The sequence below is a fragment of the Sphingomonas sp. genome (genome assembly GCF_017745215.1).
GTDB lineage: Bacteria > Pseudomonadota > Alphaproteobacteria > Sphingomonadales > Sphingomonadaceae > Sphingomonas.
Map to the genome: position 1 here is coordinate 1 of NZ_JAGHZV010000020.1, position 55215 is coordinate 55215.

Here is a 55215-nt window from a genome sequence, read left to right on the forward strand (position 1 = left end):
CGGGAAGACCGTCTCGATCAGCTCGGCCTCGGTGGTCTCGAGCGTCTTGCCGACGGTGTAGCCATGGATCATCTCGGTGACCTCGGCGCCGATCATGTGCGCGCCGAGCAGTTCGCCGGTCTTGGCGTCGAACACGGTCTTCACGAAGCCTTCGGCCTCGCCCAGCGCGATCGCCTTGCCGTTGCCGATGAAGGGGAAGTTGCCGACCTTCACCTCATAGCCGGCTTCCTTGGCCTTGGCCTCGGTCAGGCCGACGCTAGCGATCTGCGGGTGGCAATAGGTGCAGCCCGGGATGTTGCGGACGTCCATCGCGTGCGGATGCTTGCCGGCGATCGCCTCGACGGCGATCACGCCCTCATGGCTCGCCTTGTGCGCGAGGAACGGCGGCGCGGTGACGTCGCCGATCGCATAGAGGCCGGGCACATTGGTCTTGCACGCCGCATCGGTGATGATGTGGCCGCGCTCGGTCTTCACGCCCAGCGTCTCCAGCCCGATATTCTCGGTGTTCGGCACGATGCCGATCGCGACGATGACGTGGCTGAACTCCTCGACCGTCGTCTTGCCGTCCTTGTCCTTGATCGAGGCCTTCACGCCCGTGGCCGTCACGTCGATCTTGTCGACGCCGGTCGAGGTGCGGATGTCCATCCCCTGCTTCTTGAACTGCTTCTCGAGATGCGCGGAGACGTCCTTGTCCTCCACCGGCACGATCCGGTCGAGCATCTCGACGATGGTCACCTTGGCGCCCATGTCGTTGTAGAAGCTGGCGAACTCGACGCCGATCGCGCCCGAGCCGATGACCAGCAGCTTGGTCGGCATCTCCGGCGGGGTCATCGCCGTCCGGTAGGTCCAGATGCGCTTGCCGTCGGCCTTGGCGAAGGGCAGGTCGCGGGCGCGGGCACCGGTGGCGACGATGATGTTCTTCGCCTCGAGCTCGGTCTTCTTGCCGTCCTCGGCGGTGACGGTCAGCTTGTTCGCGGCGGTGAGCGTGCCCGTGCCCATGTGCACCGCGATCTTGTTCTTCTTCATCAGGTGCGTGACGCCCTGGTTGAGCTGCTTCGCCACGCCGCGCGAGCGCTTGACCACCGCTTCCAGGTCGGCGGTGATCTTCTCCGCCGCCAGGCCATAGTCCTTGGCGTGCTGCATGTGGTGGAACACCTCGGCCGAGCGGAGCAGCGCCTTGGTGGGGATGCAGCCCCAGTTGAGGCAGATGCCGCCAAGCAGCTCGCGCTCGACGATCGTGGTCTTGAGCCCGAGCTGGCTCGCGCGGATCGCCGCGACATAGCCGCCGGGGCCCGAGCCGAGAACGATGACGTCGTAGGATTCAGCCATGGAAAGGTCCGTCCTGAACTCCCTCCCCCCTTGCGGGGGAGGGTTGGGGAGAGGGGCGGCCGCCGCCGGGCCTCGATGGCCCGGCGGCGGCTTGGAGCGACACGAGGATGGCGCTCAGCGCACCATCCGAATTGGTGAGAATCTCGTGGTTCCACAAGCGGAGCAGGCGGAAGCCCTGCGATTCAAGCCAGCGGTCGCGCTTCGCGTCGTGCGCGCTATCGAGATGCTGCGAGCCGTCAGCCTCGACGATCAGTCGCGCAGAGAGGCAAACGAAGTCGGCGACGTAAGGGCCGATCGGCTGCTGGCGTTTGAACTTCCAGCCGAGCAGGCGCTTGTTGCGGAGCAAGCGCCAGAGCGCGGCTTCGGCATCGGTCTGGTTGCGGCGCAGATTGCGCGCTCTGGCGAGCGCGCCCCCTCTCCCTCCCACCGCTTCGCGGCGGGGCCCTCCCTCCCCCGCAAGGGGGGAGGGAAAATTGTCGCCCAGATCGGCCTCAGACACTCGCCACCACGCCGCCGGTGGCAAGGCACCAGCCCGAGAAGCTCCACACCGAGCCCCAGGCCGCGCCGAGCAGGAAGGCGGTGCCGAGGCGCACCGCGCTCTCGGCGCGCGCGAGGCGGCGGCGGAGGAACCAGGCCATGCCGGCCAGCAGCACGAAGCCGCCGACGAGCAGCGCGCGCAGCGAGCGCGCCGGGCCGAGCAGCCAGTCGACCCAGTCGCCCTCGAACGGCCAGAACAGCGCGACGGTGACGATCAGCACGCCGCCGACCGCGGCCAGCGCCATGCCGACATCGGCCGCGGTGACGCGCAGCCGGCCGCCGAACGGCGCGACCAGCCACGGGCCGACCATCACGAGCGTCGTCACCAGCCCCTGGAGCAGCGCCGCGCCGAAGGAAGGATAGCCGGTCATGCGCCGGCGCCCGCGAGCGGCGGGATCGGGCGCGGCATCCGCTCGGCGTCGATCGCGACGAAGGTGAAGCGCGCTTCGGTGACCTTGCGCATCGTCTCCTCGTGGCGGTGGCGGCGCCAGGCCTCGACTTCGATCGTCATCGAGGTGCGGCCGGTGCGCACGAGGCTGGCATAGACCGAGACTTCGTCGCCGACCGAGACCGGCAAGTGGAACTGCATCGCCTCGACAGCGATCGTGACGGCGCGCCCGCGCGAATGGCGCGAAGCGATCGAGCCGGCGGCGAGGTCCATCATGCTCATCAGCCAGCCGCCGAAGATGTCGCCATAGGGATTGGCGTCGGCGGGCATCGCGACGACGCGGATCGCGGGCGCGCCCGGGGGCGGACACGGCTCGCCGGTCTCACTCATCATCCTGCTTCTTTCCGGCTTCGGCGCCAGCCTCGGCAAGCGTCCTGCGATCCTCGGCATAGGCGCGGCGGATCGGGCCGATGCCCATCGCGACGATCAGGATCATCGCGACATCGGTCACCAGCCAGATGTCGTGCCGCGCGAGCGGATAGGACCAGGCGGCGAACGACGCGATCAGCATCGCGGCGAGGACGCCGACGACGATGTGGAGCACCTCGATGAAGACGCGCATCGCGGAGCCCCGCTCAGGCAATCATGCCCAGCGGAGCCTCGACCAGCTCCTTGAAGATCTTCATCATCTCGGCGCCGTCCGCGCCATCGATCGCGCGGTGGTCGAAGCTGCCGGTGACGCTCATCACCGTGGCGACGGCGAGCGCGTCGTCGACGATATAGGGGCGCTTCTCGCCCGCGCCGATCGCCATGATCATGCCCTGCGGCGGATTGATCACCGCCTCGAACTGCTTGATCCCGTACATGCCCATGTTCGACAGGCTGGCGGTGCCGCCCTGATATTCCTGCGGCTGGAGCTTGCCCTCGCGGGCGCGACCGGCAAGGTCCTTCATCTCGGTCGAGATCGCCGAGACGCTCTTGCCCGCGGCGTCGCGGATGATCGGGGTGATGAGGCCGGTGGGAGTCGAGACCGCGACGGAGACGTCGGCGCGGCTGTACTTGATCAGCTTGTCGCCGGTGTAGGTGACGTTGCACTTGGGCGCGGCGATCAGCGTGACGCCCAGCGCCTTGATCAGCAGGTCGTTGACCGAGAGCTTGACGCCGCGGCTCTCGAGGCTGGCGTTGAGCTCGGTGCGCAGCTTGAGCAGCGCATCGAGGCGGATGTCGACCGTGAGGTAAATGTGCGGGACGGTCTGCTTCGATTCGGTGAGGCGGCGCGCGATCGTCTTGCGGATGTTGGAGAGCTTCTCCTCCTCGTGCGGGATCGTGTCGTCGTACCAGACCGGCTTGTGCTCGGCGGGCGCGGCGGCCGGTGCCGGGGCGGCGGAGGGCGCAGGCGCCGCGGCGGCAGTGGCGGGCTGGACGGCCGGAGCGGCGCCGGGCTTGGCGCCCTCGACATCGGCCTTGACGATCCGGCCGTTCGGGCCCGAGCCGGCGACGCCCGACAGGTCGACGCCCTTCTGCTCGGCGATGCGGCGCGCGAGCGGGCTCGCCTTGACGCGGTCGCCCGAGGCAGCGGCGGGGGCTGGAGCGGGGCTCGGCGCGGGAGCCGAGGCGAGGGGAGCCGGTGCGGGCGCAGGAGCTGGGGCCGGAGCCGGGGCGGCGGCGGGCACCGGGGCGGCAATCTCGCCGCCGTCGCCGTCGAGGACCGCGATGACGGTGCCGACCTTCACATTGTCGGTGCCTTCGGGGACGAGGATCTTGCCGATCACGCCTTCGTCGACGGCTTCGAACTCCATCGTCGCCTTGTCGGTCTCGATCTCGGCCATCAGGTCGCCGGACTTGACCGTGTCGCCTTCCTTGACCAGCCATTTGGCGAGCGTGCCTTCCTCCATCGTCGGGGAAAGCGCAGGCATCTTGATCTCGATCGGCATGAGTGTCCGTCCCGGGGAGTTTGGCTTGGCTCTCCCTTTGCCGCCGCGCCACCCGCGGTCAAGCCCATGGGCTTGCGCATGGCGCAATCGAGGTCCACCTAGACGCACGGGGAGGAACCCAGCCATGCGCACCTATCTGGTGGTGATCGACGAGAGCCCAGAGGCCGAGATCGCCCTTCGCTTCGCCGCGCGCCGCGCCGTGAAGACCGGCGGCAGCGTCGAGATCCTGGCGCTCGTGCCCAAGCCCGACTTCGTCCAATGGGGCGGGGTGATGGCGACGATCGAGGAAGAGGCGCGGCTGCGCGCCGAGTCGCTGGTCACGCGCGCGGCGGGGACGATCCTCTCCGAATCGGGGATCACGCCAGCGATCACGATCCGCGAGGGGGATGGTCCGCGCGAGATCCGCGAGATGATCGCCGACAATCCCGAGATCGCCGCGCTGGTGCTCGGCGCCGCCGCGACCGGCGCGCCAGGCCCGCTGGTGACGCATTTCGCCGGGCACGACGCGGGGACGCTGAGCGTGCCGATCATGATCATCCCCGGCGCGCTCGACCCCGATGCGATCGACCGGCTGAGTTAGACGGCCGAGTTAGGCGATCCTCAACCCTCCGGCGCTAAGGCGGAGGCCATGGTCACGAAACGCATCCTCATGATCGCGGCGGCAAGCCTGTGGCTGGCGGGCTGCAGCGCGGCTGCGTCGCAGGAAGCCAAGCCGCCCAAGGCCGGCGCGACGATGGGCGCGGGACTGAGCGGCAAGGACGTCGGCGCGCCGGGCAATTGACCCGCCGCCCGGGCCGGGCCACTCAACGGCTATGCGCATCCTCGCCCTCGCCCCGCTCGCCCTGATCGCGACCCCCGCCCTGGCGCAGGCGCCCGAGAAGCCCGACCCCGCGCGCCTCAAGGCGACGGTCGAGAAGCTCGTCAGCTTCGGCACGCGCCACACGCTCTCCGACCCCGACCACCCCACCCGCGGCATCGGCGCCGCTCGGCGCTGGGCGATGGCCGAGCTCTCGCGGATCGGCGACGCGTGCAACTGCATCGAAGTCGCCAACATCGGCCGCGGCTTCACCGGCCCGCGTGCGCCGAACGGGGTGCAGATCGTCGACGTGCTCGGCTTCCAGCAGGGCCGCGATCCCCGGCGCGTGATCATCGTCATGGGCCATATCGACAGCCGCGTGAGCGACGTGATGAACGCGACCTCCGACGCGCCGGGCGCCAACGACGACGGATCGGGCGTCGCGCTGGTGATCGAGGCGGCGCGCATCCTCTCGCACGAGAAGTTCGACGCGACGATCATCTATGCGATCACGTCCGGCGAGGAACAGGGGCTGTTCGGCGCGCAGCTGCTCGCCGACACCGCCAAGGAGCGCGGCTGGACGGTGACCGCGGTGCTCAACAACGACATCGTCGGCAACACGCTCGGCCAGGGCGGCACGAAGGTTGCCGACCGGGTACGCGTCTTCTCCGAGGGCATCCGCGCGTCGGAGGACCTCAAGGGCCAGCAGGCGCGGCGCGGCGACGGCGGCGAGGACGACGGCCCAAGCCGCGCGCTCGCCAAGGCGGTCGACGGCATCGCCGCGACGATCCCCGGCGGGCTAGACGTATTCCTCGACCGGCGGCCCGATCGCTTCTCGCGCAGCGGCGACCACATCCCCTTCCTCGCGCTCGGCTATCCGGCGGTGCGCTTCACCGTGGGGATCGAGAATTGGGACGCGCAGCACCAGGACCTGCGCACCGAGAAGGGCATGGCCTATGGCGACACGGTCGACCGGATGGACTTCGCCTATCTCGCCAAGGTCACCGCGATCAACGTCGCGACGATCCGGCGGCTGGCCAGTGCCCCCGCGGCGCCCGAAGCCGCGACGATGGCGGGCGCGCTGGGGCTCGACACGACGGTGAAGTGGCAGCCGGTGGCGGGCGCGGCGGGGTACCGCATCCGCTGGCGGCGCACCGACAGGCAGGACTGGACGGGCGCGCGCGACGTGCCCGGCGGCACGATGGCGGAGGCGCTGCTCGAGGACGTGCCGGTGGACGACAATTTCGTCGGCGTTTCGGCGCTGGCGGCGGACGGGTCGGAGAGTTTGGTGACCTTCGCGGGGCGGGGGAATTAGGTCCTCCCCTTCCTCGACCTCTCAGTCGTCATCCCGGCGAAAGCCGGGACCCAGGGCCACGAGCGACGTCCTCCACAACCCTGGGTCCCGGCTTTCGCCGGGATGACGGATCAGGGGATGAGATCGGCACAAAAAACGGGGTGGAAGCACTGTTGCGATTGACCAGATCGCAGCATCACCTCCACCCCTGATCCTCCGTCAACGAGGATGTCCCTTGAACCTTCAGCGGCAGCCACAGGCCGGCTTGCGTGGGCGGAGCTTCGAGCGGAGCACGCGCTTGGTGCGGCCGACATAGGCGGTCGAGGTTTCCTCGATCACTTCCGTCGTGGTCGTGGTGGTGATCACCGGACCCGGGATGATGATCGTGGTCGTGCCCCCGCCGTAATAGCCGCCGCCATAATAGGCGCTGCCCTGATAGCCCCCTTGATATCCGCCCTGATACCCGTTCCCGTCATAGACCACGCGCGCGCCCGGGCAGCGCTGCGGACAGGGTGGCGGCGGCAACTGCGCCGCCGGCGGCGCCCCCACCGCCGGCGGTGCATACCCCCCCTCGGGGTATCCGTAATAGTCGTCGGGATCGACCGGCTGGATCGAGCGGTCGTCATAGCCGTATCCGCCGTTGCCATAGCCGCCCGCGCTCGCGCTGGCCGAGGCCGCGCTGCTCGCATAGGCGGTGCCATAGCCCGCGCCCGCCTCGGCATCGGCCCAGGCGATGCCGCCCACCGAATCCCACACCCGGCCCGACCCGTCGACGAGCACGGCGTCGTCGTAATAGCGGACCCAGCCATAGCCATAGTCCGGGCGGCTCAGCCCGTAATCGGCATAGTCGGGAATGCGGAAGTCCCCGCCGAGCCAATAGGACGGCAGCACCGCGCCCCTCCGCTGGCGGTGATACCCCCGCCAGCCCCCCGGAGCGCGGGCGCCTCCCCACCAGCGGCCGTCGATCGATCCGCCCCAGCGTCCCCCCGGATGCTGCGGCCCGGCATAGCCCCCCGGGCCGGGCACATGCGGCGGATTGGGCGACACCCAGGCGCGCGGCGGCTGGGCGCGCGGCGGATTGGGCGAGGCCATCGGGGGGGTGTTGTGGAAGGCCGGGCCGGCGGGGTCATAGACCACCGAGGGCGGCGGGATGTTCGGCGCGTTGGGCGTGCCCGGCGAGCTGTTGTAGAAGACCGGCCCGCCCGTACGGGCCTGTTGCGCATCGGCGGGCGCGGCTGCGACGCCCGAGGCGATCAGCGCTGCCAGTGCCAAACGACGCATGCAAGACTCCCAAAGCACGCGCCTCGGCGCGGTAAATACTTTGGTAACCCTTGCGGCGTTTCGGCACCACGGAAGAGGATCGTTAACGGAGTCCCGATGCGGGGCAGCGCCTCGCCCGCGTTAACCTCTCAGGCGATGCGCGGGCCCAGGATCGCCATCAGCGCCTCGCAGCCGGCGGCGTCACCATGGTCGAAGCGCGCCGGGCTGGGGCTGTCGAGGTCGAGCACGCCGAGCAGCTCGCCCTGGTGGACGATCGGCACGACCAGCTCCGAGCGGCTGTCGGCATCGCAGGCGATATGGCCGGGGAAGGCATGGACGTCCTCGACCAATTGGGTCTCGCGCGTCGACGCCGCGGTGCCGCATACGCCCTTGCCGAAGGGGATGCGGATGCACGCCGCCTTGCCCTGGAACGGCCCGAGCACCAGCTCGCCGCCGATATTGCGGTAGAAGCCCGCCCAGTTGAGGTCGGGCAGCACCTGCATCAGCAGCGCCGAGACGTTCGCCATGTTGGCGATCGGATCGGGCTCGCCGGCGGTCAGCGAATCGAGCGCAGCGGCGAGCTCGCGATAGAGCTCGGCCTTGGAATCGGTGGCGATGTCGAAACTGTACATGGCGCGTATCTAGGCACGATCGACCGCGAGCGGGAGAGGGTCTTTCGGCGCGGTGCGCGGCCGCCTGTGCCGCCTGGCTTGCAATGTAGGATTTCGCCTGCTTGGCTGGCGCGGCTGGAACAATCCGGCCGCCCCTTGAACCCGCCGGCAACCGGACACCCGATTTTCGGCGACGGGTTGTGACTCTTGTGACTCTTCGCTCCTGAACCCGCTCGCGACTCGTGGCCCTGGGTCCCGGCTTTCGCCGGGATGACGATTAAAGAGACAAGGCCCCTCCCTCCCGCGCTGCTTTCAAAGCGTGCAATTGAAACGCCCTCGATCCGGCCGGGCCGCTCAGGCCGCCACCTTCGTCACGAAATCGCCCGCGCTGCTCTCGAGGTTCGCCAGCTGGCCGGTCACTGCTTCGAACCCGCGGCCGAGCGCGTCGATCTCGAGCGCGACGGTCTCGGTGTCGGCGCGGATCGCGGCGACGGTGTCGGACATCGAATCGGCGGCGAGCGCAGTCTCGTCGACCGCCGCGGTGATCGCGGTCACCGTCTGCGCCTGGATCTCCATCGCGACGCGGATGCGGTTGGCCGAGGCCTTGACCTCGGCGACGGTCGCTTCGATCCCGGCATTGGTCTCGACCGTCGAGCGCGTCGCAGACTGGATCGCGGCGATCTTGCCCGCGATGTCGTCGGTCGCGCGCGCGGTCTGGCTGGCGAGGCTTTTCACTTCCTGCGCAACCACCGCGAAGCCGCGGCCCGCGTCGCCGGCGCGCGCAGCCTCGATCGTCGCGTTGAGCGCGAGGAGGTTGGTCTGGCCGGCGATGTCGCGGATCAGCCCCAGGATCGATTCGATCGAGCGCGCATGGTCGCTCAGCAATTCGGACATGCCCACCGCCTGGTCGGCCTGGGTCGAGGCGCGCGAAGCGATCTCGGCGGCCGATTCGACTTCGCCGCGGGCATCCTCGATCGCGCGGATGAGGCCCGCCGCGGTCGACGCCGCCTCGCGCATCGCCACCGCCGACTGCTCGGCCGCGGCAGCGACTTCGGAGGTCTTGCCCATCATCCCGCGCGCCGAGGAGGAAGCCCCCGCCGCCTGCGCGCGCAGCACATTGCCCTCGCGCGACACCGAGGCGACCGTCGAAGCGATGCCGTTGCGGAACTCCTCGGCGAGCCGGTCGCGCTCGCGGCGCGCGCCGAACTCGACGTAGTAGGCGTAGAGGCTCGCGTAGACGTCGCATTCGAGCGAGCGCAGGTGCGAGAAGACGCCGTTGATCTCGTGGCGCTCCTCCTTCGAACATTCGTGGCGGCGGCCGAGGATCTCGAGCGTGCGCGAGCCGCCCGCGCCGGTCATCGAGAGGATCGCGGTCAGCGTCACATCGGCGGCGATCGCCGCGGCGACGGTGCGCTCGGCCGACTGGACCCAGGCGATGTCGCCCACCTTGGTGAAGCGGTTGCGCAGATAGTCGACGCCGCGCCGCACCGTCTCGGCATCGGGATGGTCGACGAACTTCTCGCGGCCGCCGAACATGCGGCGCCATTGCAGCCAGTGCGTCTCGGCGACGGCGGCGGCCTCGGGCTCGAGGATCTCCCAGATCTGCTCGGCGACTTCGAAGTCGCGCGGCTCGAAGTTGAAGAGACGGAGCCGCTCCTGCAAGTCGATCGCGGCGCTGCCGCTCCCGAGCTCGGGCAATTCTCGACGAGACATCTGCATGACTGGACGGCCCCCCTTCGGCCCTGGTTCGCCAGCCTAGGGGTCGACCGTTAACGGTCGGTAATGTTGCAGCTGCGAAATGGCCCGATCCGGTTCAGTCGAACTGGACCTTGGCGCGGCCGGCCTTGACCGCGCCGCGGCCCTTCTTGGCGTCGACGCGGCGCGCCTTGGCGGCCTTGCTCGGCTTGGTCCTGATCCGCTTGGCCTGGCGCTCGTGCGCCTTGTCGATCAGCTCGGAGAGGCGCTCGCGGGCGTCGGCGCGATTGGCTTCCTGGGTGCGGAAGCGGCGCGCGGTGATCAGCAGCTCGCCGGCGGCGGTGAGCCGGGTGCCGGCGAGCACCTTGAGCCGCTGATAGGCGTGGACCGGCAGGCCGAGCCTGAACACATCGACGCGCAGCTGCACCGCGGTCGCGACCTTGTTGACGTTCTGCCCGCCGGGGCCGGTGGCGGCGAGGAACTTCTCCTCGACGATCGCCTCTTCGGGGATGTCAGCCATTGGCGAACCCCGCTTCCTCGAACCGGCGCGGCCAGGGCGCATCGGCAGTGATGTCGCGCTTGCCGGGACGCGGCACGCTGAGCGCCGAGGCGTGGAGCATCATCCCCAGCGGCAGCGCGCCGGCGCCATAGACGGGATCGCCCATGATCGGAATGCCGAGCCCCTCGGCGGCGTGGACGCGGAGCTGGTGGGTGCGGCCGGTCTCGGGATAGAAGGCGACGAGCGCGCGGCCCTTCGCCTGGCCCTCGCCCATCTGGAGCAGCCGCCAGCGCGTGCGCGCGGGCTTGCCGTGCCTGGGGTCGCCGCGCATCCGCCAGCCGGTCGCGGCGCTCGAGACCTTGGCGAGCGGCAGGTCGACGATGCCCGCCTCGCCTTCGGGCACGCCGTCGAGGATCGCGATGTAGCGTTTGGTGACTTCGCCGGCCTCGAACGCCTGGCCGAAGCGCTTCATCGCCTTGGGGTTGCGCGCGAGCAGCAGGCAGCCGCTGGTGTCGCGGTCGATGCGGTGGACGGGCTGGGGCAGGCGCTGGAAGCCGAAGGTGAGCTGGTCGAGCATCGCCTCGACGCTGGGCGAGCCGTCGCGCGGCGTGTCGACGGCGAGCCCGGCGGGCTTGTCGATCACCACGGCCTCGCCGTCGAGGAAGAGGATGCGCTGGTTGAGCATTTGGGAGGCGATATAGCCTGCCGCGCTCAGGGCGCCAGTTCTCCCTCGGTCGTCACCCCGGCGAAAGCCGGATGACGATTGTAGAAACAAACGCATCACGGCGGCCGGAAGCCATCGCTTCCAGCCGCCGCTCCGGGACCGGCATCAAGGGGGGAGGGACTGCCGGCCCCGGTAAGGGTCAGGCGGCCAGCTTCGCCGCGGTCTCGGCGATGCGGCGGCCCTGGTAGCGGGCGCCCTCGAGTTCGCTTTCGCTCGGCTGGCGGCTGCCGTCGCCGTCGGCGATCGTCGTCGCGCCATAGGGCGAGCCGCCCTTCACCACGTCGACGCCGGCCTGGCCCTGATAGCCATAGTCGAGGCCGACGATCGTCAGGCCGAAGTGGAGCAGGTTGGTGATGATCGAGAAGAGCGTGGTCTCCTGGCCGCCGTGCTGCGTCGCGGTCGATGAGAAGGCGCCGCCGACCTTGCCGTGGAGCTTGCCCTGGAACCAGACGCCGCCCGCCTTGTCCCAGAAGGCCGCCATCTGGCTCGCCATCCGGCCGAAGCGCGTCGGTGCGCCGACGATGATGCCGTCGTAGTCGGCGAGCTCATTGGGGTCCTCAAGGACCTCATGGCTGTGGTCGACCACGAAGCCCGCGGCCTGGGCGACTTCGAACGGCGCGGTCTCGGGGACGCGGCGGACGTCGACCTGGGCGCCGGCGCTGCGCGCGCCTTCGGCGACGGCGTCGGCCATCTTCGCGAGGTGGCCGTAGGACGAATAATAGAGAACGAGGATCTTCGGCATTGGAGTTGCTCCTGGAGAGTCAGGGGAGGGTCTGTCTTGGGGGGACAGGGAGGATCGACAGGGCCCTCCCCTTCCCGGCCCCGCGAAGGGCCGGGGATTTCGTCATTCGGCGTCGACCAGCACGATCTCGGCATCTTCGAGCGCGGTGATCGTCACGGTCTGCCCGCCCGAGAGCGCTGCCCCATCGCGCGCCTCGATGCGATCACCATTGAGGGTAACCGCACCAACCGCAGGGACGAGGTACGCATGGCGGCCTTCGCCGATAACGTGCTCGACCGATTCGCCGGCCTTGAGCGTCGCACCGAGCACGCGGGCGTCGGCGCGGATCATCAGCGCGTCGTTGTCCTCGGCGAACCCCGAGGCGAGCGTCACGAACTTGCCCGAGCGATCGCCCTTGGGGAACGGCTTGGCGCCCCAGCTCGGCTGGCCGCCGGTCGAGCGCGGCTCGATCCAGATCTGGAAGATCCGGGTGGTCTCGGGCTCGAGGTTGTACTCGGCGTGGCGGATGCCCGAGCCGGCGCTCATCACCTGGACGTCGCCGGCCTGGGTGCGGCCGCGGTTGCCCATCGAATCCTGGTGCGTGATCGCGCCCTGGCGGACATAGGTGATGATCTCCATGTTCGCGTGCGGATGCGGCGGGAAGCCCGAGTTGGAGGCGATCTCGTCGTCGTTCCAGACGCGGATCGCGCCCCAGTTCATCCGGTCGGGGTCGTAGTAATTGGCGAAGCTGAAATGGTGCTTCGCATTCAGCCAGCCATGGTTGGCATGGCCGAGGCTTTCGAAAGAGCGGCGTTCGATCATCGTCGGAACTCCTGAATGGGTTGCAGCATAGATAGGTCGCGCGATGGGAGCGTAAATGGAAACGTTAGAAACAGATCGTTTCCGGTTTATACGACACCCTTCAGTCGTCATCCCGGCGAACGCCGGGACCCAGGGCCGCGAGCGACGTCCTCCACAACCCTGGGTCCCGGCTTTCGCCGGGATGACGGGTTGAGTTGGCTGGGAACCCCTCCCCCAGCGATGGAAGGAACAGAATGAAGCTACCCGACTTCGAGGCCTGGGCGGTGTTCGCCGCGGTGGTCGAGCATCGCTCGTTCAGCGGCGCGGCCGAGGCGCTGGGGACGTCCAAGGCGACCGTGTCGAAGGCGATCAGCCGCCTGGAGGCGCGGCTGGGCACCACGCTCTTCCACCGCACTTCGCGCCGGCTCACCCTCACCCAGAGCGGCCAGGGCCTCGCCGAACGCGCACAGCGCATCCTCGAGGAAGCGACCGAGGCCGAGGAAGCCGCGCGCGACGCCGCCAGCGCGCCCTCCGGGCTGATCCGGCTCGCCGCGCCGCTCACCTTCGGGATCAACACGATCGCGCCGATGCTCGCCGACTTCATGGCCGCCAACCCGGCGATCCGGATCGAGCTCAAGCTCTCCGATGCCTTTGTCGACATCGTCGCCGAGGGGATCGACATCGCGCTGCGCATCGCCGAGCTGCCCGATTCATCGCTGCGCGCGCGCCGGGTGGGGCCGATCACCACGCATATCGTCGCCGCGCCAAGCTATTTCGAGCGCCACGGCCGCCCGCGCCACCCCGCCGACCTCGCGACGCACGCCTGCCTCGTCTATACCAACACCGCCAACCCCGACGTCTGGCGCTTTCGCCGCGCGGGCGGCGAGGAAGCCGCCGTGCGCGTCGACGGGCCGATGCGCACCGACAGCGGCGACGCGATGCTCCCGCTGCTCCGCCTCGGCCTCGGCATCGCGCGGCTGCCCAACTTCCTCGTCGGGAACGATCTCGCGTCCGGCGCATTGGAGTCGGTGCTGGAAGACTGGTCGGTAAGCGCGGCCGGACTCCATCTTGTAACCCCGCCGGGAACGCTGCGTCCCGCGCGTGTGGAAGCGTTGCTGAGCTTCCTCGCAGACCGGCTCAAACCGGTCTGCGAGGAGCGCAATCGCCTTGCCTCCGAAATGCCACTTTAGGGAAATCTCTTACTCGTGATTCTCCGCGACTCGTGGATATAGGCCGGTTAGGCAGAAATTAACCTTTTGCCTTCAGATGTGCTTAGGTTAATGAATCGCTCAGCGTGCGCCACCGGTCCGGACGGCGACGCCGATGGGGCAAGGGGAAGTTGCGATGCGCGTGCTTCTGATTGAAGACGAGCCTACGACGGCCAAGGCTATCGAGTTGATGCTCACCACCGAAGGGTTCAACGTCTATACGACGGACCTCGGCGAGGAGGGCTTGGATCTCGGCAAGCTCTATGACTACGACATCATCCTCCTCGACCTCAACCTGCCAGACATGCACGGCTATGACGTGCTGAAGAAGCTCCGCGTCGCCCGAGTGCAGACGCCGGTACTGATCCTGTCGGGCATCAGCGAGATGGATTCGAAGGTGCGCTCGTTCGGCTTCGGCGCCGACGACTACGTCACCAAGCCCTTCCACCGCGAAGAGCTGATCGCGCGCATCCACGCCGTGGTCCGCCGTTCGAAGGGCCACAGCCAGTCGGTGATCCGCACGGGCAAGCTCGCGGTCAACCTCGACGCCAAGACGGTCGAGGTCGACGGCGCGCGCGTGCACCTGACCGGCAAGGAATATGCGATGCTGGAGCTGCTCTCGCTCCGCAAGGGCACGACGCTCACCAAGGAGATGTTCCTCAACCATCTCTACGGCGGGATGGACGAGCCCGAGCTCAAGATCATCGACGTGTTCATCTGCAAGCTGCGCAAGAAGCTGAGCCTGGCTTGCGACGGCGAGAACTACATCGAGACCGTCTGGGGCCGCGGCTATGTGCTGCGCGAGCCCGACGAGGACAAGGGCAGCGTTTCGGCGGTCGCCTGACCGCCGATTGGGGCAGCGTCTCGGCGGTCGCCTGACCGCCATTTCTCCGGGGGCAACGGGGGCAAGGGAAGGCCGCGGGTCCTAGGGGGACCGCGGCCTTTTCTGTTTTCTCGGCCATGCCGACTCTCAAACCGTCATCCCGGCGAAAGCCGGGACCCAGGGTTGCAGAGGACGCCGCTCGTGGCCCTGGGTCCCAGCTTTCGCCGGGATGACATTGCGGATCGTCAATCCAACCCGGTCTTGCCCGGTGCCCAATAGGCCTTGGCGAGGATGCGCGATCCCGGAACCGCGTGGCGCTTCAGGGCCTGGCGGAGGCGCTGGATCGTGCCGGCCTTGCCGGTGAGGACGAAGCTCGCGCCCGCGGCGGCGAGCGCGGGGAGCGTGGCTTCCAGTTCGGCCAGGTGCGAATCGTCCGCGCACCGCTCGAACAGCGTCGGCGGGGCGAGGGCCAGCTTGGCGGCGACCCGGCTGCTTTCCGTCGCGTCGTTGACTTCGAGATACGCCGGGCAGGCCAGGGCATAGGCCAGCCCGATCGACGTCTCGTCGCCGAACAGCGCGAGCGGACCGGCCAGGCTGCGCGGGTCGAGCGAGCCGCGCGGGCCGAACAGGTCGCATTGGTCCCCCGGCCTGGCGGCCAGCACCCAGGCGCTGCCCGGCCCCTCGCCATGCGCATAGCCGAGCAGGCAGGTGCGGCCGGTCGCGGCGTCCCACTCGATCGGCGTGTAGGTCCGCGCGACGAAGGCAGAACCCATCGCGACCTGGACCTTCTGCCCCGGCACCCAGCCGACGCCTTCGAGCGCCGGGCCCTCGAGCGTGATCAGCCGGAAGCGATCGGACAGCGCTTCGCTCGCCGTGACGGTGGCGCGCTTCATCAGCAAGCGGATCAGCGCCTGGCTCAGCCGGCCGGACGCCTTCGCGGGCGTATCGGTCATCGCGGTCATGCCACTCTCACGGCGAATTCATTGCCGCGGCCCTCGTCGATCGGCAGCGACTGCGAGACGTACCCATTGGCCGGATCGCGGACATGGTCGAGATAGGCGCGCTCGAAGGCATTCTCACCAAGGACGATCGCGCCGGGGCGCAGCTGCGGCTCGACCAGCCTGAGCACGGGCAGGTAGAGCGAGAAAGCGCCGTCGACGAGCAGCAGGTCGACTTCGCCGCCGACGTCGCGGAGCGTCTCGAGCGCGTCGCCTTCGCGGATCTCGACGAGGTCGGCGAGCCCCGCCGCTTCGAGGTGCGCACGGGCGCGCGCGGCCTTGGCGGGTTCGAGCTCGGAGCCGATCAGCCTGCCGCCGCCCCCAATGCCCCAATTGTCGCGCAGCGCCGCGGCGAGATAGATCGTCGAGACGCCCATCGACGTGCCGAACTCGACGATCCGGCTCGCCCGGCAGGCGCGCGCCATCGCGTAGAGGAAGCGGCCGTACGCCGGCGACACCGCGAGGAAATGCCCGGCATGGCCGCGATAGGTGGCGCGGTAATCGGCGCGCTCCTCGGCGATGAAGCCGGCCACCGCGCGTTCGAGGTCCTGCCCCGAGGCTTCGATCGCCGCCATCATCTGGGCGTGAAGCTCGCGATCCGCCGCCTCGCCCTCCGCGTGGAGCCGCTCGAGGAGCCGGGCCACGCGCCCGCTGGTCAATGTGTTCACTGGTTCGCCTCCAATCGAAGCTGCGGCCTCGTTCGACCCGTGCACAAGAGATGCCGGACGCCAGGCTTGGCGTCATTCCGAATAGATGCCAGACTATTATTCAAATCGGACAATCGAAAGCCGCCGCCCCGCATGCCCATCCTCACCGGCCATCCCGACGAATCGGAGGACTGGGTCGAGCCCGACGACGTGCCGCGCCCGGTCGTGGCGTTCGGCGCGGCGATGACCGACGTCGGGCAGCTCGAGCTCGACGCGCACCGCCATCGCAAGGGCCAGCTGCTGCTGGTGCAGCAGGGCGCGCTCAGCTGCGAGGTCGAGGGCGGGCTGTGGATGGTGCCGCCGCGCAGCGCGATCTGGATCCCGGGCGGCGCGCTCCACGCGATCAAGGCGGCCGGCGCGCTCGAAGGCTATAACGCCTTCGTCGAACCCGAGGTCGGCGCGGCGCTGCCGGTGGCCTGCTGCGCGGTCTCGGTGACGCCGCTGCTGCGCGAGCTGCTGATCCGCGCGGCGCGGCTGCCGCTGTTCTACGAGGAGAGCGGCGCGAACCAGCGGCTGGTGGCGGTGCTGCTCGACGAGCTGGCATGCGCCGAGGTCGAGGACCTGCACCTGCCGATGCCGGTGGACGCGCGGCTGCGGCGGATCGTCGACCGGATGATGGCGGCGCCGGCCGAGCGCGGCACGCTCGACGGCTGGGCGAAGGTCGCGGGGATGAGCGAGCGGACGCTGGCGCGGCTGATCGCACGCGAGACGGGGATGAGCTTCGGCCGCTGGCGCCAGCAGTTGGGGGTGATGCTCGCGGTGAAGTGGCTCGCCGGCGGCGCCTCGATCCAGCAGGTCGCGGGGGACCTGGGCTATGAGAGCGTGCCCAGCTTCGTGACGATGTTCCGCAAGGCGCTGGGGACCTCGCCGGGGCGCTACATGGCCGAGCGGCATTCGGGACGGGGTTAACAATCGACAGAAAGTTACGCGACAGTTCCAATGAATACACCCGAATTTTGATCGATATTCAGATGATACTCAACGATCCGGATCGGATTCGATAGATAGATCTCGACGGATCAGAGTCATGCCTCCAATGATTTAAGGCGACATCTCAATTTCATCGGAGTTTGATCATGACTGGACTTGCCAGTGCTGAATTCAGCAACATGTCTACGCATGCGTTCAAGCGCGACAATTTCGGACTCGCAACAGCCAACACGATCTACGACGCGGTCCTCGGCGGCGCCGCGGCCCAGCTCGACGCGCTCACCCTTGCCTTCTCGCAGTCCCCCGCGCCGCAGATGCCGTCGAGCGACGCCGAGACCATGGCGGTGAGCGGCACCTCGCTGGCGCTGTTCAGCCTCGAGGACATTGCGAAATCCGCCTTCGACATCTTCTGCGTGTGGCGCGACGAAGCCTCGGGCTATCGCTTCGGCGTGAAGATCCACGTGCCCGAACAGGTCCTCGACATCGGCACGCGCCCCTATTGGTTCGTGATGACCGACACCGCGCCGGCGGGCACCGAGCCCGACTGGACCCAGCCGAACGACGATCCCAGCCAGCCCTATAGCTGGCCCGCCGCCGACGGGCTGAACATCTCGGTCGCGCCGGACAGCCAGCATTCCAGCCTGGCCCTACTGGTCAACATCGCGAACAGCGGCACCGGGGCATAGGAGGTCGACATGGCAGGCATCTTTGCCATCGTGCCCGATGGGCCTGACGCATTCCGCATCGCTTCCGGGGGAACCTCCATACCCCTGGGAGACGCCGCTCAAACCCGCATGTTCGTCAACGCCATGCAGAACAACACGGTGCTGCAATATTTCAAGGACCGCTCCGATGCGATGACGGCGACCCATGACTGGGAAGACATCTCCGACATGTTCGACAACGGCCCCAAGGTCGAGGAACTGCTGCAGACGAGCACGCGGATGGTCTTCGAGAATACGACCGTCTATGTCGCGCCGATCGGCGAGAACCTCGCCACGGCGATGGACGGCGACATGGCCTCGCTGCAGTCGGGCCTCGCGGGCGAGGCGGAGACCGGCACCATGTCCGAAGCGCTCGACAAGGTGGTCGCCGAGCTGGTGGCGGTCTAAGGGTCCAGCCTATTTCCGCTGCCACACCCGCTCGCCGCCGATCCACGTCTCGAGGACCTGCGTCTTGCGCAGCTCCTCGGGCGTGGCGAACAGCGGGTCGCGGTCGACGAGGATGAAATCGGCGCGCAGGCCCGGGGCGAGGCGGCCGAACTTGGTCTCGGCGAAGCCCGCGTACGCCGCGCCGGTGGTGAAGCCCGCCCAGGCCTGTTCGCGCGTCACGCGCTCCTCGGGGCGCCAGCCGCCCGCCGGCTCGCCGTCGGGGCCCTGGCGAGTCACCGCGGCGGCCCAGCCGGCGAAGGGATCGGGGCTCTCGACCGGATAGTCCGAGCCGAACGCCAGCCCCGCGCCGTTCTTGAGCATCGTCGCCCAGGCATAGGCGCCCTTCAGCCGGTCCGGGCCCAGCCGCGCCTCGGCCATCAGCCGGTCCGACGTCTGGTGGACGGGCTGCATCGAGGCGATGGTGCCGAACTTGCCGAAGCGCGGCAGGTCGGCCGGGTCGACGATCTGGGCATGCTCGATCCGCCAGCGCCGGTCGCCCTTGTAGGTGTCCGAGAGGATCTCGATCGCGTCGAGCACCTGCTGGTTGGCGCGATCGCCGATCGCGTGGACGGCGATCTGGAAATTGTCCATCGCGCCGCGCGTCATCAGGTTGAGCAGCTGGTCGTCGGCGAGGCGCGGCAGCCCGCGCTGGCCCGGCGCATCGGCGTAATCGGCCTTGAGCCAGGCGCCGCGCGAGCCGAGCGCGCCGTCGGCGAACAGCTTGATCCCGCCCATCCGCAGCCGATCGGCGTAGAGCCAGGGCGTCGGCCCCTGTCCGCCCACCGCCAGCGCCGTGTCGACGCCCAGCGCGTAGCTCATGATCCGGATCTTGAGCAGCCCCAGGTCGCCCATGCGGCGATAGACGAGCCAGTCGGTGCCGCTGGTGCCCATGTCCGAGGTCGCGGTGATGCCGAGCTTCTCGAGCGTCTCCTGCGCGGCGAGGAAGGCGGCGTTGCGCTCGCGCGGGGTGGGATCGGGCACCGCCTTGGCGACGAGCGCCATCGCGCCGTCGACGAACACGCCCGCGGGCGCGCCGCCTTCGCCGCGCTCGATCCGGCCGCCGGCAGGATCCTTGCTGTCGGCGGTCACCCCGGCGAGCTTGATCGCGCGGCCGTTCGCCCAGCCGGCATGGCCGTCGACGCGCTCGAGCCACACCGGGCGATCGGCGACCGCCTGGTCGAGCTCGGCAGCGGTCGGATAGCGGCCGAGCTTCCAGCGTTCCTGGTTCCAGCCGAAGCCGGTGATCCACTTGGTCGGGTTGGCGTCGGCATAGGCCTTGATCTTCGCCAGCGCCTCTTCGAGCGACCTGGTGTCCGAGAGGTCGAGGCGGAGCTTCTGGAAGCCCAGGTCCATGACATGGCCGTGCGCGTCGATCATGCCGGGGATCAGCGTCTTGCCGCCGCCGTCGATCGTCCATTCGAGCGTCTTGGCCTTGGGGCGCTTCTGGCGCGGGAAGAGCAGCGCGGTGACATAGCCGTCGCGGTTGAACAGGATGCCGTTGAAGCGCAGCACCTGGCCCTTGTCGTCGAGCGTGATGCCGTTGACGTTGTCGATCAGGCCATCGGCGAAGGCAGCGGGCGCCGCGACCAGCAGCGCGAGCAGCGCGGCGACGAACTTCCAAGGCTTCACTGGCGCATTCTCCTTGCGGGCCCGTCCGCTGCGTGCGCCGTGCCGACCCAAACACCGATCGCATAGGGCCTGTTCCCCCGCCGCGCCAGATGGTCTAGGGCCGGGCGCCATGGCCACTCGACCCGCTTCCGCATCCAATCCGCTCCCGGTCACCATCGACGACGTGCGCGCCGCGCGCATGCGGATCGGCGACGCCATCGTCCGCACGCCGACGCTGCACAGCAAGACGCTGTCGGACCTCACCGGGGCGACGATCTACATCAAGTTCGAGAACCTGCAGTTCACCGCGGCCTACAAGGAGCGCGGCGCGCTCAACACGCTGCTCCAGCTCGACGAGGCGGCGCGCGCCAAGGGCGTGATCGCGGCCTCGGCCGGCAACCATGCCCAGGGCCTCGCCTATCACGGCAGCCGGCTGGGCGTGCCGGTGACGATCGTGATGCCGAAGAACACGCCGACGGTGAAGGTCACCCAGACCGAGGGCCACGGCGCCGACGTGATCCTGGAAGGCGAGACCTATGACGCCGCCAATGCGCACGCCCGCGCGCTCGAAGCGGAGAAGGGCTTCACCTTCGTCCATCCGTTCGACGATGCGCGAATCATCGCGGGGCAAGGCACGGTCGCGCTCGAGCTGCTCGAAGACGTGCCGGCGATCGACACGCTGGTGGTGCCGATCGGCGGCGGCGGGCTGATCTCGGGCATGGCGACGGTCGCCAAGGCGCAGGACCGGCCGATCGAAGTGATCGGGGTCGAGGCCGAGCTCTACCCCTCGATGTACAACCGCATCCACCATACCGAGATGCCCTGCGGCGGCGACACGCTGGCCGAGGGCATTGCGGTGAAGGAGCCTGGAGAGCTCACCTCGCGCTTCGTCGAGGCGCTGGTCGACGACATCGTGCTGGTCGGCGAGCGGCGGCTGGAGGAAGCGGTGAGCCTGCTGCTCCAGATCGAGAAGACCGTGGTCGAGGGCGCGGGCGCGGCGGGACTGGCGGCGATGCTCTCCGAGCCCGAGCGATTCCGCGGCAAGACCGTGGGGACGGTGCTGTGCGGCGGCAACATCGACACGCGGCTGCTGGCGAACGTGCTGCTGCGCGACCTCGCGCGATCGGGGCGGCTGGCCCGCCTCCGGCTGCGGCTGCAGGACCGGCCGGGCGCCTTGTTCAACGTCGCGCGGATCTTCCACGAGCAGGGCGTGAACATCATCGAGGTCTACCACCAGCGCGTGTTCACCACGCTGCCGGCGAAGGGCCTGATCACCGACATCGAATGCGAGACGCGCGACCGCAACCACCTCGACCGGCTGATCACGGCGCTGCGGCGGGCGCAATATGAAGTGAGCCAGGTCGAGCTGGCCTGAATTCCGGCGGCGAACGGACGGAGGCTGGAAGCGCAACCCGCTTTCCCGATTCCACCCCCGTCACGCCGAACTGGTTTCAGGGCCCGACCCTCTGCGGGCGATGTCGCCAAGAGGAGGGTCGGATGCTGAAACAGGGGCGTGCCATCGCTTGTTGAACGGCCTCCCCCTCAGACGTCATCCCGGCTTTCGCCGGGATGACGGTTGAAAGGTCCTGGACGTTATCTGCAGCTATCCCCCGGCCCCGCATCGAGATCCAGGCACCGCCCGTCGACCTGCACCGGCACGGCGATCCCCAGCAGCGCCGCCAGCGTCGGCGCGATGTCCACCGTCTCGACCGACAGCGGCTGCTCGAACCCGGTCATGCCCTTGCGCCAGAACAGCATCGGCACGCGGCGGTCATAGTCCCAGAAGCTGCCGTGCGTCGCGATCGTCCCTGCGGGGACCGCGATCGGCGTCACGCGCGGCTTCAGCGCCACGATCAGGTCGCCCGAGCGCCCCGGCACATAGGAGGCGCGGGCGCGCTCGAGCAGCGTCCAGGTCTCGGGCGGTGTCGTCGCCGGCACGGTCGCGGCGATCTGCGCGCCGCTGAACGCGCCCGCCACCTGCGGGTTGGCGCGATAGAGTTTCAGCGCCTCGGCGAGCACCGCCGCGCGCTGCTTCCCCTTGATCGCCGCGTCGATGTAGACGTCGCCCGCCGCGCCGCCATAGAGCACCGGGCCCTTGATCCTGAGCTTGGCGCCGATCGCCTTGCCCACCATCCCTGCCGTCAGCTCGGGCGCGACGCGCGCCGCCATCGGCGCGGCATGTTCGTCGTTGCGCTCGGGGATGTCGTGGCCGCCATGGTCGGCGGTCAGCACCACCGCATAGTCGACCCCGGTCGCGTCGAGCCGGTCGAACAGCTTGCCCAGCGTCCGGTCGAGCCCGAGCAGCTGGAGGCACATCTCGCTGCCCTCGGTGCCGAGCGTATGGCCGACATAGTCGGTCGCCGAGGCGCCGACGATCAGCAGGTCGGGCGCCGCGCCCTGGCCGAGCTTGAGGTCGACCGCCAGGTCGCCCGCGAGCCCCGCGATCGCCGCGTCGAAGTATGGCGAAGCCTTCCACTTGCCCATGGCCTTGTGTTCGGGATCGGCATCCATCGCGAGCCGCCCATCGCCGACGACGCGCCTGCCCACCTGGATGCCCCGCGCGCGGGGCTTGCAAAAGTCGGGCAGGTCGAGCGCCTCATGCCCCCTGGCGCGCTCGTCGTTCACCGCGTCGTTGGCGCGCTTGACCGCCGCCGGCATCGCGCGGCCGGGATAGGAAATGAACGCCTGGTTCTTGTCGAACCAGAACCAGAGCTCGTCGATCCGGTGCCCGCCCATCATGATCGCCGCGCGGTCCTTGCCCGCGACCGAGACGACGCGGCTCGCGGGATTGGCGAGCTTCATCCACTCGCCGAGCGTCGGCACCTTCAGATGCTTGTCGGAGGGCTGGTAATTGTACGCATCGGTGCCCGGCAGCGTCTCGTCCTCGGCGCAATAGACACTGTGGTCGCCGTCCTTGCCGCGCGCCACACCGAAATCGATCCAGTCGTTCGCGGCGATGCCGGTGCGCGCGGGATGGTCGCCGGTGAGGATGGTCGAATGGCCGGGGCAGGTCTCGGTCGCGGCATGGCTCTGATAGCCCGAGGGAAAGACCGCGCCGGTCATCAGCCGCGCGAGGCCGTAGCGGAACTGGGCGCGATATTCGGCGAAGAGGTCGGCCGAGAACTGATCGACCGAGATCACCACGATCAGCTGGGGCGCGGCCGCTGGCGCAGGCGCGGTGGCGGCAGTCGGGCCCGCATCCTGCGCGGCGAGCGGCGCGGCCGCGAGGAGCGAAAGGGCTGCTGCGAGCGAACGTCCGAATCTCATGGCCACCTCGGCTTCAAATGATGCGCCGCGCTGCTATGGTCGAAGCAGCGGGGGCGCGGCAAGGACAGCTCAATGCGATCGATGCGTTTCTGGTTGATGACGATGCTGCTCGCGCTGGCGGCGCTCCGGGCGATGCCCGCGGCCGCGCAGGCGCCGGGCGAGGGGCCGCACGTCAAGATCACGCTGGTCGCCGAGACGGACACGCCCGCGCCGGGGAGTGACGTAACGCTCGCCTTCGCCTCGGTGCCCGATTCGGGCTGGCACGCCTATTGGCTCAACACCGGCGACGCCGGCATCCCCACCGAAGCGAAGTGGACGCTCCCGGCGGGCGTGAGCGCCGGCCCGCTCGACTATCCCGTGCCCGGCCGGCTGCTGATCGCCGGGCTGATGAACTACGTCTACGAGCACCCCTTCGCGCTGCTGACGCAGCTCAAGATCCCGGCCGACGCCAGGCCGGGCACGAAGCTCCCGGTCAGGGTCCTGCTCGACTATCTCGTATGCAGCGCCACCGTCTGCGTGCCCGAGAAGGCCGACCTCGCGATCGACCTGACCGTCGGCGACGGCGCGATCGCCGCCGATCGCCGCGCCCGGTTCGACCAGTGGCGCGCCGCGCTGCCGCGCCCGCTCGGCGCCAAGGCGAGCTTCCAGATCGCGAACAACCTGGTGCGTATCGCCATTCCCTTCCCCGCCGGCGCCGGCGCCAGGGACGTCTATTTCTTCCCCGCGACCGACGGGGTGATCGACTATGCCGCCCCGCAGAAGGTCGCGCGCGACGGCGACCGGCTGGTGATCGAGACCAAGGCACGCGGCACCAAGCCCATGCTCGACGGCGTGCTCGCCACCGGCACCACCGGCTTCTTCGTCCAGGCCGCGCCCGGCACCGTCGCGCCCGCATCGGCGATGCCTGCGCCGTCCTCGGCGACCTGGTGGACCGCGCTCGTTGCCTTCGCCGGCGCAGTGCTCGGCGGGCTGATCCTCAACATCATGCCGTGCGTCTTCCCGATCCTGAGCCTGAAGGCGCTCAGCCTCGCCAAGGCCAACCATGGGGAAGGCAAGCCGCGCGCCGAAGCGATCGCCTATGCCGCGGGGGTGATCCTCGTCTGCGTCGCGCTCGGCGGCACGCTGCTCGCGCTGCGCGCGGCGGGGGCGACGGTCGGCTGGGCGTTCCAGCTCCAGGACCCGCGCGTGATCGTGGTGCTGCTGCTCCTCGTCAGCGCGATCGCGCTCAACCTCGCCGGGCTGTTCGAGATGACCGCGCCCGGCCTCGTCAACCGCATGGCCGCGCAAGGCACCGGCGGCGCCTTCATGACCGGTGCGCTCGCCGCCTTCATCGCGACGCCGTGCACCGGCCCGTTCATGGGCGCGGCGCTCGGCGCGGCGTTGGTGCTGCCCGCCGCGGCCGCGCTCGCGGTGTTCGCGGGGCTGGGGCTCGGCATCGCGCTGCCCTTCCTGCTGATCGGATTCGTGCCCGCGCTGCGCCGCCGCCTGCCCAGGCCCGGCGCCTGGATGGAGACGATGCGCCACATCCTCTCGATCCCGATGTTCCTGACCGCGCTCGCGCTTGCCTGGGTGCTCGGCAAGCAGGCCGGCGTCGACGGGATGACGATCGGCCTGGCTGCCGCGCTGGTCGCCGGCTTCGCGCTCTGGTGGGTCGGCCGCCGCCAGCGCAAGGGCCGCGGCTACGCCTGGCTGCCCGCCTTGCCGCTGCTGCTCGTCGCGCTCGCCGGCGCCTTCCTCGTCCGCACCATGCCCGCGACTGCCACCGCGCAGGCGGCGCAGGGTCTCCCCGGTGCCGAGCCCTTCACCGAGGCGCGCCTCGCCGAGCTCGTCCAGCAGCGCCGCCCGGTCTTCGCCTATTTCACTGCCGACTGGTGCCTCACCTGCAAGGTCAACGAGAAAGCGGTGATCGAGACCGACGCGGTCCGCAAGGCGCTGGCCGAAGGCAAGGTCGCGGTGCTCGTCGGCGACTGGACCAACGGGGATCCCGCGCTCGGCCGCTTCATCCAGGCGCACAATCGCGCGGGTGTGCCGCTCTACCTCTGGTATAAGCCGGGCGAGGCAGGGCCGCAGGTCCTGCCGCAGCTCCTCACGCAGGATATGCTGCAGACCCTGGCGAAAGGCGGCTGACGCGCTGCGCCCCCTTGTGCATCGCAACAAAGCGTTGCAGCATGGAACCCATAGGCACTTCCGTGGCTTGGGGAGCTGATGGCGAAAGGGGCGTTCGACGAGATCTGGGGGCATGGCGGGCCTGAGGCGCCGCGTCCCGAATTCGCTGCGCTCGCCCGCTGGATCGCCGACACGCCGTCCGAGGAGCTCGAGCGCCGCCAGCAATCCGCCGAGGCCACCTTCCGCCAGCTCGGCATCACCTTCGCCGTCTATGGCGACAGCGAGGCGGCCGAGCGGATCATCCCCTTCGACATCGTGCCGCGCGTCTTCCTGGCGGACGAATGGGAGCGGCTCTCGCAGGGGCTCATCCAGCGCGTCGAGGCGATCAACGCCTTCCTCGAGGACATCTACGGCGATCGCCGCATCCTCGCCGAGGGCGTGATCCCGCCAGAGCTCGTGCTGATGAACGAGCAGTTCCGCCCCGAGGTCGCCGGCATCCGCCCGCCGCACGGCGTGTGGGCGCACATCTGCGGGATCGACCTCGTCCGCACCGGACCCGACGAATTCCACGTTCTCGAGGACAATGCGCGCACGCCCTCGGGCGTGTCCTACATGCTCGAGAATCGCGAGGCGATGATGCGCCTCTGCCCCGAGCTGTTCCGCGACTTCCGCATCGCGCCGGTGGATTCCTATCCGGACAAGCTGCTCCAGACGATGCAGTCGGTCGCGCCCGGGCGGAACGCCAATCCGGTGTGCGTCGTGCTCACCCCCGGCCATTTCAACTCGGCCTATTACGAGCACAGCTTCCTCGCCGATTCGATGGGCGTCGAGCTGGTCGAATCGGCGGACCTGGTGGTCGACGACGACGTCGTCTGGATGCAGACGATCCAGGGCCGGGTGAAGGTCGACGTCATCTATCGCAGGATCGACGACGACTATCTCGATCCGCTCGCCTTCCGCCCCGATTCGCTGCTCGGCGTGCCGGGGCTGATCGCTGCCTATCGCGCGGGCAATGTCGCGCTGATCAACGCGCCGGGCAACGGCATCGCCGACGACAAGGCGATCTACAGCTACATGCCCGAGATCGTCCGCTTCTATTCGGGCAGCGAGGCGAAGCTGCCCAACGTCGAGACGTACCGCTGCCGCGAACCGGAAGCGCTCAAATACACGCTCGACCATCTGGGCGAATTGGTGGTCAAGCTGGTCGACGGTTCGGGCGGCTACGGCATGCTCGTCGGCCCGACCGCCTCGAAGAAGCAGATCGAGGAGTTCCGCGCCGCGCTCATCGCCGAGCCGCACCGCTACATCGCCCAGCCGACGCTCGCGCTCTCGACCGTCCCGACGGTGACCGAGAAGGGCCTCGCCCCGCGGCATGTCGACTTCCGCCCCTTCGTGCTCACCGGCAGCGATGGCGTCCGCGTCGTCCCCGGCGGGCTCACCCGCGTCGCGCTACGCGAAGGCTCGCTGGTGGTGAACTCGAGCCAGGGCGGCGGGACGAAGGACAGCTTCGTGCTGCTCGGCGAAAGCGGCTGCGCTTCGCAGGGCCAATCGCAGAGCCAGGGGCAGGGGGTATGAGCGCATGCTGATGCTCTCGCGCACCGCCGCGGCGCTCTACTGGCTCGGCCGCTACCTCGAGCGCGCCGACTTCATCGCCCGCCTCGTCGAGGCCACTATCCGCCTTGATGCGCTCTCCGCGCGGCCCGCAGGCGAAGCGGCCTGGGCCAGCGCGCTCGCGGTCAGCTATACCGACGAGGCCTTCGCGCTCACCGAAAAGCCCGTCGACCAGGCGCATGTCGCGCGCTTCCTCACGATCGATTCGAGCCATCCCGGCTCGATCGTCCGCTGCCTCGATATGGCGCGCAACAACGCCCGGGCCGTCCGGACCGCGCTCACCCGCGAGGCCTGGACCGCGATCAACCGCGCTTGGCTGATGTTCCACAACCGCGCCTCGACTGGCGGCTCCAACGCCACGCTCAACCTGCTCGAGCAGGTCAAGGGCGAAACGCGCGGCTTCGAAGGCGCGATCCACCGGATGATGCGCAACGAAGCGACCTTGCTCATCCAGCTCGGCGCCGCGATCGAGCGCGCCGACAACACCGCGCGGCTGCTCGACGTGAAATATCATTTGCTGCTTCCCGAGGGCGAGCCGGTGGGCGGCGTGGTCGACCGCGATCAATGGACGACGATCCTCCAGACCGTCTCCGCGGTGACTGCCTATCGCTGGCTCTACAGCGAGGGGCTCACGCCCGCGAACGTCATCGACCTGCTGATCAGCCGCTTCGAGCTGCCGCGCAGCCTTGCCGCCTGCATCGAGGAGACGATGAGCCTGCTCAGCGCGCTCGGCAAGCGCACCGGGCTCCAGGGCGAGGCCGACCGGATGGCGCGCGCACGGATGGCGCGGATGCAGCGCGTGCGCACCCACGACGTGATCGTCGCCGGACTGCACGAATATCTCGAGGCGTTCGTCAGCGAGAATGCCGAGCTCGACGGCGCCGTCGCGCGCCAGTTCCGGTTCATCTGAAGGAGGAAGGGGACGGGGGATGCGGATCGCGGTGGAGCACAAGTCGCAATACCGCTTCACCGAGCCGCAGTCGCGCATCGTCCAGATGCTGCGCCTCACGCCCTCGGACACGATCGACCAGACCGTCGTGAGCTGGATGATCAGCGTCGAATGCGACGCGCGGCTGCGCGATGCGGTCGACGGTTACGGCAACGCCGTCACCATGCTCTACGCCGAGGGGCCGATCGAGGAGATCGAAGTCAGCGTCTCGGGCGAGGTGCTCACGCTAGAAGCAAGCGGGGTGATCCGCGGCGCCGACGAGCCGTTGCCGCCGCTCTTCTATTGCCGCGCCACGCCGCGCACCAAGCCCAGCACCGAGCTCGCCGACTTTGCCGCGGGGTTTGGGGGGGACCCGCTCGACCGCCTCCACCGGCTCAACGCCGCGCTGTTCGAGCGCTTTCCCCAGGTTCCCGACAAGCCCGACCGCGGCGTCTCGGCCGCCCAGGCGTTCCGTCGCAAGGCGATCACGTCGCGCGAGATCACCCAGGTCTTCATCGCCGGTGCGCGGAGCCTGGGCGTGCCCGCGCGCTACGTCAGCGGCTATCGCGCCGACAGCGGCAGCCCCTGCGCCCCGCACGGCTGGGCCGAGGCCTGGGTGGACGGGCTCGGCTGGGTGGGCTTCGACCCCTCGGCGGGCCTGTCCCCCGACGAGCGCTACGTCCGCGTCGCGGTGGGGCTGGACTCGGCGGGTGCCGCGGCGATCGCCGGCTGGCGGCTCGGCCACGGCGACGAACAGCTCGACGTCGACCTCCACGTCGATGATCTGGGCCGCGAGGAATGAGCGTCGAGGCCGAGATCGAGGCCTATATCGCCGCCCAGCCCGAGCCCAAGCGCGACGAATTGCGCGATCTGCACCGCCGCGTGCTCGCCATCGCGCCGGGCGCCAGCCTGTGGTTCCTCGACGGCCGGGACGAGACGGGCAAGATCGTCTCGAACCCCAATATCGGCTACGGCACGCGGACGATCCACTATGCCAACGGCAAGACCAGGGACTTCTACCGGATCGGCCTTAGCGCGAACACCACGGGCATATCGGTGTACGTCATGGGCATCGAGGACCGGAAATATTTGTCGCGGACCTATGCGGATCGACTCGGGAAGGCCAGCGTCACCGGATATTGCGTCAAGTTCAAAACGCTTGGGGACGTCGATATTCGCGTCCTCGAAGAAATGATCCGGTACGGGTTCGAAGTCTAGAGCAGATTTCGAGCAGGACGAACAAGCTGTCACCCTGAACTTGTTTCAGGGTCCAATCCTCCACGAGCTGCTATCTCGCCAAGAGGAAGGCTGGATGCTGAAACCAGGGCATGTCATCAATTGCCGAATGGGCTTCGGCCTTCTTCAGCCGTCATCCCGGCTTTCGCCGGGATGACGATGGAGGAGAGCAGAATCCCCTCTTCGCGATCTCTCCAAAGAGCGTAATTGATGACACGCCCAAGTTCAGCATGACGAGCCTATTTGACCACCATCCGCTCCAGGCGTGGAAGTGATGGCCGGCCCACCCCTTCAAGCAGCCAAGCGATTCTGCACGCCGCCTTCGCTCAGTCCGGCAGCGGTCCGCGGATCATGAAGTCCAGCGGCCCGCTCCAGCCATGTTCGGCTTCGTGGGGGATCCGGCGCTCGATCGCCGCCGCGCGAAGCCGGAAGAGCGCGATGTCGTCCAACGCCTCCTCGCGCCCATGGGATCGGGCTGCGCCAGCGCCGATCGGTCGATGTGCACTTGCCTGCGCTCGCCGTCGACCTCGATCCACGGCGCGACCCCGTCTCGTGATTGCCACGCGGAGGAGAGGTCGACCTTGATCTCGGCCATCCGCCCCTCAATCCGCCGCGGCGAAATGCGCCATCTGGTCGGCATGCGCCTTCACGAACGCCGGCCTGGCCGTCGCGCGCGCGACATAGGCCTTGCTCACCGGATAGTCCGCCAGCCCGTCGAACCGGTCGACCAGCCGCAGCACGTCGGCCACCAGGATGTCCGCCACGGAGAAGTCGCCGACCAGCCAGTCGCGGTCGGCGAGGATCGTCTCCATCTGCCCGAGCCGCAGCTTCACCCAGCCGTCGAAGCGCTGCCACGCCACGCTGTCGTGGGCGTCGCCCCAGAAGTTGAGCAGCGCCCAGGGCTGGCTCGCCATCTCGATCGAATTGAGCGCGGCGAACAGCCATTCGATCGCTTCGTTCCGCGCCTTCGCTTCGCTGGGCAGCAGCGTCCCGCTCAGCTCGCCGAGGTGGAGCAGGATCGCGCCGCTCTCGAAGATCGAGAGGTCGCCGTCGGTGAGCCACGGCACCTGGCCGAAGGGCTGGTGCGCGAAATGCTCGGGTCCGCGGTCCTTGAACGGCGTGCTCTCCACCCGATAGGGCAGCCCCGCTTCCTCCAGCGCCCAGCGCACCCGCAGGTCGCGCACGAAGCCGCGCGGCAGCTCGGGCACCCAGTCATAGGTGGTCAGGATCAGCTCGCCCATTTGCAGTCTCCGTCAGTCGGGGCCCGCACCGGACAACTCAGGCGAAGACGTTGAGGTTCACCGGCAGCGGCGCCGCGGGGGCCTCGGGCGCGGTCTCGTCGTCCTCGTAGACCGCCCAGCCGTTGGGACCGAGCACTTCGATCGGGCGATAGCGCGTCTTGTACGCCATCCGGTCCGAACCCTTCACCCAATAGCCGAGGTAGACATAGGGCAGGCCCGCGTTCCGCGCGCGCAGGATATGGTCCATGATGATGTAGTTGCCCAGGCCCGGGCGGTTCTCGTCGTCGGCGAGGAAGAAGCTGTAGATCATCGACAGGCCGTCGGCCTGCTGGTCGGTGATGCACGCGCCCACCAGCCGGCCGCGCTCACCCGGCGCCGGCGAAGGCTCGCGATATTCGATCACGAACGAGGTGACCGGGCTCTGCTCGACCATGTCGGCATAGTCGCCCTCGTCCATCGCCGCCATGCCGCCGCCCGGATGGCGCGCCGCGAGATAGCGGTGGAGCAGCTCATATTGCTCCTCGGTCGCCCAGGGCTTGCTCGCGGTGACTTCGAGGTCCGAATGGCGGCGGATTAGCTTGCGCTGGCTGGCGTTGGGCTTGAACTGGCCCGAGACGACGCGGACCGAGACGCAGGCGTTGCACCCCGCGCAGCTCGGCCGGTACGCGACCGACTGGCTGCGGCGGAAGCCGATACGGCCCAGCGCGTCGTTGAGCTCGGAAGCATGCGCGCCGGAGAGTTCGGTGAAGATCTTCCGCTCCTGCCGGCCCGGCAGATAGGGACACGGGCTGGGACTCGTCACGAAGAACCGCGGGAAACGGGAAAGTGCAGTCACCGCCTTCAGCCCCTTGCTCTCGGCCCCGACGCAACGGGTCCGTGGACGAGACTATGAAGCGGGAAAAAGACGATGAAAAGCCGCTTTACCATGAAAGAGAGTTAACGGCTCGGGAAGGATGTTTCGAAGCGAAAACGAGCCGCGGCAAAGCACGGATCCGGCTTGGTGACCCAAGTATATCTACGGAGGCGGCCCGTGTGAATCCCGCGACGACTCGGTTCGCCGCAGTGGGGATTCGTTTCGCCGGAAGCGCGAGTCGCGACGCTCAGGGAGGATTGAGCAGGTCGCCCGCCACACTTCGAACCGTCATGCTGAAACAAGGGCGTGTCATTTGGGAACCCCGGCCGTCATCCCGGCGAAAGCCGGGACCCAGGGTTAAAGACGTCGCTCGCGGCCCTGGGTGCCGGCTTTCGCCGGGATGACGGTCCAAAGCGCGGCTACCGCTGCACCAACGGCTGGATGCCCGGCCCCAGCTGGTTCGCGCCCAGCCTGAGCGCGGCATGGCTGAAGTCGGTCACGAACGCCGGGCCCTGCGGCGCGCCGGGGGCCAGCGTCGCGGTGTTGTACTCGATCGCGAGGCCGTTCGACGGATAGGTCCGCGCCTCGGGCGCCACTGCGATCAAGGTCGACGCATTCTCCTTGTGCGCACCCTGGACGAAGACATTGCCCGCGATCGTCCCGGTGCCGCCCTCGGACAAGTCGATCATATAGTTGGTGCCGCGCCCGGCGCTGTCGTCGAAGCTGTTGCCGGTGATGGTGAAGCTCGGCACGCGCAGCTTGACGTAATGGCCGCCGGTGCCGCGCTCGAAGCGCGAGCGGGTGATCGTCACCTGGCCGCGGTTGATCAGATAGACCGCATGGCTGCAGTTCACCGATTCGTCGCACTGGCCGAGCCCCGCGAAGGTCGAATGGTCGATGGTGATGCGCTGCGCCGAGGGATTGCCACCGAGGATGCCCTGCTGGCTGTCGAGGAACATCGCGTTGGCGACGCTGAGGTCGCCCGTCTCGATGCGGATGCCCGCGCCGTTGCCATCGTTCACCGAATAGCCGCGGAAGACGAGCCCGTCGACGATCGAGGCGCGGCCGCGCAGGACGAGCGCAGCCTTGTCCTCGCAGGTCTCGCGCTCAAACACCGCCGTGCCGGGCTGAACGGCCTTGTAGGTGACCATGCCGTCGGTCTGGACCGCGCATTCGCGATACGTGCCCGGCGCGATCAGGATCGTGCCGCGCCCGCCGCCGATCGCCTGCACGGCATCCTGGAGCGAGCCATAGCCGCGGCCCGTCTCGGCGACACTGAAGGGCGCGGCCGCCCGCTGCGCCGACGCGGGGGCGGCAAGGGCCAGGGCGAGAAGAAGGGCGCGGCGCATCGGTGGGGAACCTCTCACCACGCGCTTAGCCGCGGAAGGCGAATTCGAAGTTAACCCCCCGCTCCCGCCCGACAAACCGTCATCCCGGCGAAAGCCGGGATCCAGAGCCACAGGCGACACGGCTCGCTGCCCGGGATCCCGGCTTTCGCCCGGATGACGATGACTGAGTAAAACGGCGCAGGCTATTTCAGCGTGCGGATGATCCCCGAGAAGTCGGTCGCGGCATTGCCTGCCTCGACAAAGGCTTCGTAGAGCTGCGCGGCGCGCTTGCCCATCGGGGTGTCGGCATGGACGCTCGCTGCCGCTTCCATCGCGAGGCGCAGGTCCTTGAGCATCAGCCCGGCCGCGAAACCGCCCTGGTAATCGCGGTCGGCCGGCGTCTCGGGGCCGACGCCCGGCACCGGGCAATAGCTCGTCATCGACCAGCTCTGGCCCGAGCTCACCGAGGCGATGTCGTAGAATTTCTGCAGGTCGAGCCCGAGCTTCTCGGCGAGCGCGAAGGCCTCGCAGGTCGCGATCATCTCGGCGCCGAGCAGCATGTTGTTGCAGATCTTCGCCGCCTGCCCCGCGCCGCTCGCGCCGGCGTGGATCACGGCCTTGCCCATCGCGGCGAGATAGGGCTCGGCGAGGTCGAACGCCTGATCTGTGCCGCCGACCATGAAGGTGAGCGACCCCGCGTTGGCCGCGGCGATCCCGCCCGAGACGGGCGCGTCCACCGCGAGCAGCCCCTTCGCCTGCGCGGCCTCGGCGACGCGGCGGGCAGTGGCGACGTCGATCGTCGAACAATCGATCAGCACCGTGCCGGGATCGGCGTTGGGGAAGAGCTGGTCGGCGTAGACGGTCTCGACGTGACGGCCGGCGGGAAGCATCGTCACGACCGCCTCGGCGCCCTTCACCGCTTCGCCCGCGCTCGGCGCGGCGAGGCAGCCGGCCGCTTCGGCCTTCTGCAAGGCTTCGGGAACGAGGTCATAGGCGCGGACGTCGTGCCCCGCCTTCGCGAGGTTCGCGGCCATGCCGCCGCCCATGTTGCCCAGGCCGATGAATGCTACGCGTGCCACTGTCGTTCCTCTCCAGATCCCACCGGGATTACTTCCCCGTCCACTGCCCCGGTCGCTTCTCGACGAAGGCGGCCATCCCTTCGGACTGGTCGGCAGTGCCGAACAGCGCGTGGAACAGCCGGCGCTCGAACTGGACGCCCTGCGCAAGGCTCGTCTCATAGGCAGCGTTGACCATCTCCTTGTTGGCCAGAATCGCGAGCGGCGCCATCGACGCGATCAGCTCGGCGGTCTTCACCGCTTCGTCGACCAGCTCGGCCGCCGGCAGGATGCGGCTGACGAGGCCCGAACGCTCGGCCTCGGCGGCGTCCATCATCCGGCCGGTCAGGCACATCTCCATCGCCTTGGCCTTGCCGACCGCGCGCGCGAGCCGCTGCGACCCGCCCATGCCGGGCGAGACCGCGAGCTTGATCTCGGGCTGGCCGAACCTGGCGGTCTCCGAGGCGAGGATGAAGTCGCACATCATCGCGAGCTCGCAACCGCCGCCCAGCGCATAGCCCGAGACCGCGGCGATGATCGGCTTGCGCGTGCGGGTGAAGGCGTCCCAGCCGGCGAAGAAGTCGTGGCCGTACATGTCGGCGAAGCCCTGCGCCTGCATCTCCTTGATGTCGGCGCCCGCCGCGAACGCCTTTTCGCTGCCGGTGATGACCGCGCAGCCCTGCGCGGCGTCGGCGTCGAACGCCTTCATCGCGTCGAGCAGCTCGGCGAGGATCTTCGAGTTGAGCGCGTTGAGCGCCTGGGGGCGATTGAGCGTGACGAGCGTAACGGCGCCGCGCTGCTCGACGAGGATGGTTTCGTAGGTCATGTCCATTCCTTTACGTCATCCCGGCGAAAGCCGGGACCCAGGGTTCGAGGCGACGTCGCTTGTGACCCTGGGTCCCGGCTTTCGCCGGGATGACGGTTGAATTTCAAGCGGGCGTCCAAGCTTTCTCCACGGGCAAGGGCGCGAAGATCGCATCGATCAGCGCATCGGTCACGCCGTCGAGCGTAGCCGGATTCCATTTCGGCGCATTGTCCTTGTCGACGATCACCGCGCGCACGCCCTCGACGATGTCGGGGCGGAGAACGACATGGGTGGCGACGGCGAACTCGCGGGTCATCTCCTCGGCGAAGCTCCGGGCGGTGCGGCCCTCGCGGACGATGCGGAGCGAGACCTTGCATGCCTGGGGCGATTTGGTGCGCAGCGTCGCGAGCGCCTGCGCGGCCCAGTCGCCGGAATCGGCTTCGAGCGCGGCGAAGATCGCCTCGACGGTGTCGCCGGCGAAGAAGCGGTCGATCTCGGCCTGGTGCGCGATCGCCGCGGCGGGGCTTTCGGCGAGGCTTTCGAGGATCGCGTCGATCGCGCCGGGATCGGCGACGATGCGCGCCTTCGCCTCGTCGAGCGCGGCGGCGGGGAGGGAATGGGTGGCGAGGCCGAGCGCGAGGCATTCGGCGCCGTCGAGCCGCGCGCCGGTGAGCGCGAGATACTCGCCCATCCGGCCGGGCAGCCGCGAGAGATACCAGCCGCCGCCGACGTCGGGGAACAGGCCGATCCCGGTCTCGGGCATGGCGAAGCGCGTGTTCTCGGTGGCGATTCGGTAGCGCGCCGGCTGCGAGATGCCGACGCCGCCACCCATGGTGATGCCGTCCATGAAGGCCGCGATTGGCTTGGGATAAGTGAACAGCTTGTGGTTCAGCCGATATTCGGTGCGGAAGAAGTCGGCCGCCGACGCGCCGTCGCCCGCACCGCTCTCGGCGATCATCCGGATGTCGCCCCCCGCACAGAAACCGCGCCCCTCCGCATGGTCGATCAGCACCGCCTCGACCGTCGGATCGGCTTCCCAGCCGACCAGCGCCTCGAGCATCGCCGCGCACATGCCGGTGTTGAGCGCGTGCAGCGCCCTGGGCCGGTTGAGCCGGATACGGCCGACGCGGCCCTCGACGAAAGTAAGGACGTCACTCATTGGCGCGTGAGCTCGCGGCCGACGATCATCCGCATCACCTGGTTTGTGCCTTCGAGGATCGAATGGACGCGGAGGTCGCGCCAGAAACGCTCGATCGGATAGTCCATCAGATAGCCATAGCCGCCGTGGAGCTGGAGCGCGCGGTCGACCACGCTGCTGCCGGTGTCGGTCGCGAAGCGCTTGGCCATCGCGGCGAAGCGCGTCTTGTCGGGCGCGCCCGCGGTCACCTTGGCGGCAGCGAGGTAGAGGAGCGCGCGGGCGGCTTCGAGTTCGGTCGCCATGTCGGCGAGCGTGAACTGGGTGTTCTGGAAGTCGGCGATCGCCTGGCCGAACTGCTTGCGGTCCCTGGTATAGGCGATCGCTTCGTCGAGGCAGCGCTGGGCCCCGCCGAGCGAGCAGGCGCCGATGTTCAGCCGGCCGCCGTCCAGCCCCATCATCGCGAAGCGGAAGCCCTCGCCTTCGCCGCCGACGCGGTTCTCGACCGGCACGCGGACGTTGTCGAACGTCACCTGGCGCGTGGGCTGGGCATGCCAGCCGAGCTTGCGCTCGTTCGCGCCGAAGCCGACGCCGGGCATGTCCTTCTCGATCACCAGGCACGAGATGCCCTTGGGGCCCTCGGCGCCGGTGCGGACCATGGTGACGTACACTTCATTCTCGCCCGCGCCCGAGATGAACTGCTTGGAGCCGTTGACGACATAATGGTCGCCGTCCAGCACCGCGCTGGTCTTGAGCGCGGCGGCGTCCGAGCCCGAGCCCGGCTCGGTGAGGCAATAGCTCGCCATCGCTTCCATCGTGACGAGGCGGGGCAGGAACTTGTCCTTCACCGGCTGCGATCCGAAGCGGTCGATCATCCAGGCAGCCATGTTGTGGATCGAGATGAAGGCGCTGGTCGCGGGGCAGCCATAGGCCATCGCTTCCATGATCAGCGCCGCCTCGAGCCGGCCGAGCCCGATCCCGCCGCTCTCCTCCGAGACATAGATCGCCGCGAAGCCCAGCTCCGCGGCGGACCGGATCGTCTCCTTGGGGAAGAGGTGCTTCTCGTCCCACTCCGCCGCGAACGGCGTGATCGCGTCGGCGGTGAACTTGCGCGCCATGTCCTGGATCGCGAGCTGGTCGTCGGTCAGGTCGAACTGCTGGGTCATCTTCCTCGGCCTCTCCGCCGCACGCCCCATGGAGTCGGGGCTTGCGGCTAGAGCAATAAAATTGCGCACCAAGTCAATGGGCAGCGGGGGTCGGACGAAGCACGCGCGCGTCGAACAACGCCTTGAGCACCGTCTCGTCGTTGCGCTCGTACCAGCGCGGGCGCGGCAGGCCGCGCTCCCAGGCGACGAGCTCGGTCAGCGTGCCCTGCGCCGAGGGCACGTCGGGGCGCTCGCGGCCGATCGGATCGGCATAGGCCTGGTCGGCGGTCGCGATCGCCCAGCCATCGGCGCGCAAGGCCGCGACGAGGTCCTCGACGAACAGCGCGGCGAGGTCGGTCTCGTGGAGCAGCAGCATGTGCACCGGCGAGCGGCCGGTGGCCTTGACCGCGAGGCCGTCGAAGAAATCCGCGGCGCCGACCATCGTCTCGATGTAGAGCATCCTCAGCGCCGCGAGATCGACCGGCCGTCCGGCGCGGATCGCTTCGATCGTCAGGCCTTCGAGGTACCAGTCGTAGCCGTCGGCAGTGACATGGCCGTTCCGAAGCCCGCGCGCGTCGAGCCCGGCGCGGACGGCGTCGCGCTTGGCCTTGTCGGCGCGGCCCTCGTTGAGGAAGGGATAGCGGAACCAGGGGCGACGGCCGGGCCGGCCCCTGAGCCAGTCCTCCGCGCTGTCGATGTCGGCGAGATAGGCCTCGGCGGTGAGGTCGGTGAGGCTCTTGTGGCTGAAGCTGTGGTTGGCGATGACGTGCCCCGCGCGGACATAGGCGGCGATCCGCGCCTCACCGCTCGCGCCGTCGGGATTGGCGAGCCGGCCGGGGTTCACGAAGAACGCCGCCTGCTTCACGCGCGCCCGCTTGAGCGCGGCGATCAGCGCTTCGGTGCGTTGGTCGGGGGTGAGGAAGGGCCCGTGGCCGCGAGGCACATCGTCGAAGCTCAGCGCGATTCGCTTCTGCGCCTGGGCAGGCGCTAGGCTCGTGAAGAGCAGCGCGATCACGGCGATCCAGCGAAACCAGGCCATTCGATGTCCTCCCCGCGAGGCGATAGACGCTCGCCCGGCCGGGCGCCATAACGCGCGCGCGATGGACGTGCTGCTGATCCTCGACACCTGCTTCCGCCTGTTCGCGGCGGGACAGCTGATGCTGATCGGGCTGCTCGTCGCGCGCAGCCCGGCGCCGCGGGAGCTGCGCGCGGTGACCGTGCTGCTGTTCGTGTCGGTGACCTGCTATCTCGCACTCGCCTCGTCCGCGGTGCGCGGCTGGTTCCTGCCGATCTGGCCGCCGGTGCAGTTCTTCTCGATGTCGGCGCCGCTGTTCCTCTGGCTGTTCGCGCACCGGCTGCTCGAACGGCCGGTCGACCGGCGAATCGCGATCGCGTCGGGGGTGATCCTGGCGCTGAGCTGGCTCGACATGATGCGTGCTCGGTACGTGACGCACCAATGGCCTTGGGCGGGCGACATCGCGATGCACACGCTCTCGCTGCTGCTCGCGCTCCACGCGATCCGCATCGCCTGGAGCGAGCGCGGCGACGACCTGATCGAGCGGCGGCGCGCCTTCCGGATCGGCTTCGTGATCGTGGTGAGCGTGCAGACGATCGGCGTGATCCTGGCCGAGACGGTCTATGGCTTCGGGCACGGCGCCGACTGGCTGGGCGTGCTGCAATCGGGGACGACCTTCGTGACGGTGATGGTGCTGGGGGGCGTGCTGCTCACCGCCAATGCCGAGCTGCTGTTCGACACCAGCGCCCCCGCGGCGCCCGAGCCGGCGCCGGCGCTGTCGCCCGCCGAGCATGTGCTCAGGCAGAAGCTCGACACAGCGATGGCGGAGGGCGTGTACCGCGAGCCCGGCCTGAGCATCGGCGGGCTCGCCGAGCGGCTGGGCGTGCCCGAGCATCGGCTGCGCGCACTGATCAACCAGCGGCTGGGCTATCGCAACTTCTCGACCTTCCTGAACGAGCATCGCATCACCGAGGCGCGGGCGTGGCTGGCCGATCCGGCGAAGGTCAATTTGCCCGTGCTCACCATGGCGATGGACCTGGGCTATGGCAGCCTTGCGCCGTTCAACCGCGCCTTCCGCGACGCGACCGGGCAGACGCCCACCGACTATCGCAAGGCGATGATCGTCGGCGCTGGAAATCCCTGATCGATTTCGAAATCGGCGCTGATTTTCCGGCATCGCAGCGACGCACCGGCAGGGTTCGGGCAGGCATTTCGGGACACTTCGCACAAGGAGCCGACCGATGCCCGACTGGCTGATGCGCTTCGCCGAACATGGCGCGCATGTCTTTGGACTGGAGCTGACGCGCTTATCTCGTCGCAGCCGGCGCGGTGACGCTGCTGCTGTGGATCGCCGCGCGCTGGACGCGGCCGCGGCGCATCCAGAGCCGCACCCCGGAATGGGAGCAGAAGCGCCGCGAGTTCGGCAATTCGCTGGTGACGGTGGGGATCTTCGCGGTGAACGGCATCGGGATCTTCGCCGGCGCGCGGGCGGGGATCTTCCATGTGAGCGACGCGCTGCCCGCCTGGTGGCTGGGGCTGCTCGAGTTCGCTGCGATCGTCCTCGCGCACGACGCCTATTTCTACTGGATGCACCGGGGGCTGCATGCCCGGGCGATGTTCCGGATCGCGCATCTCGAGCACCACAAGTCGCGCACCCCCACCCCCTGGGCCGCCTACAGCTTCGCGCCGCTGGAAGGCGGGTTCGAAGCGATGTTCATGCCGATCTTCCTGCTCTTCGTGCCGATGCACGCGGTGGTGGTGATCGCCTTCGTGCTCCACCAGATCAGCCGCAATGTGCTCGGGCACATGGGCCACGAGCTCGCCTGGCCGGGCTTCACCCGCTCGCGCTGGACGGGGTGGCTGACCACCACGACGCACCACGACCTGCACCACAGCCAGGGTCGCTATAATTTCGGGCTCTACTTCACCTGGTGGGACCGGTGGATGGGCACCGAGCACCCGCTCTACCACGACGCGTTCGAGACCGCGGCGCAGCCCTGGTTCGGGCGGCGGAAGGACGCGATCGCCTGAACCGCGTCTCCAGGAGGCACCCCTCCTCCCCCGCAAGGGGGAGGCTTTGTCTTCAGGCGGCGCGCTTGCAGCCGCCGAAATGGACGCGGTCGAAGAAGGCGCGGTCGCTGGCATCGCCCTTGAAGACGGCGCCGAAGAAATGGTTCTGCGCGCCGTTCTCGCCGGTGACCAGATAGCCGCGGAACACGCCGTCGATGCGCATGCGATTCACCTGATGGCCGTCGATCACGAACGCCTTCTCGGCATCGCCGCCCGAGACCTGCGCATAATAGCCGTCATAGACGCCGAACTGCCCCGCGGGTCCGTCGACATAATAGACGTCGAAATCCGGGCCCTCGGTACGCTCCATCTTGTCGCCCTCCGCAAGGGTGACGCCCGAGAGGGTGGTGCAGAGGAGCTGTGGCGCGGCCTGGACGGCGAGGAGCAGGGCGAGTGCGGTCAGCATCGCCTCAGCCCATCGTCGGGATGACGAAGGCGCTGTCGCCCGCGCCGCCATCGGGCCAGCGCTGGGTGACGGTCTTGACCCGCGTCCAGAACTTCACGCCTTCCATGCCGTGCTGGTTGGTGTCGCCGAACGCCGAGCGCTTCCAGCCGCCGAAAGTGTGGTAGGCCACCGGCACCGGGATCGGCACGTTGATTCCCACCATGCCGACGTTCACGCGCGCGGCGAACTCGCGCGCGGCGTGGCCGTTGCGGGTGAAGATCGCGACGCCGTTGCCGTACTGGTGCTCGCTCGGGAGCCTCAGCGCCGCCTCGAAGTCCGGCGCGCGGACGATCTGGAGGACCGGGCCGAAGATCTCCTCCTTGTAGCTCTGCATCGCCGGCGTGACGCGGTCGAACAGCGACGGGCCGATGAAGAAGCCCTGCTCGTGCCCCTGGAGCTGGAAGCCGCGGCCGTCGACCACCAGTTCGGCGCCTTCGTCGACGCCGGTCTGGATCCAGTTCTCCACCCGCTGCTTGTGCGCGGCGTTGACCACCGGGCCGTAATGCGCCTCGGCATCGGTCGAGACGCCGACGCGGAGCTTCTCGATTGCCGGGACCAGCTTCTCGCGCAGCGCGTCGGCGGTCCTGTCGCCGACCGGCACGACCACCGGCAGCGCCATGCAGCGCTCGCCCGCCGAGCCGAAGGCCGCGCCCGAGAGATCGGCCACGACCTGGTCCATGTCGGCATCGGGCATGACGATGCCGTGGTTCTTCGCCCCGCCCATCGCCTGGACGCGCTTGCCCGCGTCGACGCCGCGGCGATAGACGTAATGCGCGATGTCCGACGAGCCGACGAAGCTGATCGCGCCGATCGCGGGGTGGTCGAGGATCGCGTCGACCATCTCCTTGTCGCCATGGACGACCTGGAGGATGCCTTCGGGCAGCCCGGCCTCGGCCATCAGCTCGGCGAGGCGGACGGGCACCGAGGGATCCCGCTCGGAAGGCTTGAGGATGAAGGCGTTGCCGCAGGCGATCGCGACGCCGAACATCCACATCGGGATCATCGCCGGGAAGTTGAACGGCGTGATGCCCGCGCCGATGCCGATCGGCTGGCGCATCGAATAGACGTCGATGCCCGGGCCGGCGCCCTGGGTGTACTCGCCCTTGAGCACATGGGGCACGCCGCAGGCAAACTCGATCACTTCGAGCCCCCGCTGGATGTCGCCCCTGGCGTCGGCGATCACCTTGCCGTGCTCGGAGGAGAGCAGGTGCGCGAGGGCGTCCATGTTCGCCTCGACCAGTTCCTTGAAGCGGAACATCACGCGGGCGCGGCGCTGCGGGTTGGTCGCCGCCCAGGCGGGCTGCACGGCCTGCGCGGCGGCGACGGCGCGGTCGAGGTCGGCGGCGGTACCGAGCGTCACCGTCGCCTGGACCTGGCCGGTGTTGGGATCGAACACGTCCCCGCTGCGCGCGGCGCCTCCGCCTGAATGGCCGACGATCACATGGTCGATGGTGCGCATCTGACTCTCCTGCGCGGGGCTCGCGGCGCCCGACTCGCGTTGTAATTAAATTGCGCAATGGCACAGCGGCCGGGGGATGTCATCCTTCCCTCTCCACCGTCATCCCGGCGAAAGCCGGGACCCAGGGCCACGAGCGACATCCTGCTTGGCCCTGAGTCCCGGCTTTCGCCGGGATGACGGCTTAAGATTGGAGCGGCTTGCTCCGACCGATCGGCACCGGGAGGAGGCGGCCCTGGTCGTCGCCGATCACCATCACCTCGACGCCGAACGCGTCGCGCAGCGGCTGGTGCGAAAGCACGTCGCGCGCGGGGCCGAAGGCGACGATCCGGCCCTCGCGCAGCAGCAGCACGTCGTCGGCGGCGCGCGCGGCCTGGAGCAGGTCGTGGAGCACCACCACCACCCCCATCCCCGCGCCCGCCAACCCGCGCAGCTGGTCGAGCAGGTCGAGCTGGTGGACGGGGTCGAGGCTGGCGAGCGGCTCGTCGGCGAGCAGCCAGTCGGGCATGCCAGCGAGGACGCGCGCGAGCAGCACGCGGGCACGCTCGCCGCCCGAGAGCTCGGTAACGATGCGGCCCGCGAAGCTCGCCGTGCCCGTCGCCTGGAGCGCGGCGGCGACGGCCTGGCGATCCTCCGCCGACGGACCCGCGAAAGGCGCGCGGCGCGGCAGGCGGCCGAGCGCGACGAGGTCCTCGACCGTGACGCGCCAATGGACGTCGGGCTCCTGCGGCAGATAGCCGATCAGGCGCGCGCGCTCGCGCGGGTCGAGCCGGCCGACGGCGCGCTTGTCGAGCGTGACATGGCCGCGGTCGAGCTCGATCAGCCCGGCGAGCGCCTTGACCAGGGTCGACTTGCCCGAGCCGTTGGGGCCCAGGATCGCCGTGACGCGGCCGGGCTGGAACTCGGCGTCGATCCCCGAGAGGACGCGACGGTTGCCCAGGCTGACCTCGAGCTCGCGGAGCTTCAGCGCCATGCCGAGTTCCTCAAGCGGAGGACGAGCAGCAGGAAGAAGGGCGCGCCGAGCAGCGACATGGCGACGCCCAATCGCAGTTCCTGCGCGCCGGGCGCGAGACGGACGAGGCTGTCGGCGGCGAGGACGAGCGCGGCGCCGCCGAACAGGCTCGGCAGCAGCAGCGCGCCCGGCCGCGCGCCGGTGAGCGGGCGCAGCAGGTGCGGGACGATCAGCCCGACGAAGCCGACCACGCCGGTCACCGCGACGCTCGCGCCCACCGCCAGCCCCGCGCCGAGCACGATCAGCAGCTGGGTCCGCGCCAGCCGGACGCCGAGCGAGCGCGCGGCATCCTCGCCCAGCGTGAGCGCGTCGAGCGCGCGGCCGGTGAGGAGCAGCAGCACGCAGCCCGCGGCGATGAACGGCACCGCGAGCTGCGCCTCGGCGAAGCTCCGGTCGGTGAGCGAGCCCATGATCCAGTCGATGATCTCGGCGACGGCATAGGGGTTGGGCGCGATCGAGATGAGGAAGGCGGTGAGTGCGGCCGAGAGGCTGGCGAGCACCGTGCCCGCAAGCACGAAGGCGACCGCGCTGTCGGCGCGCCAGGCGAGGCCGGCGAGCAGCAGCATCGAGCCGCAGCCCGCCGCCATCGCGCCGGCGAAGACGAGCAGCGGCGTCGCGGCGGCGATGAGGACGATCGTCGCGACCGCGCCCAGCGCGGCGCTCGACGAGACGCCGACCACCGCCGGATCGGCGAGCGGATTGCGGAGATAACCCTGCAGCACCGCGCCGGTGAGCCCCAGCCCCGCGCCGATCGCGGTGCCGAGGATCGCGCGCGGGACACGCAGCTCGAGCACGATCCACCAGCGCGGATCGGCGCTGAACCAGGCCGAGAAGGGCACCCACAGCTTCCCCGCCATCAGCGACCCCGCGAACAGGATTGCGACCAGCGCGGCGAGCAGGGCGAGCAACAGCGGGCGGCTCATGACGCGAGCCCCCGGCGGATTTCGGCAAGCCGCGTCATCGCGCGCTCGATCACCGGGCCACCGCAATTGACGAGACTGCGCGGGAACGAGGCCTGCGTCACGCGCGCGCCGAAATGGGCGAGCGCGCGGGCGCGGATCTGGGCGGCGCGCGAATCACCGTCGCGGCCGGGGCGGTCGGGAACGAGCATCACGCGCGGCGGATCGACGATCACGCGCTCGATGGGAAGGGTTCCCGTGAATTGCAGGCCATAATGCGCCGCCTGATCACGGAAGCCGGCGCGCGTCAGCATCTCGTCGAGCAAATTGCCGCCGCCCGAGACGAGGTTGCCGCCGATCCACACGAGCGCCGGCACCGGCGCGCCGGGCGGAGGCGCGGCAACGGTGACGGCGCGGTCGATCCGCGCGTTCATCGCCCTGCCCTGCGCTTCGGCGCCGATCGCGGCGGCGAGCTGGGTGACCTGCGCCTTGCTCGCGTCGATCGTCACCGGCGAATCGAGATAGAGGACCTTGAGCCCCGCCCGCGCGAACGCCTCGCGCGCCGAGGGCGAGGTGAAGCTGCTCGCGATCAGCAAATCGGGATGGAGCGCGATCACTTCCTCCGCCGTGCCGGTGGTGGCGCGGAAGCGGCGCGCGACGTCGAGCGGGATCGAAGTCGCCGCGGCGTCCTGCGAATAATGGCTGATCGCGGCGATCCGCCCGGGCGGCACCAGCTCGACGAGCATCGCATCGGCGCAGGGGTTGGTCGAGACGATCCCCCCGCCACCCCGATTGGCCTGGGGCGGTGGCGCCGCGCAGCTCGCAGCCAGCAGGCAGCATAGCAGCGCGGCGCCGCGCATCAGTTGAGCTTCAGCCGCACGCCGGCATAGGCCGCGCGGCCATAGGTGCCGTAGCCCGACACGACTTCATACTTCTCGTCGGTCACGTTCTCGATCCGGCCGTAGACCGAGAAACGCTCGCCGATCGGCATCTCGGCGCGGATGCTGCCGATCGCATAGCCGTCGATCCGCGTGAGATTGCCGGCATCGTTGAAGCTGTCACCCACCATCGTCACCGCGCCCCCCAGCGAAAGCCCGAACGGCAGCCGGTAGTCGGCCGACACGCTGGCCGTGTCGCGCGGGCGGCGGGCCAGGTCGTTGCCGACGAACCCCGCCGAGCGATTCTCGGTGTCGGTATAGGTGTAGTTGGCGGTGACCGTGAGCGCTTCGATCGGCTTCACCGCCAGCTCCAGCTCGACACCCTGGGCGCGGGCGCGGGCGATGTTGCGATAGGTGAAACTGACGAGGTCGAAGTCGATCTGGTTGCGCGTGTCGCGGTGGAACCAGGTCGCAGCGACGCGGACCTTGCCGCCCAGGAAGCGCTGCTCGATGCCCGCGTCCCAGGCCTTGGCGGTCTCGGGGCGGAGGTCCTTATAGCCATAGAAAGGCGCGAACAGCTGGTAGAGCGTCGGAGCCTTGAAGCCCTCGTTGTAGCTTGCGCGCAGCAGCGTCGTGTCGCTTGCGCGCACCGCGGCGCTGGCGCCCCAGCTCGCGTGGTTGCCGAAGCGGCTGTGGTCGTCATTGCGCACGCCGGCAGTGAGCGTCACGGCGTCGATCGGGGTGACGATCGCCTGGCCGTAGAAGCTGGTGGTGCGCGCACGATAGGTCTTGTCGCCGTCGAAGAAGCGGCTGGTCTCGCGCTCGGCGCCGAACGCGAAGCGGAGCTGGTCCATCAGCGCCGCGTCGCCGCGATATTCGAAACGCTCGCTGCGGCCGCGATAGAGATAGAGCGGCGCGCTTTGGGCCGTGGGATCGAAATTATCGCGATCGATGTCCGCAAGGCTGAAGCCGGCGTGGTTGTCGACCGGGCCAAGCTTCGCGAAGACCCCGGCATAGCCGTAGAATTCCTTCGCGGTCGAATATTCGGCGGTGTCCGAAAAGGCATAATTGGGCGGCGGGAACCCGTCGAGATCCGTACGTGAATTGGCGTAATAGGCGCGGACCTCGGCGCCGATGCCGGGCCGGAGCTCGGCCTTGAGCCGGCCGCTGGCATTATACTGGCGATAGCCGTCGGGCTCGGTGCCGACCGCGGCCTGCGACACGCCGTCGGTACGGAAATAGCCCGCGGTGAGCGCGCCCTGGACATGGTCGCTGCCCGCCGCGATCGCGCCGTTGGCCACGATCTGGTCGGCATAGCCGTACTCGGCATTGGCGCGCGCCGAGAGGCCGTCGGCCGGCGCCTGGGTCACGACGTTGACCACGCCGCCGATCGCCTGGCTGCCCCACACCACCGAATTGGCGCCGCGCAGCACTTCGACGCGCTGGATCGAGCCGGTGAGCAGGTTGCCGAAGTCGAAGGCGCCAGCGGGCGACGACGGATCGTTGGCGCGCACGCCGTCGATCAGCACCAGCGTCTGCGCGTCCTCGGCGCCGCGGATGCGCACCGCGGTCACCGCACCGGGGCCGCCGTTGCGCGTGACACCGACGCCCGGCGTGGTCGCGAGCAGGTCGGAGAGGACAACAGTCTGGCGCTGGTCGATCTCGGCGCGGTCGATCACGGTGACGGCGCGGCCCGTATCCTCGACGCGCTGCTCGACACCCGAGGCGACGACGACGATGTCGTTGGGATCGATACGCAGGTCGGCGATCACGATCTCGTCGTCCTGGGCATGCGCGGCCGCGGGCACGATCGCCGCGGCAGTGGCCAGCAGCAGCTGGGCAAAGGTCTTCATCTTGGACACCCCTTGTCTGGGCCGTCCTGCCGTCATGTGGCGAGGGAGCGACCCGGTTTGGTGTCGCTCGCACGGGGATTTCTCTCCCCGTCCGCCCGGCACACCCCGTCCGCGCAGAGGAATCGACGGCGACGGGCAGGTCTCCTGACTCCCGGGTCATCGCTGGCGCACCGCCTTCCCGGGCCCAAGGCCCAGTGGCTTGTCTGTGGCACGCCGGCTCGCCGGTCACAGTTGCGGGGGCAGCGCCGGAATTCCGCCGGCTTCCCTTTTCATCCCCCTCGCGAGGGACACCCGTCACGGAGGCGGCCTCTAGCGGCGAAGGACGCCCCGGAGCAAGGCCCGCAATTATTTTGCGTTGTAACGCAGCCGTAACCCACGGCTAAGTCGGCATTTACTATCTTGATCTAGCTCAAGCTCCATGTTCCGCGCCGACGCACCGACTCTGCCTTCTCAACGCCTTACCAGCGAGTCGCCGGGCCATTGGATGAGCGACGCCGAGCGCAGTACGCCGACGCTCAGTCTCGAGGATTCGCTGTTCCGCGCGGTCGACCTGTTCCAGGCGGACCCGGACCTCCGCCTGATCCCGGTGATCGAAGGCGAGCGCCGTCCGGTGGGCGCGGTGTTCGAGAAGGATGTGCGGCGGCTGCTGCTCAATCCCTTCGGTCATGCGCTGCTCAAGAACCCCGCCTATGGCCACGGCGTCGCGCGGCACCTGCGGCTCTGCCCGATCGTCGAGGCGAGCTTGCCGGTGCGCGAGCTGATCGACGCCTATCGCGCTGCGGGCGGCAGCGAGGGGATGATCCTGACGCTCGACGGCAAGCTGTTCGGCTCGGTCGGCAATCGCCGGCTCGTCCACCTCGCCGCCGAGCGCGACATGGCCGAGGCGAGCCAGCGCATCGCCCGCGCGCAGCGGATCGAGCAGGCGAGCGAGCGGTTCGAGGCCGGGATCGCCGAGCTGTCGCGCGCGATGGCCGAGCTTTCGGACAAGCTCGAGCGGAATGCCGCCTCGACCGTCGAGCGCGCCGCCGAGCTCAGCCAGCGCGCGACCTTCCTCGCCGGCGCGGCGACGCAGACCACCGACAACATGACCGAGATCGCCGGGCGCGGGCGCGGGCTCGCCGATGCGCTGGGCGGGATCGGGCAAAGCGCCGAGCAGACCGAGCGCGCCGCGGGCCAGGTCGCTTCGCTGGTGACAACCGGCAGCGCGCGGGCACGCGAGCTGCTCCATTCGGCGCAGTCGATCGATTCGGTGATCGGGCTGATCAGCGAGATCGCGCGCAAGGTGAACCTGCTCGCGCTCAACGCGACGATCGAAGCCGCGCGCGCGGGCGAATCGGGCCGCGGCTTCACCGTGGTCGCAAACGAAGTGAAGCAGCTCTCGACCCAGGCGGGGATCGCCGCGGCGCGAATCACCGCGCACGTCACCGAGATCCGCGGCGGCATCGGCGACGTCGCCGAGGGCCACGCCGGCGTCGAGCAGGCGATCGGGACGATGGTGGGGCTGGCGCACCAGGTGCAGGCAGCGGTGGCGGCGCAGGAATCGGCGACGCGGCTGATCGCGCGCAACGTCGGCGAGGCAGTCGATGCGGGCAGCGCGATCCAGCGCGACGTCGAGGCGATCGGCGGCACCTCGCGCGAAGCCGAGGACAGCGCCCGCGAGATGCGCGCGCTGGCGCAGCGGCTCCACGCCGATTCGAGCGCGCTCTCGCGCGAAGTCGGCAGCTTCCTCGCGACGATCCGGCAGCATTGAAGCAGGCCGACCGCCCGGTTCCAAACCGTCGCCCTGAACTTGGACGTGTCATCGATCATCGAGCGGTCCGCGCCCTTCCTGCCGTCATCCCGGCGAAAGCCGGGACCCAGGGCCACAAAGGTCGTCGCTCGCTGCCCTGGGTCCCGGCTTTCGCCGGGATGACGGGGATTGGATCGGAAGCGCCGGAGCGGCCTGGGCCCAAAACCAAGAAACCCGCCACCCTTGCGGGCGGCGGGCTTTCAAATGGTGGGCGTGGCAAGGATTGAACTTGCGACCCCTGCGATGTCAACACAGTGCTCTACCACTGAGCTACACGCCCATGGCCCATAGGGCCGAAACTCGGGGAAGCGGCGCCATAGCGGGCGATTCCCCCCCGCGCAAGGCGGCATTTCAATTGCGGCTCACGTTCTCGCTCTCGAACAGCCGGTCGACCTCGAGCACCAGGTCGCGCAGGTGGAACGGCTTGGAGAGCACGCGCGCCTGCGGCACTTGCTTGCCGGCCTTGAGCGTCACTGCCGCGAAGCCGGTGATGAACATCACGCGCATCCCCGGCGCCATCTCCGCGGCGCGCTGGGCGAGCTCGATGCCGTCCATCTCGGGCATCACGATGTCGGTGAGCAGCAGGTCGAACCGCTCGGTCTCGAGCAGCGGCAACGCCTCGGTGCCGCGGTCGACCGCGCTGACGGCATAGCCGGCACGCTCGAGCGCACGAGTAAGATACTCGCGCATCACGCGGTCGTCTTCTGCCAGCAAGATCCGAAACATGCTTGTCCCACCCGTGAATGACGGGACCGACACTATGCGCGAACCCTTTAAGATTTTCCAGATGGCGCGTCACGCGGCATTGCCCCGAATTGACGCCGTCCGTAGGGTTCGTGGCGATGAGCGGAACGCCGTCCTTCGTGCGCCATGGCCCCGAGTTGCCCGAGAGCCCGGTGCTGCTGTCGGTGCCGCATGCCGGGCGCGACTATCCGCTGGCACTGCGCGCTGGGTTGCGCGTGCCGCTGCTGGCGCTGCGCCCGCTCGAGGACCGGCACGCCGATTCGGTGGCGATGGCAGCAGCGGCGGGCGAGACGATGTTCGTCGCCCAGCGCGCGCGCGCCTGGATCGACCTCAACCGCGCCGAGGACGAGCGCGACCCGCGGCTCGACGACGGCGCCCCGCCCCAGCCCCAGCCGCTCTCGGCCAAGCTGCGCAGCGGCCTGGGGCTGGTGCCGCGCCGCGTCGCCCAGGCGGGCGACATCTGGCTCAGGCGGCTGAGCGACGAGGAAGTCCAGGCGCGGATCCGCAGCGATCACCGGCCCTATCACGACGCCGTGGCGGCGGCGCTCGACGCGGCGCGGCGGCGATTCGGCGTGGCGGTGCTGCTCGACCTGCATTCGATGCCGCCGATCGGCCCTGCCGGCTTCGCGCCGCGCGTGGTGATCGGCGACCGATTCGGCCGCTCGGCGCCGGCGCGGCTGGTCGGACGGCTCGAGGGCGTGGCGCGCGCGCATGGCGTGCGCAGCGCGATCAACGCGCCCTATTCGGGCGGGCACATCCTCGATCGCCATGCCGATCCGGCGCGTGGCATCCATGCCATCCAGATCGAGCTCGACCGCTCGCTCTACCTCGATCCGGCCTTCGACCAGCCCGGCCCCGGCCTGGCGCGCACTGCAGCGATGCTGCGCGCGATGATCGACGCGGTGGCCGATGAAGCGATGCCCGGCGCAGTCGCCGCGGAATAAGTCCCACGGCCTTGAACCGGGCACATAAAAAACCACCTCGTGCAAGCGCACGAGGTGGCCAAGGTTCAGGGAGGAGACACGCCCGCAGGCGTGCCGTACGACCTCGCGAAAGGGGGGACACGACGCCGTACAAAAGAGAATATAGGCAAGCGGTCGAAAGGTTTCAATACGGACATCCACCTAAGGATATCCCGTTTACCATCCGCGATCAGTTGCGCTGCTTGGCGCGCGGCAGCATCCGCGAGGCGATGGTATCACGAAGCAGGAACTGGTGGCGCAGCGCGGCGGCGATGTGGATCACCACCAGCGCCGCCATCAGATAGCCGAGCAGCTCGTGCGCCTCGCGCGCCGCCTGGGCGATCGGCGTGGTGACGGGCAGCAGCGGCAGGTCGAACAGCCAGAAGAAGGTCGCCGGGCGCGGCCGCGCGGGGTTCGACCCGAAGGCCCAGCCGCTGAGCGGCAGGACGATGATCAGCACGTAGAACAGCCAATGGACCGACTTGGCGGCCAGTCGCTCCCAGGTCGGCATCGTCGACGGGAGCGACGGCGGCCTGTGCGTCAGCCGCCAGCCGAGCCGGCCGATGCTGAGCAGCAGCACCAGGATGCCGATCGACTTGTGGATCGGGATCAGGTTCCACGCGCGCGGTGCGCCCTCGTGGAACAGCCCGATGAGCAGGTTGGCGATGACGAGCGCGGCGATCGTCCAGTGAAAGGCGATCGCCCCCCGGCTGTAACGGTCGCCGCGCTCGATCATCCGCCTGGTCAGCCGATAAGGTTCGGCGCGGGCATCTTGCCCTGGGCCATCTGGCGCGCGAAGATCTCGCGGATCTGCGACAGCGAGAAGAGGTGCGCGAAGATGAGCGGCAGCATGCCGTTCTGCACCATCTTGCGAAGCTGGTCGCCGCGCAGCTCGTTGACCTTGTTCTCGTCGATCATGCGGAAGCCGCGATAGACGAAGGGCTGCGACGCATTGTCGGGCTGGATCGAGACCTCGCCGTCGATCAGCAGGTCCATCTCGACCAGCTCCTTGACGAAGGCCGCAGTGTTCTGGCCCGCGCGCTCGAACTGCTCGTTGAACTGGAGCACTGCCTTGGTGGTCTCGCTCGGCTCGGCGCCGGCGAACAGCGCCTCGCCTTCCTCGAACGCGCCGATCGTGTCGGCAGTCGGGTCGAAGCAGAGCGAAAGCTCGTCGGTGTCCGGGCGCAGGCGCGCCAGCAGGAACGGATAGCGGCGAACATAGGCCGGCACGTAGAAGGCCTGCTCGAGCAGCTTGCCGTCCGAATCGAAGAAGACGTTCACGCCCTCGTTGAGGCCCATCAGCGCGAGCGGAATGGGATCGTCGCCGACCGAGAAGACGATCGGCATGTGCCGCTGGACGAACGGGAATTCCTCGACCGTGACCGGAACGGCATGCGTCGTCGCGAGCGCCGGCAGGCGATCCGAGGGACGCATCTTGAACTCGGCATGCGCCTGGCTCGAGAGCGGTTCGAGGTCGTTGTAGAAAAGCGGAAGCGTCTGCGGCTGCGGCGCGCTGGCCATTATTGTCTCCTAGGGAATCTTCATCTTGGTGCGATTGGCGCGGCGTGGGTCTATGACCCGGCGGCTTCCTGCGCAAGCGGGACCAGCTTTCCCGGATTGAGAATCCCGTGGGGATCCATCGCCGCCTTGATCGCCCGGAGCGCCGCGATGCGCGACGGCGCGCTCAGCCGAGCGAGCTCGGCGCGCTTCAGCTGGCCGATGCCATGCTCGGCCGAGATCGACCCGCCCGCGGCGACGACGAGGTCGTGCACCAGCCGGGTGATTCGCGGCGCATCCTCGGCATACCAGCGCGCGCCGTCCGCCCCCTCGGGCGCGCGGGCGTGGAAATGGACGTTGCCATCGCCGAGGTGCCCGAAGGCGATCGCGTGGACGCCGGGATAGTGCCGCTCCACTTCCCTGCCGCCCTCGACCATGAAGCGCGGCATGTCGGCGACGGGCACCGAGATGTCGTACTGCGTCGCCGGCCCGCTCGCGCGCTCGGCCTCGGCGATCGAATCGCGCAAATGCCAGAATGCCTCGGCCTGGGCTTCGTTCGCGGCGATCACCGCGTCGATTATCCGCCCCGATTCAATCGCTTCTGCGAGAAGGCGCTGGAGCAGGTCGGCGGGTGGCTCGTCGTCGTCGCTCGTCGCCACGGCTTCGATCAGCACGTTCCACGGCGCGCGCTCGGCCAGCGGAGCGCGAGTGCCCGGGATATGCTCGAGCACCATCGCCAGCGTGTCCTCGGGCACGATCTCGAAGCTCTCGATCGCGCGCGTGCGGGCCTCCATCGCGCGGAGCAGGTCGAGCCCGGCCTGGGGATTCGCCACCCCGATCCAGGCGACCGCGCGCGACGCGATCGCGGGAACAAGGCGCAGGCTCGCCGCGGTGACAATGCCGAGCGTCCCTTCGGCGCCGACGAGCAACTGGTTGAGGTCGTAGCCGCGATTGTCCTTCTTGAGGCTCGGCAGGCCATGGTGGATGCTGCCGTCGGGCAGCACTGCCTCGATCCCCGCGACGAGCGCGCGCATCGTCCCGAATCGAAGCACCTGGGTGCCGCCGGCGTTGGTCGAGATCAGCCCGCCGATCGTCGCCGAGCCGCGCGCGCCGAGCGTGAGCGGGAAGCGGCGCCCCTGGGCGAGCACCGCCTCGTGGAGGTCGGCGAGGATCACCCCGGCCTCGGCGACCGCGAGGTTGCTCGCCGGATCGATCGAGCGGATCCGGTTCATCCGGCGCAGCGAGACGAGCAGCGACGCGCCGTCCATCAGCGGCGTGGCGCCGCCGACCAGCCCGGTGTTGCCGCCCTGCGGCACGAGCGGCACGCCCTGCTCGCCCGCGAGCGTGACGATCGCGGCGACTTCGTCGACCGAGGCGGGCGCGAGCATCGCCGGCGCGCTGCCCTTGAAGCGGCCGCGCCAGTCGGTGAGCCATGGCGCGAGCTCGTGCGGGTCGGTGACCGCGGCCTTGGGACCGAACCGCGCCTGGACGGTCTCGACGATATTGCGCTGTTGCGGTGTCATCGCGCGGCGCGATAGCATGGGGGCATGGCCCAGCCAATTCACTCGCCGGTTCATCCCCAAGTTCATCCGCTGTTCAATCGCAGCCGGTAGAACGCTCGCCCGACATGCTGAACCCGACGATCCCCGCAGCCGCGATGCTGATGCTCCTCGCCGCCCCCGGTGCGGCGACGGCGCCCGCGCTGCCGGCGGCGACGGCGGTCTCGCCCGACCTCGGCCAGCACATCACCATCCATGTGCCGCGGATGACGGTGACCACCACCACGATCATCGCGACCACGACGACGACGGCGCGCAGCACCCCCGCCTTCCGCGAGAAGAAGGCGGACAATTGCCTCAAGATGAAGAAGATCATCGGCTTCTGGGTGATGACCAACGACAGCATCGACTTGCTGCTCGACGACGGCACGCGGCTGCGCGCGCAGCTGGGCTCGGACTGCCCGTCGCTCGGCTTCTACGCGGGCTTCTACGTGAAGCCGACGCAGGACGGGAAGATCTGCGCCAAGCGCGACGTGCTGCGCTCGCGCTCGGGCAAGGCCTGTGCGGTCGGCGGATTTTCGAAGCTGGTGCCGGTGAAGTAGCGCCAGAGTTCGAATGGCGTGCGCTTCCCGAACCCCGCGATCTTGAATCGTCATCCCGGCGAAAGCCGGGACCCGGGGCCACGGGCGATGCGGCTTGCTGCCCTGGGTCCCGGCTTCCGCCGGGATGACGGCTGGTTAGACCCGATCGGGTTCACTTCCAGTCAGTGAGGGAAATAGGCGCGCTTCGAGCTCCGAAGCCCCCTCAACCGGAAACACATGGCACCCGAGAGCGTTCATTCGCTTGACATGGGCAGGCAAATCCGCAAGCGCGAACGCGAATCCCGGCGCGTCCTGCGCCGTTTCCGGACATGCGCATGAGCTTTGCCGATCTCGGCCTTTCTGACGAACTTCTGCGGTCGGTAACCGATGCCGGTTACAGCGACCCTACGCCGATTCAGCGCCAGGCGATCCCCAGCGTCCTGATGGGCAAGGACCTGATCGGCATCGCGCAGACGGGCACGGGCAAGACCGCCGCCTTCGTGCTGCCGATGATCGACATCCTCGGCGAGGGCCGCACCCGCGCGATGATGCCGCGCAGCCTGATCCTCGAGCCCACGCGCGAGCTGGCCGCGCAGGTTGCCGAGAATTTCGAGAAATACGGGCAGAACCACAAGCTCTCGATGGCGCTGCTGATCGGCGGCGTCTCGATGGGCGACCAGACCAAGGCGCTCGAAAAGGGCGTCGACGTGCTGATCGCCACGCCGGGCCGGCTGATGGACCTGTTCGGCCGGGGCAAGATCCTGCTCACCGGCTGCAACCTGCTCGTGATCGACGAGGCGGACCGGATGCTCGACATGGGGTTCATCCCCGACATCGAGGAAATCTGCACCAAGCTGCCCAAGCAGCGCCAGACCCTCCTCTTCTCGGCGACGATGCCGCCGCCGATCAAGAAGCTCGCCGACAAGTTCCTCACCGATCCCAAGCGGATCGAAGTCGCGCGGCCGGCGACGACCAACACCAACATCACCCAGCGAATCGTCGAGACGCGCGCCGACAAGAAGCGCGACGTGCTGCGCGAGCTGCTGCAGCAGGAGGACGTGCGCACCGCGATCATCTTCTGCAACCGCAAGACGATGGTTCGCGAGCTCAACAAGAGCCTGAAGCGCCACGGCTTCCGCTCGGCCGAGATCCATGGCGACATGGACCAGCCCGCGCGGCTCGCGGAGCTCGACCGGTTCAAGAAGGGCGACGTCAACATCCTCGTCGCCTCCGACGTCGCGGCCCGCGGGCTCGACATCAAGGGCGTGAGCCATGTCTTCAACTTCGACGCGCCCTGGCATCCCGACGATTACGTCCACCGCATCGGCCGCACCGGCCGTGCGGGCGCGACGGGCACCGCCTACACGCTGGTGACCCCCGACGACGCCGAGCATATCGCCGAGATCGAGAAGCTCACCGGGCAGAAGATCGAGCGGATCAAGGGGAGTTCGCTGGGCGGCGGCAGCGGTGGCGCGGAAACCGAGGCGGACGAGGCCGAGGCGCCGCGCCGCGAGGCGCGCGGACGCCGCGGCGGCCAGGGCCGCAAGGACGGCAAGGCCAAGGACCAGCCCCGTGAGGACCTTCCGCGTGAGGACCGGCCGCGTGAGGACCGGCCGCGTGAGGACCGGCCGCGCGAGGACCGGCCGCGCGAGGATCGGCCGCGCGAGGAGAAGCCGAAGCAGGCGCGCGAGGATCGTCCCGGTGGGGACCGTCCGCGTGAGGATCGGCCCCGCGACGAGCGTCCGCGCCAGGACGCGCCGCGCGCCGAGAAGCCGCGCCGCGACGACCGCT

General features: G+C 69.1%; 56 protein-coding genes, 1 tRNA gene and 1 riboswitch (1 of these 58 only partly in view). Of the genes, 20 read left to right on the plus strand and 37 right to left on the minus strand.

All coding sequences use genetic code 11. From position 1 onward, the window contains the following. The 6 genes from lpdA to J7495_RS17040 all read right to left on the minus strand — a co-directional run. Positions 1–1329: dihydrolipoyl dehydrogenase (gene lpdA, locus J7495_RS17015; protein ID WP_294058013.1), on the minus strand; the 1329-nt coding region annotated here is incomplete at its 3' end. Continuing rightward, positions 1322–1828 carry an endonuclease domain-containing protein gene (locus J7495_RS17020; protein ID WP_294058015.1) on the minus strand — a complete coding sequence of 169 codons (507 nt, stop codon included), beginning with the start codon at positions 1826–1828 and terminating at the stop codon, positions 1322–1324. The genes J7495_RS17020 and lpdA, both read right to left, overlap by 8 nt. After that, a complete protein-coding gene (locus J7495_RS17025; protein ID WP_294058016.1) occupies positions 1821–2237 on the minus strand; it encodes a hypothetical protein in 417 nt (138 codons plus the stop codon). Before J7495_RS17025 ends, J7495_RS17020 begins: the two co-directional genes overlap by 8 nt. Next, positions 2234–2647 (minus strand): acyl-CoA thioesterase, encoded by a 414-nt coding sequence (locus J7495_RS17030; protein WP_294058017.1) that lies wholly within the window; start codon positions 2645–2647, stop codon positions 2234–2236. Before J7495_RS17030 ends, J7495_RS17025 begins: the two co-directional genes overlap by 4 nt. After that, complete coding sequence (locus J7495_RS17035) at positions 2637–2876, minus strand: hypothetical protein (RefSeq protein ID WP_294058018.1); 240 nt, start codon at positions 2874–2876, stop codon at positions 2637–2639. The genes J7495_RS17030 and J7495_RS17035 overlap by 11 nt, the downstream gene beginning before the upstream one ends. A 13-nt stretch (positions 2877–2889) precedes the next feature. Beyond that, on the minus strand, positions 2890–4188 hold the full coding sequence (locus J7495_RS17040; protein ID WP_294058019.1) for a pyruvate dehydrogenase complex dihydrolipoamide acetyltransferase: 1299 nt from the start codon (positions 4186–4188) through the stop codon (positions 2890–2892). A 124-nt stretch (positions 4189–4312) separates the two neighbouring features. Between J7495_RS17040 and J7495_RS17045 the strand changes: the two genes are divergently transcribed. The 3 genes from J7495_RS17045 to J7495_RS17055 are packed head-to-tail and all read left to right on the plus strand — an operon-like array spanning position 4313 to position 6299. After that, positions 4313–4768 carry a universal stress protein gene (locus J7495_RS17045; RefSeq protein WP_294058020.1) on the plus strand — a complete coding sequence of 152 codons (456 nt, stop codon included), beginning with the start codon at positions 4313–4315 and terminating at the stop codon, positions 4766–4768. Positions 4769–4816: 48 nt separating this feature from the next. After that, entirely contained in the window at positions 4817–4969 is a 153-nt protein-coding gene (locus J7495_RS17050) for a hypothetical protein (RefSeq protein ID WP_294058021.1), read from the plus strand. A gap of 31 nt (positions 4970–5000) precedes the next feature. After that, positions 5001–6299: a M20/M25/M40 family metallo-hydrolase gene (locus J7495_RS17055; protein ID WP_294058022.1), complete on the plus strand. Its 1299-nt coding sequence runs from the start codon at positions 5001–5003 to the stop codon at positions 6297–6299. 222 nt (positions 6300–6521) lie between these two features. On the opposite strand, the gene J7495_RS17060 is transcribed toward J7495_RS17055, so the two are convergent. From J7495_RS17060 to J7495_RS17090, 7 genes are all read right to left on the minus strand, one after another. Further along, positions 6522–7559, minus strand: coding sequence for an RcnB family protein (locus tag J7495_RS17060; protein WP_294058023.1), 1038 nt, complete (start codon positions 7557–7559; stop codon positions 6522–6524). A gap of 128 nt (positions 7560–7687) precedes the next feature. Further along, positions 7688–8170: a GAF domain-containing protein gene (locus J7495_RS17065; RefSeq protein WP_294058025.1), complete on the minus strand. Its 483-nt coding sequence runs from the start codon at positions 8168–8170 to the stop codon at positions 7688–7690. Between the two features lie 333 nt (positions 8171–8503). Continuing rightward, the gene (locus tag J7495_RS17070) at positions 8504–9847 is read right to left on the minus strand and encodes a methyl-accepting chemotaxis protein (RefSeq protein ID WP_294058027.1); all 1344 of its coding nucleotides are present in this window, start codon (positions 9845–9847) and stop codon (positions 8504–8506) included. 115 nt (positions 9848–9962) lie between these two features. Continuing rightward, positions 9963–10364 carry an alternative ribosome rescue aminoacyl-tRNA hydrolase ArfB gene (arfB, locus tag J7495_RS17075; protein WP_294058029.1) on the minus strand — a complete coding sequence of 134 codons (402 nt, stop codon included), beginning with the start codon at positions 10362–10364 and terminating at the stop codon, positions 9963–9965. Further along, positions 10357–11028, minus strand: a complete 672-nt coding sequence (locus J7495_RS17080) for an RluA family pseudouridine synthase (RefSeq protein WP_294058030.1) — start codon at positions 11026–11028, stop codon at positions 10357–10359. The genes arfB and J7495_RS17080 overlap by 8 nt, the downstream gene beginning before the upstream one ends. A 178-nt stretch (positions 11029–11206) precedes the next feature. Beyond that, entirely contained in the window at positions 11207–11809 is a 603-nt protein-coding gene (gene wrbA / locus J7495_RS17085; RefSeq protein ID WP_294058032.1) for an NAD(P)H:quinone oxidoreductase, read from the minus strand. Between the two features lie 102 nt (positions 11810–11911). Further along, the gene (locus J7495_RS17090) at positions 11912–12610 is read right to left on the minus strand and encodes a pirin family protein (protein ID WP_294058033.1); all 699 of its coding nucleotides are present in this window, start codon (positions 12608–12610) and stop codon (positions 11912–11914) included. A 233-nt stretch (positions 12611–12843) separates the two neighbouring features. On the opposite strand from J7495_RS17090, the gene J7495_RS17095 reads away from it, so the two are divergent. Together J7495_RS17095 and ctrA are read left to right on the plus strand one after the other, a co-directional pair. Next, positions 12844–13779: a LysR family transcriptional regulator gene (locus tag J7495_RS17095; RefSeq protein WP_294058035.1), complete on the plus strand. Its 936-nt coding sequence runs from the start codon at positions 12844–12846 to the stop codon at positions 13777–13779. A gap of 154 nt (positions 13780–13933) precedes the next feature. Then, positions 13934–14641, plus strand: coding sequence for a response regulator transcription factor CtrA (ctrA, locus tag J7495_RS17100; protein WP_294058037.1), 708 nt, complete (start codon positions 13934–13936; stop codon positions 14639–14641). A gap of 224 nt (positions 14642–14865) precedes the next feature. Here ctrA and J7495_RS17105 read toward each other — a convergent pair whose 3' ends face one another. Next, positions 14866–15582 carry a siderophore-interacting protein gene (locus J7495_RS17105; RefSeq protein ID WP_294058039.1) on the minus strand — a complete coding sequence of 239 codons (717 nt, stop codon included), beginning with the start codon at positions 15580–15582 and terminating at the stop codon, positions 14866–14868. Then, positions 15579–16286 (minus strand): class I SAM-dependent methyltransferase, encoded by a 708-nt coding sequence (locus J7495_RS17110; RefSeq protein ID WP_294058041.1) that lies wholly within the window; start codon positions 16284–16286, stop codon positions 15579–15581. The genes J7495_RS17105 and J7495_RS17110 overlap by 4 nt, the downstream gene beginning before the upstream one ends. 132 nt (positions 16287–16418) lie before the next feature. Here J7495_RS17110 and J7495_RS17115 point away from each other — a divergent pair, with 132 nt between their 5' ends. The 3 genes from J7495_RS17115 (at position 16419) to J7495_RS17125 (ending at position 18367) form a co-directional block, all read left to right on the plus strand. Further along, entirely contained in the window at positions 16419–17234 is an 816-nt protein-coding gene (locus J7495_RS17115; RefSeq protein ID WP_294058042.1) for a helix-turn-helix transcriptional regulator, read from the plus strand. Positions 17235–17434: 200 nt separating this feature from the next. Then, a complete protein-coding gene (locus tag J7495_RS17120) occupies positions 17435–17941 on the plus strand; it encodes a hypothetical protein (protein ID WP_294058043.1) in 507 nt (168 codons plus the stop codon). Between the two features lie 108 nt (positions 17942–18049). After that, positions 18050–18367: a hypothetical protein gene (locus J7495_RS17125; RefSeq protein WP_294058044.1), complete on the plus strand. Its 318-nt coding sequence runs from the start codon at positions 18050–18052 to the stop codon at positions 18365–18367. 9 nt (positions 18368–18376) lie between these two features. Here J7495_RS17125 and J7495_RS17130 read toward each other — a convergent pair whose 3' ends face one another. Continuing rightward, positions 18377–20035, minus strand: coding sequence for an amidohydrolase family protein (locus J7495_RS17130; RefSeq protein WP_294058045.1), 1659 nt, complete (start codon positions 20033–20035; stop codon positions 18377–18379). 109 nt (positions 20036–20144) lie between these two features. On the opposite strand from J7495_RS17130, the gene J7495_RS17135 reads away from it, so the two are divergent. Continuing rightward, positions 20145–21389, plus strand: a complete 1245-nt coding sequence (locus J7495_RS17135; RefSeq protein ID WP_294058046.1) for a threonine ammonia-lyase — start codon at positions 20145–20147, stop codon at positions 21387–21389. 218 nt (positions 21390–21607) lie between these two features. On the opposite strand, the gene J7495_RS17140 is transcribed toward J7495_RS17135, so the two are convergent. Next, positions 21608–23281 (minus strand): alkaline phosphatase family protein, encoded by a 1674-nt coding sequence (locus tag J7495_RS17140; RefSeq protein WP_294058047.1) that lies wholly within the window; start codon positions 23279–23281, stop codon positions 21608–21610. 72 nt (positions 23282–23353) lie between these two features. On the opposite strand from J7495_RS17140, the gene J7495_RS17145 reads away from it, so the two are divergent. From J7495_RS17145 to J7495_RS17165, 5 genes are all read left to right on the plus strand, one after another. Beyond that, a complete protein-coding gene (locus tag J7495_RS17145) occupies positions 23354–25408 on the plus strand; it encodes a thioredoxin family protein (RefSeq protein ID WP_294058048.1) in 2055 nt (684 codons plus the stop codon). 78 nt (positions 25409–25486) lie between these two features. Then, positions 25487–26962: a circularly permuted type 2 ATP-grasp protein gene (locus J7495_RS17150; RefSeq protein WP_294058050.1), complete on the plus strand. Its 1476-nt coding sequence runs from the start codon at positions 25487–25489 to the stop codon at positions 26960–26962. Between the two features lie 10 nt (positions 26963–26972). After that, positions 26973–27908 carry an alpha-E domain-containing protein gene (locus J7495_RS17155; protein ID WP_294058116.1) on the plus strand — a complete coding sequence of 312 codons (936 nt, stop codon included), beginning with the start codon at positions 26973–26975 and terminating at the stop codon, positions 27906–27908. A 19-nt stretch (positions 27909–27927) separates the two neighbouring features. Beyond that, positions 27928–28728 (plus strand): transglutaminase family protein, encoded by an 801-nt coding sequence (locus J7495_RS17160; RefSeq protein WP_294058052.1) that lies wholly within the window; start codon positions 27928–27930, stop codon positions 28726–28728. Continuing rightward, positions 28725–29144, plus strand: a complete 420-nt coding sequence (locus J7495_RS17165) for a DUF1801 domain-containing protein (RefSeq protein ID WP_294058054.1) — start codon at positions 28725–28727, stop codon at positions 29142–29144. The genes J7495_RS17160 and J7495_RS17165 overlap by 4 nt, the downstream gene beginning before the upstream one ends. Before the next feature lie 344 nt (positions 29145–29488). Here J7495_RS17165 and J7495_RS17170 read toward each other — a convergent pair whose 3' ends face one another. The 9 genes from J7495_RS17170 to J7495_RS17210 all read right to left on the minus strand — a co-directional run bounded on the left by J7495_RS17170 (position 29489) and on the right by J7495_RS17210 (position 37763). After that, entirely contained in the window at positions 29489–29611 is a 123-nt protein-coding gene (locus J7495_RS17170) for a hypothetical protein (RefSeq protein WP_294058055.1), read from the minus strand. A 153-nt stretch (positions 29612–29764) separates the two neighbouring features. After that, positions 29765–30403 (minus strand): glutathione S-transferase family protein, encoded by a 639-nt coding sequence (locus J7495_RS17175; RefSeq protein WP_294058056.1) that lies wholly within the window; start codon positions 30401–30403, stop codon positions 29765–29767. Between the two features lie 37 nt (positions 30404–30440). Further along, a complete protein-coding gene (locus J7495_RS17180) occupies positions 30441–31238 on the minus strand; it encodes an arginyltransferase (protein WP_294058057.1) in 798 nt (265 codons plus the stop codon). A gap of 437 nt (positions 31239–31675) precedes the next feature. Continuing rightward, entirely contained in the window at positions 31676–32605 is a 930-nt protein-coding gene (locus J7495_RS17185) for a right-handed parallel beta-helix repeat-containing protein (RefSeq protein ID WP_294058058.1), read from the minus strand. Positions 32606–32787: 182 nt separating this feature from the next. Beyond that, complete coding sequence (gene mmsB, locus J7495_RS17190) at positions 32788–33663, minus strand: 3-hydroxyisobutyrate dehydrogenase (protein WP_294058059.1); 876 nt, start codon at positions 33661–33663, stop codon at positions 32788–32790. A gap of 28 nt (positions 33664–33691) precedes the next feature. Then, positions 33692–34465, minus strand: coding sequence for an enoyl-CoA hydratase (locus J7495_RS17195; RefSeq protein WP_294058060.1), 774 nt, complete (start codon positions 34463–34465; stop codon positions 33692–33694). A 103-nt stretch (positions 34466–34568) separates the two neighbouring features. Further along, complete coding sequence (locus J7495_RS17200; RefSeq protein ID WP_294058061.1) at positions 34569–35603, minus strand: enoyl-CoA hydratase/isomerase family protein; 1035 nt, start codon at positions 35601–35603, stop codon at positions 34569–34571. Further along, a complete protein-coding gene (locus J7495_RS17205) occupies positions 35600–36745 on the minus strand; it encodes an acyl-CoA dehydrogenase family protein (RefSeq protein WP_294058062.1) in 1146 nt (381 codons plus the stop codon). The genes J7495_RS17200 and J7495_RS17205 overlap by 4 nt, the downstream gene beginning before the upstream one ends. A gap of 73 nt (positions 36746–36818) precedes the next feature. Beyond that, on the minus strand, positions 36819–37763 hold the full coding sequence (locus tag J7495_RS17210; protein WP_294058063.1) for a polysaccharide deacetylase family protein: 945 nt from the start codon (positions 37761–37763) through the stop codon (positions 36819–36821). Between the two features lie 61 nt (positions 37764–37824). On the opposite strand from J7495_RS17210, the gene J7495_RS17215 reads away from it, so the two are divergent. Beyond that, positions 37825–38883, plus strand: coding sequence for a helix-turn-helix domain-containing protein (locus tag J7495_RS17215; RefSeq protein WP_294058064.1), 1059 nt, complete (start codon positions 37825–37827; stop codon positions 38881–38883). Positions 38884–39068: 185 nt separating this feature from the next. After that, on the plus strand, positions 39069–39770 hold the full coding sequence (locus tag J7495_RS17220) for a sterol desaturase family protein (RefSeq protein ID WP_294058065.1): 702 nt from the start codon (positions 39069–39071) through the stop codon (positions 39768–39770). A 52-nt stretch (positions 39771–39822) separates the two neighbouring features. On the opposite strand, the gene J7495_RS17225 is transcribed toward J7495_RS17220, so the two are convergent. From J7495_RS17225 to J7495_RS17250, 6 genes are all read right to left on the minus strand, one after another. After that, positions 39823–40215, minus strand: coding sequence for a hypothetical protein (locus tag J7495_RS17225; protein ID WP_294058066.1), 393 nt, complete (start codon positions 40213–40215; stop codon positions 39823–39825). Between the two features lie 4 nt (positions 40216–40219). After that, on the minus strand, positions 40220–41713 hold the full coding sequence (locus J7495_RS17230) for a CoA-acylating methylmalonate-semialdehyde dehydrogenase (RefSeq protein WP_294058067.1): 1494 nt from the start codon (positions 41711–41713) through the stop codon (positions 40220–40222). A gap of 181 nt (positions 41714–41894) precedes the next feature. Continuing rightward, entirely contained in the window at positions 41895–42683 is a 789-nt protein-coding gene (locus tag J7495_RS17235; RefSeq protein ID WP_294058068.1) for an ABC transporter ATP-binding protein, read from the minus strand. Next, positions 42674–43645 carry an iron ABC transporter permease gene (locus tag J7495_RS17240; RefSeq protein ID WP_294058069.1) on the minus strand — a complete coding sequence of 324 codons (972 nt, stop codon included), beginning with the start codon at positions 43643–43645 and terminating at the stop codon, positions 42674–42676. Before J7495_RS17240 ends, J7495_RS17235 begins: the two co-directional genes overlap by 10 nt. Next, positions 43642–44481: an ABC transporter substrate-binding protein gene (locus J7495_RS17245; protein ID WP_294058070.1), complete on the minus strand. Its 840-nt coding sequence runs from the start codon at positions 44479–44481 to the stop codon at positions 43642–43644. Before J7495_RS17245 ends, J7495_RS17240 begins: the two co-directional genes overlap by 4 nt. Next, on the minus strand, positions 44481–46352 hold the full coding sequence (locus J7495_RS17250) for a TonB-dependent receptor (protein WP_294058071.1): 1872 nt from the start codon (positions 46350–46352) through the stop codon (positions 44481–44483). Before J7495_RS17250 ends, J7495_RS17245 begins: the two co-directional genes overlap by 1 nt. Positions 46353–46468: 116 nt before the next feature. Continuing rightward, positions 46469–46662, minus strand: a riboswitch (cobalamin riboswitch). A 174-nt stretch (positions 46663–46836) separates the two neighbouring features. Between J7495_RS17250 and J7495_RS17255 the strand changes: the two genes are divergently transcribed. Beyond that, positions 46837–48102 (plus strand): methyl-accepting chemotaxis protein, encoded by a 1266-nt coding sequence (locus J7495_RS17255; RefSeq protein ID WP_294058072.1) that lies wholly within the window; start codon positions 46837–46839, stop codon positions 48100–48102. A 244-nt stretch (positions 48103–48346) separates the two neighbouring features. Here J7495_RS17255 and J7495_RS17260 read toward each other — a convergent pair. Both J7495_RS17260 and cpdR read right to left on the minus strand, forming a co-directional pair. Beyond that, a tRNA-Val gene (locus tag J7495_RS17260) sits at positions 48347–48421 on the minus strand. A gap of 71 nt (positions 48422–48492) precedes the next feature. Next, positions 48493–48867: a cell cycle two-component system response regulator CpdR gene (cpdR, locus tag J7495_RS17265; RefSeq protein ID WP_294058074.1), complete on the minus strand. Its 375-nt coding sequence runs from the start codon at positions 48865–48867 to the stop codon at positions 48493–48495. Positions 48868–48983: 116 nt separating this feature from the next. Here cpdR and J7495_RS17270 point away from each other — a divergent pair, with 116 nt between their 5' ends. Then, complete coding sequence (locus J7495_RS17270; protein WP_294058075.1) at positions 48984–49829, plus strand: N-formylglutamate amidohydrolase; 846 nt, start codon at positions 48984–48986, stop codon at positions 49827–49829. Between the two features lie 208 nt (positions 49830–50037). On the opposite strand, the gene J7495_RS17275 is transcribed toward J7495_RS17270, so the two are convergent. From J7495_RS17275 to J7495_RS17285, 3 genes are read right to left on the minus strand one after another with little or no spacing between them, the layout of a single operon-like run. Beyond that, complete coding sequence (locus tag J7495_RS17275) at positions 50038–50583, minus strand: cytochrome b (protein ID WP_294058077.1); 546 nt, start codon at positions 50581–50583, stop codon at positions 50038–50040. 8 nt (positions 50584–50591) lie between these two features. After that, positions 50592–51368 carry a SapC family protein gene (locus tag J7495_RS17280; RefSeq protein WP_294058079.1) on the minus strand — a complete coding sequence of 259 codons (777 nt, stop codon included), beginning with the start codon at positions 51366–51368 and terminating at the stop codon, positions 50592–50594. A 50-nt stretch (positions 51369–51418) separates the two neighbouring features. Beyond that, entirely contained in the window at positions 51419–52867 is a 1449-nt protein-coding gene (locus tag J7495_RS17285) for an FAD-binding oxidoreductase (protein ID WP_294058080.1), read from the minus strand. A gap of 104 nt (positions 52868–52971) precedes the next feature. Here J7495_RS17285 and J7495_RS17290 point away from each other — a divergent pair, with 104 nt between their 5' ends. After that, positions 52972–53445, plus strand: a complete 474-nt coding sequence (locus J7495_RS17290) for a hypothetical protein (protein WP_294058082.1) — start codon at positions 52972–52974, stop codon at positions 53443–53445. A gap of 314 nt (positions 53446–53759) precedes the next feature. After that, positions 53760–55215, plus strand: the 5' portion of a protein-coding gene (locus tag J7495_RS17295; protein ID WP_294058083.1) for a DEAD/DEAH box helicase. 104 nt of this gene lie beyond the right edge of the window; 1456 of the gene's 1560 nt are visible here — the first part of the coding sequence; its start codon is at positions 53760–53762; the stop codon falls past the right edge of the window.

Coding starts and splice junctions, on each gene's coding strand:
- J7495_RS17185 (WP_294058058.1), bottom strand. CDS start 32,605: ATGCGCCGCGCCCTTCTTCTCGCCCTGGCCCTTGCCGCCCCCGCGTCG.
- J7495_RS17065 (WP_294058025.1), bottom strand. CDS start 8,170: ATGTACAGTTTCGACATCGCCACCGATTCCAAGGCCGAGCTCTATCGC.
- J7495_RS17160 (WP_294058052.1), top strand. CDS start 27,928: ATGCGGATCGCGGTGGAGCACAAGTCGCAATACCGCTTCACCGAGCCG.
- J7495_RS17135 (WP_294058046.1), top strand. CDS start 20,145: ATGGCCACTCGACCCGCTTCCGCATCCAATCCGCTCCCGGTCACCATC.
- J7495_RS17080 (WP_294058030.1), bottom strand. CDS start 11,028: ATGCTCAACCAGCGCATCCTCTTCCTCGACGGCGAGGCCGTGGTGATC.
- J7495_RS17105 (WP_294058039.1), bottom strand. CDS start 15,582: ATGACCGCGATGACCGATACGCCCGCGAAGGCGTCCGGCCGGCTGAGC.
- J7495_RS17235 (WP_294058068.1), bottom strand. CDS start 42,683: ATGGCGCTGAAGCTCCGCGAGCTCGAGGTCAGCCTGGGCAACCGTCGC.
- J7495_RS17230 (WP_294058067.1), bottom strand. CDS start 41,713: ATGCGCACCATCGACCATGTGATCGTCGGCCATTCAGGCGGAGGCGCC.
- J7495_RS17250 (WP_294058071.1), bottom strand. CDS start 46,352: ATGAAGACCTTTGCCCAGCTGCTGCTGGCCACTGCCGCGGCGATCGTG.
- J7495_RS17205 (WP_294058062.1), bottom strand. CDS start 36,745: ATGACCCAGCAGTTCGACCTGACCGACGACCAGCTCGCGATCCAGGAC.
- J7495_RS17090 (WP_294058033.1), bottom strand. CDS start 12,610: ATGATCGAACGCCGCTCTTTCGAAAGCCTCGGCCATGCCAACCATGGC.
- J7495_RS17140 (WP_294058047.1), bottom strand. CDS start 23,281: ATGAGATTCGGACGTTCGCTCGCAGCAGCCCTTTCGCTCCTCGCGGCC.
- J7495_RS17045 (WP_294058020.1), top strand. CDS start 4,313: ATGCGCACCTATCTGGTGGTGATCGACGAGAGCCCAGAGGCCGAGATC.
- cpdR (WP_294058074.1), bottom strand. CDS start 48,867: ATGTTTCGGATCTTGCTGGCAGAAGACGACCGCGTGATGCGCGAGTAT.
- J7495_RS17115 (WP_294058042.1), top strand. CDS start 16,419: ATGCCCATCCTCACCGGCCATCCCGACGAATCGGAGGACTGGGTCGAG.
- J7495_RS17195 (WP_294058060.1), bottom strand. CDS start 34,465: ATGACCTACGAAACCATCCTCGTCGAGCAGCGCGGCGCCGTTACGCTC.
- J7495_RS17095 (WP_294058035.1), top strand. CDS start 12,844: ATGAAGCTACCCGACTTCGAGGCCTGGGCGGTGTTCGCCGCGGTGGTC.
- wrbA (WP_294058032.1), bottom strand. CDS start 11,809: ATGCCGAAGATCCTCGTTCTCTATTATTCGTCCTACGGCCACCTCGCG.
- J7495_RS17165 (WP_294058054.1), top strand. CDS start 28,725: ATGAGCGTCGAGGCCGAGATCGAGGCCTATATCGCCGCCCAGCCCGAG.
- J7495_RS17060 (WP_294058023.1), bottom strand. CDS start 7,559: ATGCGTCGTTTGGCACTGGCAGCGCTGATCGCCTCGGGCGTCGCAGCC.
- J7495_RS17240 (WP_294058069.1), bottom strand. CDS start 43,645: ATGAGCCGCCCGCTGTTGCTCGCCCTGCTCGCCGCGCTGGTCGCAATC.
- J7495_RS17025 (WP_294058016.1), bottom strand. CDS start 2,237: ATGACCGGCTATCCTTCCTTCGGCGCGGCGCTGCTCCAGGGGCTGGTG.
- J7495_RS17030 (WP_294058017.1), bottom strand. CDS start 2,647: ATGATGAGTGAGACCGGCGAGCCGTGTCCGCCCCCGGGCGCGCCCGCG.
- J7495_RS17055 (WP_294058022.1), top strand. CDS start 5,001: ATGCGCATCCTCGCCCTCGCCCCGCTCGCCCTGATCGCGACCCCCGCC.
- J7495_RS17035 (WP_294058018.1), bottom strand. CDS start 2,876: ATGCGCGTCTTCATCGAGGTGCTCCACATCGTCGTCGGCGTCCTCGCC.
- J7495_RS17245 (WP_294058070.1), bottom strand. CDS start 44,481: ATGCGCGGCGCCGCGCTGCTATGCTGCCTGCTGGCTGCGAGCTGCGCG.
- J7495_RS17150 (WP_294058050.1), top strand. CDS start 25,487: ATGGCGAAAGGGGCGTTCGACGAGATCTGGGGGCATGGCGGGCCTGAG.
- J7495_RS17200 (WP_294058061.1), bottom strand. CDS start 35,603: ATGAGTGACGTCCTTACTTTCGTCGAGGGCCGCGTCGGCCGTATCCGG.
- J7495_RS17225 (WP_294058066.1), bottom strand. CDS start 40,215: ATGCTGACCGCACTCGCCCTGCTCCTCGCCGTCCAGGCCGCGCCACAG.
- J7495_RS17285 (WP_294058080.1), bottom strand. CDS start 52,867: ATGACACCGCAACAGCGCAATATCGTCGAGACCGTCCAGGCGCGGTTC.
- J7495_RS17125 (WP_294058044.1), top strand. CDS start 18,050: ATGTTCGTCAACGCCATGCAGAACAACACGGTGCTGCAATATTTCAAG.
- J7495_RS17210 (WP_294058063.1), bottom strand. CDS start 37,763: ATGGCCTGGTTTCGCTGGATCGCCGTGATCGCGCTGCTCTTCACGAGC.
- J7495_RS17040 (WP_294058019.1), bottom strand. CDS start 4,188: ATGCCGATCGAGATCAAGATGCCTGCGCTTTCCCCGACGATGGAGGAA.
- J7495_RS17155 (WP_294058116.1), top strand. CDS start 26,973: ATGCTCTCGCGCACCGCCGCGGCGCTCTACTGGCTCGGCCGCTACCTC.
- arfB (WP_294058029.1), bottom strand. CDS start 10,364: ATGGCTGACATCCCCGAAGAGGCGATCGTCGAGGAGAAGTTCCTCGCC.
- J7495_RS17290 (WP_294058082.1), top strand. CDS start 52,972: ATGCTGAACCCGACGATCCCCGCAGCCGCGATGCTGATGCTCCTCGCC.
- J7495_RS17275 (WP_294058077.1), bottom strand. CDS start 50,583: ATGATCGAGCGCGGCGACCGTTACAGCCGGGGGGCGATCGCCTTTCAC.
- J7495_RS17270 (WP_294058075.1), top strand. CDS start 48,984: ATGAGCGGAACGCCGTCCTTCGTGCGCCATGGCCCCGAGTTGCCCGAG.
- J7495_RS17145 (WP_294058048.1), top strand. CDS start 23,354: ATGCGATCGATGCGTTTCTGGTTGATGACGATGCTGCTCGCGCTGGCG.
- J7495_RS17175 (WP_294058056.1), bottom strand. CDS start 30,403: ATGGGCGAGCTGATCCTGACCACCTATGACTGGGTGCCCGAGCTGCCG.
- J7495_RS17255 (WP_294058072.1), top strand. CDS start 46,837: ATGAGCGACGCCGAGCGCAGTACGCCGACGCTCAGTCTCGAGGATTCG.
- J7495_RS17215 (WP_294058064.1), top strand. CDS start 37,825: ATGGACGTGCTGCTGATCCTCGACACCTGCTTCCGCCTGTTCGCGGCG.
- J7495_RS17120 (WP_294058043.1), top strand. CDS start 17,435: ATGTCTACGCATGCGTTCAAGCGCGACAATTTCGGACTCGCAACAGCC.
- ctrA (WP_294058037.1), top strand. CDS start 13,934: ATGCGCGTGCTTCTGATTGAAGACGAGCCTACGACGGCCAAGGCTATC.
- J7495_RS17050 (WP_294058021.1), top strand. CDS start 4,817: ATGGTCACGAAACGCATCCTCATGATCGCGGCGGCAAGCCTGTGGCTG.
- J7495_RS17280 (WP_294058079.1), bottom strand. CDS start 51,368: ATGGCCAGCGCGCCGCAGCCGCAGACGCTTCCGCTTTTCTACAACGAC.